The 57,671-nt window shown below is 47.3% G+C and carries 55 protein-coding genes, 1 tRNA gene and 1 pseudogene (2 of these 57 running past the window's edge); 42 read left to right on the top strand and 15 right to left on the bottom strand.

The genetic code is table 11. The features are described 5' to 3' along the window. On the bottom strand, positions 1-1,757 hold the 5' portion of the coding sequence (locus NQS30_RS01475; protein WP_218791393.1) for a PEP/pyruvate-binding domain-containing protein. 748 nt of this gene lie to the left of the window's left edge; 1,757 of the gene's 2,505 nt are visible here — the first part of the coding sequence; the start codon lies at positions 1,755-1,757; its stop codon lies off the left edge, out of view. A 301-nt stretch (positions 1,758-2,058) separates the two neighbouring features. Here NQS30_RS01475 and NQS30_RS01480 point away from each other — a divergent pair, with 301 nt between their 5' ends. The 3 genes from NQS30_RS01480 (at position 2,059) to uvrA (ending at position 7,337) form a co-directional block, all read left to right on the top strand. Beyond that, positions 2,059-2,295, top strand: a complete 237-nt coding sequence (locus NQS30_RS01480; protein ID WP_003151438.1) for a CsbA family protein — start codon at positions 2,059-2,061, stop codon at positions 2,293-2,295. A gap of 175 nt (positions 2,296-2,470) precedes the next feature. Beyond that, positions 2,471-4,456: an excinuclease ABC subunit UvrB gene (gene uvrB, locus NQS30_RS01485; RefSeq protein WP_003151439.1), complete on the top strand. Its 1,986-nt coding sequence runs from the start codon at positions 2,471-2,473 to the stop codon at positions 4,454-4,456. Positions 4,457-4,463: 7 nt separating this feature from the next. Continuing rightward, positions 4,464-7,337, top strand: coding sequence for an excinuclease ABC subunit UvrA (gene uvrA, locus NQS30_RS01490; protein ID WP_020954334.1), 2,874 nt, complete (start codon positions 4,464-4,466; stop codon positions 7,335-7,337). A gap of 25 nt (positions 7,338-7,362) precedes the next feature. Here the strand turns inward: uvrA and NQS30_RS01495 are convergent, their stop codons facing one another. Then, on the bottom strand, positions 7,363-7,623 hold the full coding sequence (locus tag NQS30_RS01495; RefSeq protein WP_007407450.1) for a hypothetical protein: 261 nt from the start codon (positions 7,621-7,623) through the stop codon (positions 7,363-7,365). Positions 7,624-7,820: 197 nt separating this feature from the next. Between NQS30_RS01495 and NQS30_RS01500 the strand changes: the two genes are divergently transcribed. From NQS30_RS01500 to NQS30_RS01525, 6 genes are all read left to right on the top strand, one after another. Next, positions 7,821-8,147, top strand: coding sequence for a hypothetical protein (locus tag NQS30_RS01500; RefSeq protein ID WP_003151444.1), 327 nt, complete (start codon positions 7,821-7,823; stop codon positions 8,145-8,147). A 24-nt stretch (positions 8,148-8,171) separates the two neighbouring features. Continuing rightward, complete coding sequence (locus NQS30_RS01505) at positions 8,172-9,269, top strand: DUF4097 family beta strand repeat-containing protein (RefSeq protein WP_007614045.1); 1,098 nt, start codon at positions 8,172-8,174, stop codon at positions 9,267-9,269. A gap of 4 nt (positions 9,270-9,273) precedes the next feature. Next, positions 9,274-9,468 carry a PspC domain-containing protein gene (locus NQS30_RS01510; protein ID WP_007407447.1) on the top strand — a complete coding sequence of 65 codons (195 nt, stop codon included), beginning with the start codon at positions 9,274-9,276 and terminating at the stop codon, positions 9,466-9,468. Then, positions 9,469-9,828, top strand: a complete 360-nt coding sequence (locus NQS30_RS01515; protein WP_007407446.1) for a phage holin family protein — start codon at positions 9,469-9,471, stop codon at positions 9,826-9,828. It begins immediately after the preceding gene. Between the two features lie 93 nt (positions 9,829-9,921). Continuing rightward, complete coding sequence (locus NQS30_RS01520; protein ID WP_218791392.1) at positions 9,922-13,791, top strand: lamin tail domain-containing metallophosphoesterase family protein; 3,870 nt, start codon at positions 9,922-9,924, stop codon at positions 13,789-13,791. Positions 13,792-13,957: 166 nt separating this feature from the next. Then, the gene (locus NQS30_RS01525) at positions 13,958-14,533 is read left to right on the top strand and encodes a TetR/AcrR family transcriptional regulator (protein ID WP_029973519.1); all 576 of its coding nucleotides are present in this window, start codon (positions 13,958-13,960) and stop codon (positions 14,531-14,533) included. 144 nt (positions 14,534-14,677) lie between these two features. On the opposite strand, the gene NQS30_RS01530 is transcribed toward NQS30_RS01525, so the two are convergent. The 3 genes from NQS30_RS01530 to nagA are packed head-to-tail and all read right to left on the bottom strand — an operon-like array spanning position 14,678 to position 17,335. Next, on the bottom strand, positions 14,678-15,409 hold the full coding sequence (locus NQS30_RS01530; RefSeq protein ID WP_012118554.1) for a GntR family transcriptional regulator: 732 nt from the start codon (positions 15,407-15,409) through the stop codon (positions 14,678-14,680). Between the two features lie 13 nt (positions 15,410-15,422). After that, the gene (gene nagB / locus NQS30_RS01535) at positions 15,423-16,148 is read right to left on the bottom strand and encodes a glucosamine-6-phosphate deaminase (protein ID WP_012118553.1); all 726 of its coding nucleotides are present in this window, start codon (positions 16,146-16,148) and stop codon (positions 15,423-15,425) included. Beyond that, positions 16,145-17,335, bottom strand: coding sequence for an N-acetylglucosamine-6-phosphate deacetylase (gene nagA, locus NQS30_RS01540; protein ID WP_082998330.1), 1,191 nt, complete (start codon positions 17,333-17,335; stop codon positions 16,145-16,147). Before nagA ends, nagB begins: the two co-directional genes overlap by 4 nt. Before the next feature lie 169 nt (positions 17,336-17,504). Here nagA and hprK point away from each other — a divergent pair, with 169 nt between their 5' ends. Genes hprK through NQS30_RS01560 form a run of 4 tightly spaced genes read left to right on the top strand, consistent with a single transcriptional unit; the run spans position 17,505 to position 20,462 of the window. After that, positions 17,505-18,437, top strand: coding sequence for an HPr(Ser) kinase/phosphatase (gene hprK, locus NQS30_RS01545; protein WP_003151456.1), 933 nt, complete (start codon positions 17,505-17,507; stop codon positions 18,435-18,437). A gap of 14 nt (positions 18,438-18,451) precedes the next feature. Next, the gene (lgt, locus tag NQS30_RS01550) at positions 18,452-19,267 is read left to right on the top strand and encodes a prolipoprotein diacylglyceryl transferase (RefSeq protein ID WP_012118551.1); all 816 of its coding nucleotides are present in this window, start codon (positions 18,452-18,454) and stop codon (positions 19,265-19,267) included. Between the two features lie 25 nt (positions 19,268-19,292). Next, positions 19,293-19,943: a pyrophosphatase PpaX gene (gene ppaX / locus NQS30_RS01555; RefSeq protein WP_012118550.1), complete on the top strand. Its 651-nt coding sequence runs from the start codon at positions 19,293-19,295 to the stop codon at positions 19,941-19,943. Between the two features lie 3 nt (positions 19,944-19,946). After that, positions 19,947-20,462: an acyltransferase gene (locus tag NQS30_RS01560; protein WP_012118549.1), complete on the top strand. Its 516-nt coding sequence runs from the start codon at positions 19,947-19,949 to the stop codon at positions 20,460-20,462. A gap of 20 nt (positions 20,463-20,482) precedes the next feature. On the opposite strand, the gene NQS30_RS01565 is transcribed toward NQS30_RS01560, so the two are convergent. Continuing rightward, on the bottom strand, positions 20,483-21,208 hold the full coding sequence (locus tag NQS30_RS01565) for a C39 family peptidase (protein WP_150941447.1): 726 nt from the start codon (positions 21,206-21,208) through the stop codon (positions 20,483-20,485). A gap of 241 nt (positions 21,209-21,449) precedes the next feature. Between NQS30_RS01565 and NQS30_RS01570 the strand changes: the two genes are divergently transcribed. The 22 genes and pseudogenes from NQS30_RS01570 to NQS30_RS01675 all read left to right on the top strand — a co-directional run. Further along, complete coding sequence (locus NQS30_RS01570) at positions 21,450-22,622, top strand: ATP phosphoribosyltransferase regulatory subunit (protein ID WP_007407436.1); 1,173 nt, start codon at positions 21,450-21,452, stop codon at positions 22,620-22,622. Next, a complete protein-coding gene (hisG, locus tag NQS30_RS01575) occupies positions 22,615-23,256 on the top strand; it encodes an ATP phosphoribosyltransferase (RefSeq protein ID WP_218791391.1) in 642 nt (213 codons plus the stop codon). Before NQS30_RS01570 ends, hisG begins: the two co-directional genes overlap by 8 nt. Next, positions 23,253-24,566, top strand: a complete 1,314-nt coding sequence (gene hisD / locus NQS30_RS01580) for a histidinol dehydrogenase (protein ID WP_015240672.1) — start codon at positions 23,253-23,255, stop codon at positions 24,564-24,566. Before hisG ends, hisD begins: the two co-directional genes overlap by 4 nt. Then, complete coding sequence (hisB, locus tag NQS30_RS01585; RefSeq protein ID WP_015240671.1) at positions 24,532-25,116, top strand: imidazoleglycerol-phosphate dehydratase HisB; 585 nt, start codon at positions 24,532-24,534, stop codon at positions 25,114-25,116. The genes hisD and hisB overlap by 35 nt, the downstream gene beginning before the upstream one ends. Beyond that, positions 25,117-25,755 (top strand): imidazole glycerol phosphate synthase subunit HisH, encoded by a 639-nt coding sequence (gene hisH, locus NQS30_RS01590; protein WP_015240670.1) that lies wholly within the window; start codon positions 25,117-25,119, stop codon positions 25,753-25,755. After that, positions 25,752-26,489, top strand: a complete 738-nt coding sequence (gene hisA, locus NQS30_RS01595; protein WP_007407431.1) for a 1-(5-phosphoribosyl)-5-[(5-phosphoribosylamino)methylideneamino]imidazole-4-carboxamide isomerase — start codon at positions 25,752-25,754, stop codon at positions 26,487-26,489. The genes hisH and hisA overlap by 4 nt, the downstream gene beginning before the upstream one ends. Then, complete coding sequence (gene hisF, locus NQS30_RS01600; RefSeq protein ID WP_007407430.1) at positions 26,486-27,244, top strand: imidazole glycerol phosphate synthase subunit HisF; 759 nt, start codon at positions 26,486-26,488, stop codon at positions 27,242-27,244. Before hisA ends, hisF begins: the two co-directional genes overlap by 4 nt. Continuing rightward, positions 27,241-27,861: a bifunctional phosphoribosyl-AMP cyclohydrolase/phosphoribosyl-ATP diphosphatase HisIE gene (hisIE, locus tag NQS30_RS01605; protein WP_015240669.1), complete on the top strand. Its 621-nt coding sequence runs from the start codon at positions 27,241-27,243 to the stop codon at positions 27,859-27,861. Before hisF ends, hisIE begins: the two co-directional genes overlap by 4 nt. Positions 27,862-28,072: 211 nt before the next feature. Continuing rightward, complete coding sequence (locus NQS30_RS01610; protein WP_015240668.1) at positions 28,073-29,842, top strand: ABC transporter ATP-binding protein; 1,770 nt, start codon at positions 28,073-28,075, stop codon at positions 29,840-29,842. A 195-nt stretch (positions 29,843-30,037) separates the two neighbouring features. After that, entirely contained in the window at positions 30,038-30,715 is a 678-nt protein-coding gene (locus tag NQS30_RS01615) for a response regulator transcription factor (protein ID WP_012118540.1), read from the top strand. Beyond that, positions 30,712-31,773: a sensor histidine kinase gene (locus NQS30_RS01620; RefSeq protein ID WP_007614006.1), complete on the top strand. Its 1,062-nt coding sequence runs from the start codon at positions 30,712-30,714 to the stop codon at positions 31,771-31,773. The genes NQS30_RS01615 and NQS30_RS01620 overlap by 4 nt, the downstream gene beginning before the upstream one ends. Positions 31,774-31,888: 115 nt before the next feature. Further along, a complete protein-coding gene (locus tag NQS30_RS01625) occupies positions 31,889-33,343 on the top strand; it encodes a tetratricopeptide repeat protein (RefSeq protein WP_218791390.1) in 1,455 nt (484 codons plus the stop codon). Between the two features lie 396 nt (positions 33,344-33,739). Further along, positions 33,740-35,146 carry a peptidoglycan DL-endopeptidase CwlO gene (gene cwlO, locus NQS30_RS01630; protein WP_015240666.1) on the top strand — a complete coding sequence of 469 codons (1,407 nt, stop codon included), beginning with the start codon at positions 33,740-33,742 and terminating at the stop codon, positions 35,144-35,146. A 206-nt stretch (positions 35,147-35,352) separates the two neighbouring features. After that, complete coding sequence (gene trxB / locus NQS30_RS01635; RefSeq protein ID WP_007407423.1) at positions 35,353-36,303, top strand: thioredoxin-disulfide reductase; 951 nt, start codon at positions 35,353-35,355, stop codon at positions 36,301-36,303. 273 nt (positions 36,304-36,576) lie between these two features. Beyond that, positions 36,577-37,044 carry an 8-oxo-dGTP diphosphatase gene (locus NQS30_RS01640; RefSeq protein WP_003151491.1) on the top strand — a complete coding sequence of 156 codons (468 nt, stop codon included), beginning with the start codon at positions 36,577-36,579 and terminating at the stop codon, positions 37,042-37,044. 25 nt (positions 37,045-37,069) lie between these two features. After that, positions 37,070-37,957, top strand: a complete 888-nt coding sequence (gene rapZ / locus NQS30_RS01645) for an RNase adapter RapZ (protein WP_012118535.1) — start codon at positions 37,070-37,072, stop codon at positions 37,955-37,957. Continuing rightward, positions 37,954-38,907: a gluconeogenesis factor YvcK family protein gene (locus tag NQS30_RS01650; protein ID WP_007407422.1), complete on the top strand. Its 954-nt coding sequence runs from the start codon at positions 37,954-37,956 to the stop codon at positions 38,905-38,907. The genes rapZ and NQS30_RS01650 overlap by 4 nt, the downstream gene beginning before the upstream one ends. 26 nt (positions 38,908-38,933) lie before the next feature. Beyond that, positions 38,934-39,884 carry a DNA-binding protein WhiA gene (gene whiA, locus NQS30_RS01655; protein ID WP_007407421.1) on the top strand — a complete coding sequence of 317 codons (951 nt, stop codon included), beginning with the start codon at positions 38,934-38,936 and terminating at the stop codon, positions 39,882-39,884. A 23-nt stretch (positions 39,885-39,907) separates the two neighbouring features. Next, positions 39,908-40,165 (top strand): HPr family phosphocarrier protein, encoded by a 258-nt coding sequence (locus NQS30_RS01660; RefSeq protein WP_003151495.1) that lies wholly within the window; start codon positions 39,908-39,910, stop codon positions 40,163-40,165. Between the two features lie 24 nt (positions 40,166-40,189). Further along, entirely contained in the window at positions 40,190-40,936 is a 747-nt protein-coding gene (locus tag NQS30_RS01665; RefSeq protein ID WP_007407420.1) for an arylamine N-acetyltransferase family protein, read from the top strand. 265 nt (positions 40,937-41,201) lie between these two features. After that, positions 41,202-41,978 carry a DUF6973 domain-containing protein gene (locus NQS30_RS01670; RefSeq protein ID WP_015240662.1) on the top strand — a complete coding sequence of 259 codons (777 nt, stop codon included), beginning with the start codon at positions 41,202-41,204 and terminating at the stop codon, positions 41,976-41,978. A gap of 206 nt (positions 41,979-42,184) precedes the next feature. Continuing rightward, positions 42,185-42,439, top strand: a pseudogene (locus NQS30_RS01675) (arylamine N-acetyltransferase); the annotation flags it as partial. A 62-nt stretch (positions 42,440-42,501) separates the two neighbouring features. Here the strand turns inward: NQS30_RS01675 and NQS30_RS01680 are convergent. Both NQS30_RS01680 and NQS30_RS01685 read right to left on the bottom strand, forming a co-directional pair. Then, positions 42,502-42,891, bottom strand: a complete 390-nt coding sequence (locus tag NQS30_RS01680) for a ribonuclease (protein ID WP_223204413.1) — start codon at positions 42,889-42,891, stop codon at positions 42,502-42,504. 204 nt (positions 42,892-43,095) lie between these two features. Further along, the gene (locus NQS30_RS01685) at positions 43,096-44,061 is read right to left on the bottom strand and encodes a 2-hydroxyacid dehydrogenase (RefSeq protein WP_038464305.1); all 966 of its coding nucleotides are present in this window, start codon (positions 44,059-44,061) and stop codon (positions 43,096-43,098) included. A 400-nt stretch (positions 44,062-44,461) separates the two neighbouring features. On the opposite strand from NQS30_RS01685, the gene NQS30_RS01690 reads away from it, so the two are divergent. Next, positions 44,462-45,043, top strand: a complete 582-nt coding sequence (locus NQS30_RS01690; protein WP_003151503.1) for a beta-class carbonic anhydrase — start codon at positions 44,462-44,464, stop codon at positions 45,041-45,043. Between the two features lie 2 nt (positions 45,044-45,045). Then, positions 45,046-46,635, top strand: coding sequence for a SulP family inorganic anion transporter (locus NQS30_RS01695; RefSeq protein WP_015240658.1), 1,590 nt, complete (start codon positions 45,046-45,048; stop codon positions 46,633-46,635). A gap of 44 nt (positions 46,636-46,679) precedes the next feature. Here NQS30_RS01695 and NQS30_RS01700 read toward each other — a convergent pair whose 3' ends face one another. After that, positions 46,680-47,000, bottom strand: a complete 321-nt coding sequence (locus tag NQS30_RS01700) for a MazG nucleotide pyrophosphohydrolase domain-containing protein (RefSeq protein WP_003151506.1) — start codon at positions 46,998-47,000, stop codon at positions 46,680-46,682. 115 nt (positions 47,001-47,115) lie between these two features. Between NQS30_RS01700 and NQS30_RS01705 the strand changes: the two genes are divergently transcribed. Next, entirely contained in the window at positions 47,116-47,691 is a 576-nt protein-coding gene (locus tag NQS30_RS01705; RefSeq protein WP_167340886.1) for a TIGR00730 family Rossman fold protein, read from the top strand. A gap of 242 nt (positions 47,692-47,933) precedes the next feature. On the opposite strand, the gene NQS30_RS01710 is transcribed toward NQS30_RS01705, so the two are convergent. Both NQS30_RS01710 and NQS30_RS01715 read right to left on the bottom strand, forming a co-directional pair. After that, entirely contained in the window at positions 47,934-49,310 is a 1,377-nt protein-coding gene (locus tag NQS30_RS01710; protein WP_122504217.1) for an MFS transporter, read from the bottom strand. 43 nt (positions 49,311-49,353) lie between these two features. Beyond that, positions 49,354-50,484, bottom strand: a complete 1,131-nt coding sequence (locus NQS30_RS01715) for a 2-methylaconitate cis-trans isomerase PrpF family protein (protein ID WP_015418286.1) — start codon at positions 50,482-50,484, stop codon at positions 49,354-49,356. A 173-nt stretch (positions 50,485-50,657) separates the two neighbouring features. Here NQS30_RS01715 and NQS30_RS01720 point away from each other — a divergent pair, with 173 nt between their 5' ends. Further along, a complete protein-coding gene (locus NQS30_RS01720) occupies positions 50,658-51,518 on the top strand; it encodes a LysR family transcriptional regulator (RefSeq protein ID WP_003151510.1) in 861 nt (286 codons plus the stop codon). Between the two features lie 43 nt (positions 51,519-51,561). On the opposite strand, the gene clpP is transcribed toward NQS30_RS01720, so the two are convergent. Together clpP and NQS30_RS01730 are read right to left on the bottom strand one after the other, a co-directional pair. Then, a complete protein-coding gene (gene clpP / locus NQS30_RS01725; protein ID WP_003151513.1) occupies positions 51,562-52,158 on the bottom strand; it encodes an ATP-dependent Clp endopeptidase proteolytic subunit ClpP in 597 nt (198 codons plus the stop codon). A 246-nt stretch (positions 52,159-52,404) separates the two neighbouring features. Next, positions 52,405-53,379, bottom strand: coding sequence for a LacI family DNA-binding transcriptional regulator (locus NQS30_RS01730; RefSeq protein WP_012118527.1), 975 nt, complete (start codon positions 53,377-53,379; stop codon positions 52,405-52,407). Between the two features lie 390 nt (positions 53,380-53,769). Between NQS30_RS01730 and NQS30_RS01735 the strand changes: the two genes are divergently transcribed. The 3 genes from NQS30_RS01735 (at position 53,770) to NQS30_RS01745 (ending at position 56,777) form a co-directional block, all read left to right on the top strand. Then, positions 53,770-55,002, top strand: coding sequence for an MFS transporter (locus tag NQS30_RS01735; RefSeq protein WP_025285330.1), 1,233 nt, complete (start codon positions 53,770-53,772; stop codon positions 55,000-55,002). A gap of 14 nt (positions 55,003-55,016) precedes the next feature. Next, on the top strand, positions 55,017-56,486 hold the full coding sequence (locus tag NQS30_RS01740) for a glycoside hydrolase family 32 protein (protein ID WP_059367743.1): 1,470 nt from the start codon (positions 55,017-55,019) through the stop codon (positions 56,484-56,486). Positions 56,487-56,701: 215 nt separating this feature from the next. Continuing rightward, positions 56,702-56,777, top strand: a tRNA-Arg gene (locus NQS30_RS01745). 59 nt (positions 56,778-56,836) lie between these two features. Here the strand turns inward: NQS30_RS01745 and NQS30_RS01750 are convergent. Further along, the gene (locus tag NQS30_RS01750) at positions 56,837-57,148 is read right to left on the bottom strand and encodes a hypothetical protein (protein ID WP_012118524.1); all 312 of its coding nucleotides are present in this window, start codon (positions 57,146-57,148) and stop codon (positions 56,837-56,839) included. Positions 57,149-57,164: 16 nt separating this feature from the next. Beyond that, positions 57,165-57,671, bottom strand: partial view of a lipase gene (locus tag NQS30_RS01755; RefSeq protein WP_163113483.1) — the final stretch only. Its footprint extends 921 nt past the window's final position; 507 of the gene's 1,428 nt are visible here — the last part of the coding sequence; its start codon lies beyond the right edge, outside the window; the stop codon is at positions 57,165-57,167.

Below are 57,671 nucleotides of genomic sequence, written 5' to 3' on the forward strand. Positions count from 1 at the left end.
TTTCGTTTTTCTATCGTTTTATGAAACTCACTGTCAAAATCGTATCCGTTCCGGACATAGTTCTGAATGTTGGCCAAAGCGAAATAAGGGTTTTCCGCCCAAGTTTCTTCAATGAGATCATGACTTTTCACGGATCTCCAGCCGTATTCCTGTAAAAATTCACCGACTTGTTCGAGAAAGCGTTTTCCCTCATTTGATTGCAGAAGCGTCTGATGCAGCTCATCGGCATGAGAAACCGTAAAAACGCGCCGCAGCTCAGGGCTGCCTTTTACTTGTCCGGAAAGCAGCCAGAGCTGTCTGTCGGTCTCCAATGACTTATTCATGACGCCAGCCAGCATTTCGTACAGAAGGGAGGTGTTTTCTTTCTCAACCTGTCCGTACATAGATTCCAGCATCATGTTTAACGCAACCTGCGGAAAGATAATATTGAAATGTTCTGCGTATCCTTTTAAATAGAAGTCTTGCAGGTTTCGGAACGCATCAAGGGCAGTCTCCGGCGTATGATGGTCTGTATGCGCCAGTTCGTCCAGCTTTTGATAAAAAGGCAGAAAGGTTTCCTGAATAATATCGTACATACGGTCAGCCAAAACGGGGAAAAGCGCTTCTAACTGTTCTGCAGGCAGCTTGTCGTCCGTCTTATGCTGTCTGGAAAAAACACGGCCCTGATGAAGTTTGACACGCTCGATTTCGATGCCCATTACAGGGAATGCCTTCGTGCTCTCTTTGAGGCCGTATTCCAAAGCCGGCACAATGAGTGAGGCGAATAACGGGCTGACGGGGCCTTCTATATTGGCCTCCATATTGAGCCAAAACTCTTTCTGATCCCGGGGCGTCATGATAAATTCCCGTTCTTCGTCTGCCGCTTTCTGATCCTGCACGATCGTTGTAATCGGCCTGGCCTGAAGCAGATACAGCTTATTTTCGGCAAATCCGAATTCGAGATCCACGGGATAACCGTACAGTTCTTCCGTCTTTATCGTCAGCATGGCAAGCTCTTTGATGCTCTCGTCATCAAGGCAGAAGCGGTTTCTCATGTCAGCGGTCGTCTCTTTTTCCGTCACGCCTTCGTCTTTAGAAACGATATACATTTCTTTTAAGCCGATTTCTTTTTCAATCTGAAATGTGTCTTTATTGACGATAAATGTGTCGGGCGTCACGCTGCCGGAGACGATTGCTTCTCCGAGACCGTAGCTCGCGCTGATCATCAGCTCTCCGTCATCATGTGTGACGGGGTTGCGGCTGAAAATGACCCCTGAAACCTCGGAATTGATAAGCCCTTGCACGACAACGCCCATTAACGGTTCTGCGGTGTCATTGTTCATTTTCTCTTTATAACCGCTGACCCGCGCCGAGAAGAAGGAAGCCCAGCATTCTTTCACTTTTCCGAGAAACTCTTCTTCTGTTTTGATATTTAAATAGGTTTCGTACTGGCCCGCGAAAGAAGCCCCTTCAAGATCTTCGGACGCGGAGGAGGAACGTACGGCGACAGAGGCGTATGATTCTCTCAATTCATAAAACGACGCGGTCAGTTCCTCCCGAAGCTCTTTTGAAAACGTGCCGTTCATAATGGCGCGCTCCATCTGTTCCTGATCTGCTTGAAGCCCGTTGTCTTCCATAAAACGTGTCAGGGCATTCGTCTGAATGATGAAACCGCCGGGAACGGGCAGCCCGTTTTTCGTCAGTTTAATCAGGTTCATTCCTTTTGCTCCTGCAGAGCGGCTCGATTCTTCCGCTTTTTGAAATCGCACTGAATACATGCGGTATGACCCCCTTTTTTTCTTCATCCAAGAAAAATGATAGTAAACACTATCATTACATTGTAAAGAGGGAGGAAGAAACTGTCAAAGATACAAAGACCTAAACCTTCTCATCCTTTCGGCTGAAGAAAGGTAATTCGGTTCATCTGGTTAATGGTTCAATGGATTTATATTCACATTTTTTTTGACAGATGATTGAAGACTGCTGAAAAAGGGTATTGTGATAGCAGGGGAACGATTGTCCGATTCTTCATTTTTTACTATAATCAGATGAGATGAAGAATTCCCGAGGAGGGTTTTTGTGATTACAAAAGCCGTTTTTGCATTATGTTTCCCTTTTATGCTGGTCGTCCTTTTTACGCGCGTCACGTTTAACCACTATGTGGCGATCGCTCTCACAGCCGCACTGCTTTTCGCATCCTATTTAAAGGGTTACACCGAAACGTATTTTATCGTTGGATTGGATGTCGTATCGCTGGTGGCCGGAGGGCTGTACATGGCCAAAAAAGAAGCAGACAAAAAGAAAGACAATGCCTGACATGGTGAATATGAAATAGAATGCCTGCTTTTACGCCATAAAAGCAGGTTTTTTATACAAAAATTGACTTGGTAAAAATAAACCATCGAACTTTAGTTCGTATTTTTAGTGATTTTGCCCGTCATTGTGTTACTATATCAATAGGAAGATTTCGTAAAGAAACGGAGGCTTTTTTGTGAAAGATCGTTTTGAGTTAGTCTCGAAATATCAGCCCCAGGGAGATCAGCCGCAAGCGATTGAGAAGCTTGTCAAAGGCATACAGGAAGGCAGAAAACACCAGACTCTCCTGGGTGCGACAGGGACGGGCAAAACCTTTACCGTGTCCAATCTGATTAAAGAAGTGAATAAACCGACACTGGTCATTGCCCATAACAAAACCCTTGCCGGACAGCTGTACAGCGAGTTTAAGGAGTTTTTCCCGAACAACGCTGTCGAATATTTTGTCAGCTATTACGATTACTATCAGCCGGAGGCGTACGTGCCTCAAACGGATACTTTTATAGAGAAAGACGCAAGCATTAATGATGAAATTGATAAACTGAGACACTCCGCGACATCCTCTCTGTTTGAACGGAGAGATGTCATTATTATTGCGAGTGTGTCATGCATATACGGTCTCGGTTCGCCTGAAGAATACCGGGAAATGGTCGTGTCGCTCAGACCGGAAATGGAGATTGAGCGGAACGAGCTGCTGAGAAAGCTTGTGGATATCCAGTATGCCCGCAATGATATCGACTTTCAGCGCGGGACGTTCCGCGTGCGCGGAGACGTTGTGGAAATCTTCCCGGCTTCCCGTGACGAACATTGTATCAGAGTGGAATTTTTCGGAGATGAAATTGAGCGGATCAGAGAGGTCGACGCTTTGACCGGAGAAATTCTCGGCGACCGTGACCATGTGGCGATTTTCCCGGCTTCCCACTTCGTCACCCGGGCGGAAAAGATGGAAAAAGCGATTCTGAATATTGAACAGGAGCTTGAGGAGCGCTTGAAAGTGATGCACGAAAACGGCAAGCTCCTTGAAGCGCAGCGGCTTGAGCAGCGGACGAGATACGATCTTGAAATGATGCGGGAAATGGGTTTTTGCTCAGGGATCGAGAACTATTCAAGACATTTGACACTCCGTCCGCCGGGCTCTACGCCATATACGCTGCTTGATTATTTTCCGGACGATTTTATGATTGTCGTTGATGAATCACATGTGACGATTCCGCAGGTGCGCGGCATGTTCAACGGTGACCAGGCGAGAAAACAGGTGCTTGTCGATCACGGGTTCCGCCTGCCGTCAGCGCTTGACAACCGTCCGCTCCGATTCGAGGAATTTGAGAAACACATGCACAATATCGTGTACGTGTCGGCGACTCCGGGACCGTATGAAATTGAGCATACGCCGGAAATGATCGAGCAGATCATCAGACCGACGGGACTCCTCGATCCCCTCATTGACGTCCGGCCGATCGAAGGACAGATTGATGATCTGATCGGCGAGATTCAGGCGAGGATAGAACGGAATGAACGCGTTCTCGTGACGACTTTAACGAAAAAAATGTCAGAGGATCTGACCGATTATCTCAAGGAAATCGGCATCAAGGTCAATTATCTGCATTCCGAGATTAAGACGCTTGAACGGATTGAAATCATCCGTGACCTCCGCCTCGGAAAACATGATGTGTTAATCGGCATCAACCTGCTGAGGGAAGGGCTTGATATTCCGGAAGTGTCACTTGTCGCCATTCTCGATGCGGATAAAGAAGGCTTCCTCCGTTCTGAACGTTCGCTGATTCAGACGATCGGACGGGCGGCACGAAACGCGGAAGGCCGCGTCATCATGTATGCCGATAAAATCACGAATTCGATGGAAATCGCGATTAATGAAACGAAGCGCCGCCGGGAACAGCAGGAGCGCTTTAACGAAATTCACGGCATTACGCCGCAAACGATCAATAAGGAAATCCGCGATGTGATCCGCGCGACGCAGGCCGCTGAGGATAAAGAAGAATATAAAACAAAAGCCGCGCCTAAACTGGCGAAGATGACGAAGAAAGAACGCCAGAAAGTCGTTGAGCAAATGGAGCACGAAATGAAAGAAGCGGCCAGAGCGCTTGATTTCGAGCGGGCGGCAGAGCTTCGTGATTTACTGTTAGAGCTTAAAGCGGAAGGATGATGAACACATGGCAATTGACCGGATCGAGGTGAAAGGCGCAAGGGCGCACAATTTAAAAAACATTGATGTAACGATTCCGCGGGATCAGCTCGTCGTCGTGACGGGGCTGTCCGGATCGGGAAAATCATCCCTTGCCTTTGACACCATTTACGCGGAAGGACAGAGGCGGTATGTTGAATCGCTTTCTGCCTATGCGCGCCAATTTTTAGGGCAGATGGATAAGCCGGACGTTGATGCGATCGAAGGGCTTTCCCCGGCGATCAGCATTGACCAGAAAACGACAAGCCGCAATCCGCGGTCAACCGTCGGAACGGTAACGGAGATTTATGATTATCTCCGGCTGCTGTACGCGAGAGTCGGGAAACCGCACTGCCCGGAGCACGGCATTGAAATTACGTCGCAAACGATTGAACAGATGGTTGACCGGATTCTTGAATATCCGGAGCGGACGAAGCTTCAAGTGCTTGCGCCGATCATCTCAGGCAGAAAAGGCGCCCATGTCAAAGTGCTTGACCAAATCAGAAAGCAAGGTTACGTAAGGGTGCGGATTGACGGAGAAATGGCCGAGCTTTCCGACGATATTGAACTTGAAAAAAACAAAAAGCATTCCATTGAAGTAGTCATTGACCGGATCGTTGTCAAGGAAGGCGTTGCCGCCCGGCTTTCCGACTCGCTGGAAACCGCGCTCCGTTTAGGGGAAGGCCGTGTCATGATAGATGTCATCGGTCAGGAGGAGCTGATGTTCAGCGAGCATCACGCCTGTCCGCTGTGCGGTTTTTCTATCGGGGAGCTTGAACCCCGGCTGTTTTCATTTAACAGTCCGTTCGGCGCCTGTCCGACTTGCGACGGTCTCGGCTTGAAGCTGGAAGTGGACCCTGAGCTCGTCATCCCCAATCCCGAGCTGTCATTAAAGGAACACGCCATCGCGCCGTGGACGCCGATCAGTTCACAATATTATCCGCAGCTGCTTCAGGCGGTCTGCCGCCATTACGGCATTGATATGGAGACTCCGGTCAAAGACCTGCCGAAGCATCAGCTTGATAAAGTGCTGTACGGCAGCGGCAATGAACGGATCTACTTTAAATACGAGAATGATTTCGGACAAGTGCGCGAAAATGAAATTGAATTTGAAGGTGTGCTGCGCAATATTGAGAGACGGTATAAAGAGACAAGCTCCGATTATATCCGTGAACAGATGGAGCAGTACATGTCACAGAAATCGTGCCCGACGTGCAAAGGCTACCGGCTGAAGAAAGAAGCGCTTGCCGTTTTGGTCAACGGGCGTCATATCGGAACCATTACCGAACTTTCTGTCGGCGACGCGCTTGAATTTTTCAAAAACCTGACGCTGTCTGAGAAAGATATGCAGATTGCCGATTTAATTTTAAGAGAGATTGTAGAGCGGCTCAGCTTCTTAGATAAAGTGGGTCTTGATTACCTGACGCTGAGCCGGGCGGCGGGAACGCTGTCAGGCGGAGAAGCCCAGCGCATCAGGCTTGCGACGCAGATCGGCTCCCGTTTGTCAGGCGTCCTGTACATTCTTGATGAGCCGTCCATCGGCCTTCACCAGCGTGACAATGACCGTCTGATCAGCGCGCTGAAAAACATGAGGGATCTCGGCAACACACTGATTGTCGTGGAGCATGATGAGGATACGATGATGGCTGCCGATTATTTGATAGATATCGGCCCGGGCGCCGGCATTCACGGCGGCCGCGTCATATCGGCGGGGACGCCAGAAGAAGTGATGAATGATGCGGACTCTCTGACCGGACGCTATTTGTCAGGGGCTCAATTCATCCCGATGCCTCCGGAGAGAAGAAAGCCTGACGGCCGGTTCATTGAAATCAAAGGCGCTTCAGAAAACAACCTGAAAAAAGCGAACGCCAAATTCCCGCTCGGCACTTTTACGGCGGTGACAGGTGTGTCCGGTTCCGGAAAAAGCACGCTTGTGAATGAAATTCTGCATAAGGCGCTTGCGCAAAAGCTTCATAAAGCCAAAGCGAAACCGGGAAGCCATAAAGAAATCAAAGGCCTTGACCACCTTGATAAGGTGATCGACATCGACCAGGCGCCGATCGGCCGGACACCGAGATCAAACCCGGCAACTTATACGGGCGTGTTTGATGATATCCGCGATGTATTCGCGCAGACAAATGAAGCAAAGGTGCGCGGCTATAAAAAAGGCCGGTTCAGTTTTAATGTAAAAGGCGGGCGCTGTGAGGCCTGCCGCGGCGACGGCATCATCAAAATTGAGATGCATTTCCTTCCTGACGTGTACGTTCCGTGTGAAGTGTGCCACGGCAAACGTTACAACCGGGAGACGCTGGAGGTCACATACAAAGGAAAAAGCATTTCTGACGTTCTGGATATGACGGTGGAAGATGCTCTGTCTTTCTTTGAAAATATCCCGAAAATCAAACGCAAGCTTCAAACGCTTGCCGATGTCGGACTCGGGTATGTGACGCTCGGACAGCCGGCGACGACGCTGTCAGGCGGAGAAGCGCAGCGCGTCAAGCTTGCTTCCGAATTGCATAAGCGTTCCACAGGCCGGACGCTGTATATTCTGGACGAACCGACGACAGGCCTCCACGTTGATGATATCGCAAGGCTATTGGTTGTGCTTCAAAGACTCGTCGATAACGGTGATACCGTTTTGGTCATTGAACACAATCTCGATATCATTAAAACGGCGGACTACATCGTAGACCTGGGACCTGAAGGCGGAGCGGGCGGCGGCACGATCGTAGCCTCCGGGACGCCTGAAGAAGTTGTCGAAGTGAAAGAATCATATACGGGCCGCTATCTGAAACCGGTAATGGAACGTGATAAAAAACGGATGAAAACATTGCTGGCTGAAAAAGAAACGGCAGCCACATAATAGATCAATAAAAACAGCCCAAAACTCACCGGTTTTGGGCTGTTGTGTTACAGGCTTTTTTCTGTTGGGGAAGCTGTCTGCTTAAATGCATTAAGTCCTGCAGAATATGGGTGCTGCTGCTGTCCAGCAGCACTTTTATATATTGGATATCATGGGAAATGGGAAGAGGGGCTGCTTTGATCTGTTCCAATTCAGCCAGCATTTCGCTGTTCATTCTTTTCTGTTCGCGAATTAAATTTCGCAGACTCTCTTCCGTTACTTGGGCGTTTTCGGGATCTTTCTCCATTTGTATGTCCTCCTTGCATACGGTCAGGCTTTGTTACATATTGTAATCGGTTCGGGGAAAAGATTCTATAGTGAAATCTCTGAAATCAAAAATTACGTATAACGAAGCATGTCCTTAGCATGAAAATGAAACCCGCCCATTCGTCATACGTATGTATAAGGAAGGGTTTTTACATCAAGGCACAGGGAGTGTTTTTATTGAACCGAAATCAAGCGATTATCGCATCAATCTGTTATTTCAGCGTGTTTCTCGCGCCGCTCATTCTTCCGATTGTGGCTTACTTTGTCGTCGATGAAAAAGAGACGAAGCGGCATGCCATGCGCGCTCTGATTTCCCATATCATTCCGTTTGCGGGATTGCTGATTGTGACCGCGGGTGTTGTCGGCGGATTGATTACGGCTCAGGGGGAGAGTATGGTGCCCGTTTTTGTTATGATAACAGGAGCAGCTGTTTATTTTCTGATCCTCATCGGAATGGTCATTTGGAATATCGTGCAGGGAATTAAGGTGTTACGCCAGGTGTAAGAAAAGTCGGGGGAGGAGTTTTGTATGAAACAGGAGAAAGAACGGATTTTAAAGCTTGTGGAAGACGGCATGCTGACGGCGCAGGAAGCACTGACGCTCATTGAAAAACTGGATCATGAATATAAAGAAAAAGAAGAGCAGATCACCGCATTATCTGCGGAGGTCCAGGAACCTGCGGAAGATTTCGAAAGCGGGGCAAAAGGAAGCCAAAAGCCGTCGCTCGGGGCGAAGCTGTTCGACTGGATTGATTCTGCCGTCAAAAAAGTGAAGGAAGCGGATCTTGATCTGAATTTCGGCCACGCACACGAAGTGCAGCATATTTTTCAATTTAAAGACAGTGAATTCTCGGCCATTGATATGCAGATCGCAAACGGCAGCGTCAATATCGTGCCGTGGGCGGATGAAGATATCAGAGCGGAGTGCCAGGCGAAAGTGTACCGGGCGGACAGTCAGGAGGCGGCGCGCACCGCATTTCTTCAGCACATTGAGTGTGAAGTGAAGGGCAATAAGTTTTTTGTCCGCACGGAAAAGAAAACGATGAAAACCAATGTCACGCTTTATGTTCCCCAGAAAGAGTACGATAAGATAAGAGTGAAGCTGTTTAACGGACCGATCAGAGGGGAACATTTACATGTAAAAGAATTCTCGGCGAAAACGACAAACGGCGTTCTGTCATTCTCTCATTTGACGGCTGATAAAGCGTCGGCGGAAACGGCTAACGGACAAATCAAGCTGGCCGGACATCAATGCGGCGCGATTGAAGCGGAAACGATCAACGGCTTGATTGATTTGCGCGGATCGAGTGAATCCATTGACGTTCAAAGCTTTAACGGCAATATCATGCTTACCGTGACAGCGCCGCACTGCCGCTCCATCTACACGAAAACGACGACCGGAAACGTGGATATCGCTCTGCCTGATGATTCGGCGGTGAAAGCGGAGCTGAAAAGCAATCTCGGCTCTCTCAGCCATGAGCTGATTGATGCGGAAATTTTAAAGGAAAAGAATGATACCATTCAAAAAGAACTGATGCTGGCATCAAATCAAGGCCATGATCAGCATCTCTCGATTTTCTCAGAATCGTTAACAGGAGCCATCAAGCTCAAGCATACTCAGAGGTGATTGGATGAAAAGACTTTACCGTTCAGAAAAAAACCGTAAAATCGCCGGCGTCGTCGGCGGTTTGGCGGAGTACGTCAATATGGATGCGTCGCTTTTACGCATTATCACCGTTGTATTAGCGCTTGTCACGAGCGGAATCGTGCCTATTGTATATATTATCTGGTGTTTTGTTGTACCTTTAGAAGGAGATTTGAAATAAATGATCAAATGGGCAGTCAGCATTTTAGTAAATGCTTTATTATTAATCGTTATCGCGGGATATTTTGATTCCGTCCATATCAGCAGTATCGGAGCGGCTGTCATCGCCAGTGTGATTCTTTCTGTGTTAAATGTACTGATCAAGCCGATCATCGTCATATTGACATTGCCCGTCACGGTTGTGACCCTCGGCCTCTTTCTGTTTGTCATCAACGCCATTACGTTAATGATGACCGCAGCCTTGATGGGAGACAGCTTTCAGATTGATGGGTTCGGCACCGCCATTTGGGCATCCGTCGTGCTGTCCGTTTTCCACTTGCTGATCCAAAAAGGCATATTGGAGCCGCTTAGAAAAAGGTAAAAAACGAGCTGTCCCGAGAGGGCAGCTTTTTTATGTGTGATTTACATAAGCGGCAGCCTCCTGACGCAACATAATGCATAGGGAGGTAATGAGATGAAACTTGTGATGACGCTCTTTTTTCTGATTGGTTTGCTTTGTGTGAGTCCTTCTGCGGATGCGGCGCGCAAAGAATCGGCAATCCCCGTGAATCAGCAGGAATTCGGACAGCCGCCTCATTACATACCGCTTCTGGAGAATCCTCCCCAAATCGAAGTAAAGGCGGAAATGAAAAGAAACCTGTTCATACAGGCTCATGTACGGAATGCTGACTATCAAGCGTTTTCGGCGTTTCTTTTTTATAAACAAAGCAATGAGCTGGGGTTTAAAATGGTGCCGATGGAGCCCGCGCCAGGCGCAATCCGGCTGTTTACGGCCCAGGTTTCAAAACGGGATATCTGGAATGGAGAATTGGAATATTACCTCGTTTTCACCAACGGCAGACAGCGGGCGGAATCGGAGAAAAAGCGGCTGAAGCTGGACGGCTATCAAGCCGATTTGAATCATATTCCCGAGCTGATGATTACGGAGCTTGCGGTTGATACGAAAAATGAAGACGGCGCTGATGCCTATGAATTTATCGAGGTGTATAACACGACGGACAGGCCCATTCATTTTAAAGACTATCACATCCGCTACCGCTATCCGAAGGAAGGGCCGGAATCAGACATGATATGGAGGCCGAAAGAAGATACCGTCATTCCGTCAGGCGGGACTTACGTGTTTTGGCTGAGGCGCGCCGCATCAGAACTGACGATAGATGATTTCAACCGCTATTACGGGACACGCCTGAAGGAGGGAAAACATCTCGCCGTCATCGAAGGGACGGACGGAATGTCCAACGGCCGCCCGCGTACGGTGGTGCTGTCGGCAAATACCGGAAAGGGTATCGCCTCAGCGCATTACCGGAAGCACGCTTTCCGCCGGCTGACTTCTTTGCTGTACAAATATCCGCTGAACGGAACGGGAGAATTGCTGAAGATCTCCACGAGCGAGCATAAGCCGTCACCGGGCTCTGTTTTTCAGGCGCAGATCCCGCAGCAGAAAAGGGTGATAAAACCCGACAAGGAAAAACCGGTCATCGAAGACCTTACAGACAGAAAGCCCGTCCGGCCCGCTGAAAGCATTGAATTAAAGGCTGACATAAAAGACAAAAACCTTGTCAAAACAGCCGCGTTTTATTACCGGACCAATGAGAAAAAACCATTCAAACGAATTCTGGCCGAAAAAGACCGCAACGACAGCTTATACCATCACATTCTTTATTCCCCGGAACTGCTCGGCCAGGATCAGCTTGAGTATTATATCGCAGCCAGTGATGGAGAAAATGAAGCAAAAACGCCCGTCAAGATGATTGACATTGAACAGACGAGCAAATCACACGGACTCAGAATGAATGTTGAACCCGAAGATACGATATCCGGCACCTATCTGCTCAAAGCGACTTCCGACGTCAGCGCCGATAAGATCAAGCTGTGGATTGACGGCAAGCGGCAGGAGACCCGGCCGGCGCTGGAAAAAGAGGTCTATTTCGCCTTCGATGCCCGGAAAACGAATCTTTATTTTCAAAACACCGTCATAATGGAAAATGAGGTGCTGCACATTTTTGACGATCCGTCTCACCGCTACAGAACGCACTCGGTTCTCCTTCCGGAACGTCTGCTGCAAAAAGGGGGCAAAACGCAGAAAGTATCCATCCGTTCGGGCTCAAAGGTTTCTCCGTATGACACAGGAGAGAATCGGGATGATTTTGTCGTGAAACATGCCCGTCTGGTGCTTTCGGACGGAACGGTGATCAAAGACGGGAAGACGGATCCGGCTGAGCAGCTGTTTATCGGTGACGGCAGGCGGGCGAATCAGCAGAAGACCTTCTCATTCAGCCTGCCGGATCATTTGTTTACGTCACGGCTGCTGCCGTGGAACACGGCGAAGCTTTCTGAAGGCTATCACCATATTTTTGTTAGCGACGGTGAGGAGCAGCTGAGCCAATCTGTGCGGGTGGACAATACGGGGCCGAAGATTGTCCCGGGTATCAAAGAAGGCGCGGCGCTGAAAGGTAATGTTGAGCTGAATGCGGACATCCGTGACAAATGGAGCAAAGTGGAAGAGGTCAAAGCGTTTTTGGACGGAGAAAGCATTACGCTCCCGCATCACACGTCATCAGCCGATCTCAAGCCCGGAAAACATACCCTTACCATTATTGCGGCAGACCTTGCCGGAAATGAAACAAGGTCCGTCCGCACCTTCCATATCAAACGGGAGGAGCCGAACCAGCCGGAGCTTGCCGATCAAAAAATCGGCGCCCACAAAGCAAAGCTGTCCGTCCGGGTAAAAGACCCGACGAAGGATGACATGAATGTATCATTTTATCGCGGCTTCCGTTATACCGCGCGGAATCCGGGCAGCGTGAAAGTGTATAAACACGCCTCATTAACGGAACCGCCGAGGGGCATAAAAGAAAATGAAATGCCGTTTACCCTGCCGGAAATGAACCGCATCTCGGCAAATGACGGAAAAACCGTTTCGGCGGAAAGTATGGAGCGTTTTCCTTATCACCGGTTCGAAGTCTCCGTTGACCCGTCTATCGACGAAACGGATCTGGCCGAGGCGGTCTGGAAAGGAAGCTCTCTGCCCGGCCGAAAGGTAACCATGTATATTTGGAATTACCGGACAAGCCGCTGGCAGGAGGCGGACAGCGTTCTTGCCAAAGATAAAAAGCCGTTTACATTAAAAGCAGCCGTTTCCGCAGCGGATGTGGTGAAGAACTCAAAAATGAATGTCATCGTGCAGGATCAAATACCGGCGAAAGGCAATTACACGTTTGTCTGGATGTCGGATACACAGTATTACGCACAAGGGCACCCGCACATTTTTGACAAAATGACGGAGTGGATCAAAGAAAATAAGGAAAAGCACAATATTAAATATGTCTTTCATACCGGTGATATCGTCGATGATTCAATGGTGATGAAACAGTGGAAAAACGCCGATCACTCCATGCGGACGCTTGACAAGGCGGGAATTCCGTACGGAGTGCTTGCAGGCAATCACGACGTCGGCCATAAAGACGGCACATACCGAACATTCGGGGATTTCTTCGGGAGCCGCCGGTTTGAACAGAACATGCATTACGGCGGATCATACAAAAATAACCGCGGGCATTATGATCTGCTGTCGGCAAGCGGGAACGATTTTATTATGATTTATATGGGCTGGGGCATTGCGGAACAAGAGATTGACTGGATCAATCAAGTGCTGAAGAGGTATCCGGACCGAACCGCCATCTTATGCTTTCATGAGTACTTGCTTGTGAGCGGAAATCGAAGCCCGATCGGGGAGACGATCTATCGAAAAGTCGTCAAGCCGAATCGCAATGTGGCGATGGTATTAAGCGGCCATTACCATAACGCCATGAAAAAAACCGATGCGCTTGACGATGACAGGGACGGAAAACCGGACCGCCTCGTCCACCAGATTCTGACCGACTACCAGGACGGTCCGGAAGGGGGGCAGGGCTTTATGCGCATGATGCAATTCGATCAGGCCGCCAATCAGGTTCACATGTTCTCCTACTCGCCGTACACGGATGACATCAATTACTATGACACCGATCTGTTCGCTGATAAAGACGAATTCTCAGCAGAAATGGATTTACAGCCGAAGAGGAAAAGGGTAGCGACCGATTATTTTGAATGCAACGTCTATACGAACGAACTGCTCGGTCATAAAAAACACGTAAAAAGCGGAAAAACCGCAAATTGGGTCTGGGACGGCCTGCAGCCTGATTCCGTTTATTACTGGTACACCGTTGTTAAGGACCCTTACAACGGCAAAACAATATCACCGCTGTGGATGTTCAGAACGGGAAATACGCCGTATCGCCCGGCTCCGGATCAGTTTGATTTCAGGCATGCCTCAAACCCATAACGAAAACATACAGCCTGCTGATCGCTCAGAAGAAAATCTGACGGTCAGCAGGATTTTTTCTGTGCGTAAATGGCGGCGCCCTGCTGTGATAAGTGCTTTTGACTTTTTTATGTCCCTTTTCTATACTAAAATCGATTGGTTTTCGTAATATGCAGGAGGAAACATAATGAACAGTAAAACCGGGACAAAAGAAAGAATTATTCAAACCTCTGCATATCTTTTTCAGATTCAGGGATACCATGCGACTGGTTTGAATCAAATTATAAAAGAGAGCGGAGCACCCAGGGGGTCTGTGTATCATCACTTTCCAAACGGAAAAGCAGAACTCGCCATTGCGGCGATCAAATATACGGGAAGATGCGTTGAAAAGCAAATACAGAATAGTATGTCTCAATTCGCGGACCCTGTAGAAGCGATTCAGCACTTTATTCATGTAACGGCTGAACAGTTTAATGATCCGCAGAATATTGAGGGCGTGCCGGTTGGATTGCTGGCGGGTGAGACCGCTCTGATCAATGAAACGTTAAGATGCACATGTGTTGAGGTGTTCAAGAAGTGGACGGATGTGTTTGCGGCAAAATTTCTTGAGCATGGGTTTGAACAAGAGGAAGCGGAGAAGCTCGGGGTGACAATCAACTCGATGATTGAAGGCGCAATCATGTTTTCACTGGCTCATAAAAACAAAGAACCGCTGCTGCTGATTTCAAAGCAGGTTCCGTATATTGTCCAAAACAGAGGGTAGCATTTTATTACTCTTTTCTTTATAAAAATAGATACCAGAACCCCAGCCTCTCCGTTTTGACAGAGTCATAGAGAATATTCCCCGGCTTGATTTGAAAATGGCAGATCAAAAAAACATCTCCAACCCGTAACGGTTGGAGATGTTTCATTTCACCCTGTCCATATAGTGCACGAATGTGTAGCGGTCGCCTCTGTAGGCGGATTTGACGTGCTCAAAGGCAGTGCCGTCCTGCAGATAAGTGGTCCGCTTGATATAGAGGACGGGGGCGCCGGGCTGGATACCGAGCAGCTCAGCTTCTTCCTCGGAAGCGGCTCCCGGTTCAAGCTCTTGTTTTGCCCGTGAGATCGGCATCTGATTGTACGCTTCAATATGCTCATACATGGATGATTGAAAATGGGAGGCGTCCAGTTTTCCCGCCTTGTCAAACGGGATGTACGAGGCCTCAATCGCCATCGGGATATCATTTGCCAGCCGGACGCGGATGATTTTATGAAGCGTTGCCGGATAGCCGCATCCCAGGATAGAAGATAATTCTTCCGTCGCCTGAATCAGCTGGTATTCGGCAAGTCTGCTCCCCGGCTTCATGCCCCGGCTTCTCATATCTTCCGTAAAGCTTGTCAGCCCTTGAAGCGGCTGTTCCATCTTCAGTTTGCTGACGAACGTTCCCCGGCCTTTCTGCCTGTATAAAAATCCTTCATTCACCAGATTGGAAAGCGCCTGGCGGACCGTCATTCGGCTGATGCCGAATTGTTCGGCGTATTCCCGCTCCGACGGAAGCAGCGCATCCGCTTTCAGCTCGCCGTTTTTGATTTGTGTTTTTAATTGTTCCATAATCTGAAAGTAAATCGGAATCGGAGATTGTTTATCAATCTGCATAGGTCAAATCCTTTCAATCGCCGCCCGCAGCCTTTTCATCAATCAAGACCGTCACATCCGGATGCGCGTGCAGGGCGGAGGCGGGGAATGCTTCGCTGATGCGCCCGTCCAGAAGCTGCTTCACCGCTTGGGCCTTGCTTTTTCCGGATGCCATGATCAAAATCCGTTTGCCGGACAAAATCGTCCCGATCCCCATTGTCAGGGCTTTTACAGGGACTTGATCAATTGACGGAAAGTACCGCGCATTCGCCTGTCTTGTCTCTTCATTCAGCTCAACGACATGGGTTCGGGATTCAAATGGCGTCCCGGGTTCATTAAAGCCGATATGGCCGTTGTGTCCGATGCCTAAAAGCTGTATATCCGCTCCGCCGAGTGTTTGAATCAATCGGTCATATCGTCCGCATTCGGCATCAAGATCGTCTGCCCGTCCGTCAGGGAGAAAGTGGCGGTCCTTTCGGCTGTCGATATGTGCAAAAAAATGTGTATTCATATAATAATGATAGCTGTTTTTGTCCTCAGGAGAAAGCCCGGCGTATTCATCAAGGTTGATCGTCGTGACATTTCGGAATGACAAGCCTTCTGAGCGGTGCATCCGCACAAGTTCTTTATATACGCCTTCAGGAGTGCCTCCCGTCGCAAGGCCGAGAACGGCATCCGGCTTTTGTTTCACTGTTTCAGCGATAATCGATGCGGCTTTTTCACTTAATTCTTCATAATGTCTGCATGTGATAACGTTCATGTCCAATCAGCCTCCCTTGAGATATATGCGGTGTTTCCGCGGCAAATCGTGGCCAGCACGCCGCACTGTCCGTCCGTCAGAACAACGTCGGCGTCTTTTCCTTCGGCGATGCTTCCTTTACGGTCGAATATTCCGAGGCGGCGGGCCGCATTTGCCGATGTCATATTTGCTATATCCAGCCATGAGCAGTTTGTAAACCTGCGCATGAGCGCCGCGCCTTCATTCATTTTTAAAATGGAACCGGCCAGCGTCCCGTCAGAGAGAAGCGCCGTGTCCCCGCGAACGGTGACTTTTTGTCCGCCGAATTCGTATTCTCCGTCCTTAAGCCCTTTTGCCCGCATGGAGTCTGTAATCATGATCAGGTTTTTGCTTCCTTTCGCCAAATAGGCAAGCTTTACAGCCAAAGGATGGGAATGAATGCCGTCGGTGATCAGCTCCGCCGTGATGCGGCCGCAGGCGAGAGCCGTACCGATGCCCCCCGGCTCACGATGATGAAAGGAGCTCATGGCGTTGAAGAGGTGCGTCATATGCACCGCCCCGGCATCCGCCGCTTTTTGTAAAAGCTCGGCTCCCGCGTCTGTGTGTCCCATTGAAGGGATGATGTTTTGGTCTTTTAAATAACGGATCAGGCTGAAATCAGGATCTTCTTCCGGCGCAAGCGTCACGATTTTGATCAGCCCTCCCGAGAGCCGCTCCCATTTCTGAAAGAGCCCGGCATCAGCAGGAGTAATCCATTGTTTCGGCTGTGCTCCCGCCTTTTTCGGAGAGACAAACGGTCCTTCTAAATGAATGCCGATCAACTCAGCGCCTTTTTGGGCCTGCGGTGAGGAAGACGTCCATTCTTTGGCGTTGACGAGCGCTTTTTCAATGTTTTCGTGCCGTTGTGTGATCGTTGTCGCTAGAAAAGAGGTTGTTCCTTCTTCGGGCAGCCGGGCGGACATTGTATCAAGAGCTGCAACATCAGCATCCATCGTATCCGCGCCGTATCCGCCGTGAATATGAATATCAATCATTCCGGGAAGCGCATATGAACCCTCGGGCGCCTTCCATTCCTTCTCATACGTTTCTTGCGGTCTTGTTTTCCCCGCGTAAGAAATGATGCCGTTCTTTATACCAAGAAATCCGTTTCGGATGATTTCTTCTTCTGTTACGATGTCCGCACCGCTGATTAACAAGCTTTCAGCCACTTTAAAACACGCCTTTCTGGTTAGTTGTTAGTTTTATTTTACTCTTTTTCAGACTAGTTATCTAGACCAGTTATGCCGGAATTGTATAAATCTGTTTTGGTTCAGACGGTAAAGTGATAAAATATAACTGTTCAAAGCTCGGAACATCCCAGAACAGGAGGAACATATCTTGGCAAAGGTTCGGACCAAAGACGTAATGGAGCAGTTCCATTTAGAATTGATCAGCGGAGAAGAAGGGATTAACCGCCCGATTACGATGAGTGATTTATCACGGCCCGGTATTGAAATCGCCGGTTATTTTACATATTACCCGAGAGAACGGGTGCAGCTTTTAGGAAAAACGGAGCTGTCATTTTTCGATCAGCTTCCCGAGGAAGATAAGAAACAGCGGATGAAATCGCTGTGCACCGATGTGACGCCGGCTATCATACTTTCCAGAGATATGCCGATCCCGCCGGAGCTTGTAGAAGCTTCCGAGCAAAACGGCGTGCCTGTGCTCAGATCCCCTCTGAAAACAACCAGGCTGTCAAGCAGGCTGACGAATTTTCTTGAGAGCCGTCTCGCGCCGACAACGGCCATTCACGGCGTGCTTGTGGATATATACGGCGTCGGCGTGCTCATTACGGGAAAAAGCGGCGTCGGTAAAAGTGAAACGGCGCTGGAGCTTGTCAAACGAGGCCATCGTCTTGTCGCGGATGACTGCGTTGAAATCCGGCAGGAGGATCAGGATACCCTTGTCGGGAACGCGCCTGATCTGATTGAGCATCTGCTCGAAATCAGGGGGCTCGGCATTATAAATGTCATGACGCTGTTCGGAGCGGGCGCCGTCAGAAGCAATAAAAGAATTACAATCGTCATGGACCTTGAGCTTTGGGAGCAAGGGAAACAATACGACCGTCTCGGACTTGAAGAAGAAAAAATGAAAATCATTGATACGGAAATTACAAAACTGACCATTCCTGTCCGCCCGGGGCGGAATCTCGCCGTTATTATCGAAGTTGCGGCGATGAACTTCAGATTGAAGCGGATGGGCTTAAATGCTGCCGAGCAATTTACGAATAAGCTGGCGGATGTCATTGAGGACGGCGAACAAGACGAATAGGAGTTGGCAATGATATGAACGAAGCAGGAACACCAATCAATCCGATTGCCTTTCAGCTCGGGCCATTATCCGTGCACTGGTACGGAATCATTATCGGCGCGGGCGCGTTATTAGGGCTTTGGATGGCCATGAGGGAGAGTGAAAAGCGGGGGCTGAAAAAGGACATTTTTATTGATCTTGTTCTTTTCGCCATCCCGATCGCAATCATTTGCGCAAGGGCATATTATGTGCTTTTCGAGTGGAGCTATTACTCGGAACACCCCGGGGAAATCATTAAAATTTGGAAAGGCGGCATCGCGATTCACGGCGGATTAATCGGCGCGATCGCGACGGGAATCGTCTTTTCAAAAGTAAGAGGCATCTCATTCTGGAAGCTGGCGGATATTGCCGCGCCGAGTATTCTGCTCGGCCAGGCCATCGGGCGCTGGGGAAACTTTATCAACCAAGAGGCTCACGGTGAAGCGGTCAGCCGGTCATTTTTGGAAAGTCTGCATCTTCCGGATTTCATCATTAATCAGATGTACATAGACGGACAATATTATCACCCGACGTTTTTGTATGAATCGCTGTGGAGTTTTGCGGGCGTCGTGATTCTGCTTCTGCTCCGCCGCGTGAACCTGCGCAGGGGCAATCTATTTTTGACGTATGTGATCTGGTATTCGATCGGCAGATACTTTATTGAGGGAATGCGGACGGACAGCCTGATGCTTACGAGCCAGCTTCGGATCGCGCAGGTCATTTCCATTGTGCTGATTGTACTTGCGATTATTTTAATGATTTTCAGACGCATGAAGGGGTATGCCGATAAGCGGTATGCCGACACGGACTGACGCCTGAAATCGGAAAGGACATAAGATGACTGATAAACGTGTAACCGCCATTTTATTTGATCTCGACGGCACGCTGATTGACACGAATGAACTGATTATCGCTTCTTATCTTCATACGCTTGATCATTATTGCCCGGGGCAGTTCAAAAGGGAAGATGTGCTTCCGTTTATCGGCCCGCCTCTGTATGAAACGTTTTCAGGCATTAATGCTGAAAAGTGCGATGAGATGATCAGCATGTACAGAGCATTCAACCATGAAAAGCACGATGAGCTCGTCACGGAGTACGAAACGGTTTATGAAACGCTGGATGAATTGAAAAAAGCGGGATATCAGCTCGGGATTGTCACCACGAAGCTGAGGGATACAGTCAATATGGGATTGAAGCTGACAGGCATCGGGGCGTTTTTCGATACTGTCGTCACGCTTGATGATGTAAAGCATCCGAAGCCTGACCCCGAGCCTGTGCGGCTTGCTCTCAGCCGGCTTGGGTGCGATCCGTCGGAAGCCATAATGGTCGGTGACAATTATCACGATGTCATGGCGGGAAAAAACGCCGGCACGAAAACAGCCGGCGTCGCGTGGACGATTAAAGGCGCACAGACGCTTTCCGCCTATGAACCCGATTATATGCTCGAGAAAATGAGTGATTTATTGCACATCACCGGAGTGAAGTAATCCGTGAGAAAAACAGACCGCCATCCGGTTTCAGGTGCAAATTCATTGTGGCATGTTTATCAGACGGTTCCCTTTCTGAAGGTGATGAAAAATTTCATCATCATTCAGATCGCAAGGTATACGCCGTTTTTAAGCGTGAAAAACTGGCTGTACCGAACCTTTTTGAAAATGAATGTCGGAAAACAGACGTCATTCGCGCTGATGGTGATGCCGGATATCATGTTTCCCGAAAAAATCACTGTCGGAAAAAACAGTATCATCGGCTACAATACGACGATTTTGGCTCATGAATATTTAATACATGAGTACCGGACCGGTTTTGTCACAATCGGTGACGAGGTAATGATCGGGGCAAACACAACGATTCTGCCCGGCGTCACCATCGGGAGCGGAGCCGTTGTATCAGCCGGCACGCTGGTGCACAAAGATGTCCCGGCCGGGGCGTTTGTCGGAGGAAATCCGATGCAGGTGATCTATACGGACGAAGAAATGAAAGAACGAATGGGAAAACCCCGCTGATTAACGTCAGCGGGGTTTTTTTATGACTTGATCACAATGGCCTGGCTGCCCATCTGCTTCCAGGCTTTTTCAAAGTCAGACCGATCTGTTTTTCTGTTTTTATAGCCGTAAGGATCATTGACGTATACATAATCGTGATCATAACCGGTGACGGCTACGCTATGCATGCTGAACGTAATGTCGATCTTTCCGTTCGGCGTATTCCAAGTCTGCATATTATCAACCGGCTTAAAGGATGTGGTGGTAATCACCCAGACCGGCCGCCCTTTTTCAAGCTGGCGGTACACTGAAGAAATGTCTTTTCCCGTCAGATCGTATACTTTGTTTCCCGCATATTCTTTGGCAAGTTTATCAATCGGCTCATGATAAACGCCTAAACCCGGGCCGTTTTCCATATCTCCGGCAAATCCTTCATTCGGATCTCCCTTCAGCCCGCTGCTGTATGTGAGCGGAACTTTATTGATTTTATCCGCCAATGTATTTTTTGACACATGATATCCGGCATTGTTCAAAATCATGGCAAGGCTTGTCACCTCACAGCCATTGTACAGTCTGGGAGAATCCATCTGTCTGTACAGAACGACATTCAGCGGTGACGCGCTCCCTTTTAACGGTGTTTTCTCATCAGGCTCGTCGGACTGCTGATTGAAAAAATTCAAATGAATATCGTTTGTATAGATGTTATATCCCAGATAGACAAGGACGGCTGTCAGAATCAGCACACATAATGTTCCAAGCGTCTTCATTATCAATTCTTCTCCCTTGTTTCTGTTGAAGCTATTCTATGTATTATAGCACTTCTGCTCAATATGATTCGATCGTTCCGATATGTTTACAGGTTTGTTCATTCTTTAGCCATGTTTATGGAAAAGAATAGGCGGACATTGGGCGTTGCAATTCATTCTTTTATCTGCTAACATATTATCATATTAGCGAACTAAAGGATTCGGAATTTTCCTTCAGACAAAGCGGAGGTGTAAAAGGCAAATGTTTATGTTTGAGAAACCGCATGGCATGAGAGATACGCTGCCCGGTTTATACGAAGCCAAGAAAAAAGTCCGTTCGACACTGACGGATTTAATTGATAAATGGGGTTATCAGTTTATGGAGACGCCGACCCTTGAATTTTATGAAACAGTAGGCGTCCAGTCAGCCATTGAAGAACAGCAGCTGTTTAAGCTTCTCGATCAGGACGGGAAAACGCTTGTGCTTCGGCCTGATATGACCGGACCGATTGCCAGGGTGGCGGCGTCTAAGCTGCACAAACACAATCATCCGCTCAGAGCGGGGTACGCGGCAAGCGTCTATCGCGCTCAGGAGCGGGAAGGCGGACGTCCGGCCGAATTCGAACAGGTCGGCGCGGAGCTGATCGGCGACGGATCAACAAGCGCGGACGCCGAGGTGATTGCGCTGGCGGCCGGCGCTTTGAAAAACGCGGGATTGCACCGGTTTAAAATCGCGATCGGCCATGCCGGACTCGCTGATGAGCTGTTTGTCGAGGTTCTGGGCAATGCTGAGCGGGCGGATGTTCTGCGGCGCTTTCTCTTTGAGAAGAATTACGTGGGATACAGGGAACATGTCAAATCGCTTCCGCTTTCTTCAATAGACAAAAGCCGGCTGCTCGCACTTCTGGAATTGCGAGGCGGGAAAGAGATATGCGCCAAAGCGGAGGAGATCATCGGCATCTCCGGACAAAGCTTGATTCAGGAGCTGGAAGACCTGTGGGACATTCTTGAGGATTACGGATGTGCCGAGCATATTCGCCTTGATCTGAATATGGTAAGCCATATGAGTTATTACACGGGAATTTTATTCGAAGTGTATGCGGCAAATGTCGGTTTTGTCATCGGAAGCGGCGGACGCTATAACAATCTTCTCGGCCATTTCGGCAGTCCCGCTCCCGCCACGGGTTTCGGGCTCCGTATCGACAGGCTGATTGAAGCGCTCGGCATCCAGGAAGAAACTAGTGAAGCGGACGCCGTGATTTTCAGCAAGGAGCAGCGGGCGCAGGCCATTTTATTCGCGGAGGAAGAAAGGGCGAGAGGCAGAAAAGTCGTCCTGCAGGATCTGGCGGGTATTGAAAATATCGATCATATGACAAAATCATTCGCAAACGTCACATACTTTATCGGTGCCAGAAAGGAAGAGCAGAATGGGTAAGGTACTCACAATGGCAATGCCAAAAGGACGGATATTCGAAGAAGCGGCCGGGTTGCTGCGGCAGGCCGGGTACAGGCTGCCCGAGGAGTTTGAAGAATCGAGAAAGCTGATCATTGACGTTCCTGAAGAAAATCTCCGCTTTATTCTGGCAAAGCCGATGGATGTGACGACTTATGTCGAGCATGGCGTCGCTGATGCCGGTATTGCCGGAAAGGATGTCATGCTTGAGGAAGAGCGTGACGTGTATGAGGTGCTCGATCTGAAAATCAACAAATGCCATCTCGCCGTTGCGGGGCTTCCCGGAGCGGATTGGAACGGAGTCGCCCCGAGGATTGCGACGAAATATCCGAATGTTGCGTCAAGTTATTTCAGAGAGCAGGGCGAGCAGGTGGAAATCATTAAGCTGAACGGTTCGATTGAATTGGCGCCTTTAATCGGGCTTGCTGACAGAATCGTAGATATCGTATCAACCGGGCGGACATTAAAAGAAAACGGTCTCGTTGAATCAGAACATATTTGTGACATCACATCGCGTTTTATCGTCAATCCGGTCAGCTACCGTATGAAGGATGATGTAATCGACGAAATGGCGGCCAGGCTGGCCAGGGTCGTGGAAGGAGAAACAGCACAATGAAAATAACCGCAGTAAAAAGAAGCGAGCGGTTCTCACTGAAGCGTTCCATCGACAGCGGAACCGAAGAGCAGCGGAAAACCGTCAGGGGGATTATTGAAGACGTCAGACAAAACGGTGACAAAGCCGTTTTGGCCTATACAAAAACATTTGACGGCATCAGCCTGAACCAAATGGCCGTGAGTGCAGAGGAAGTCACCGAGGCGTACCGTCTGCTTGATGATCAGCTGCTGGAAGTGATCAGAAAGGCGATTGCCAATATTAAAGAATATCACGAACGTCAGCTGCAATCCTCGTGGTTTTACCATCGCAAAGACGGCTCGATGCTCGGGCAGAAAATAACGGCGCTCGATTCCGCGGGCGTATACGTGCCGGGCGGGACGGCCGCTTATCCGTCTTCCGTTTTAATGAATGTCATCCCCGCTCTCGCTGCGGGAGTGGAGCGGATCGTTCTCGTCAGTCCTCCGGGAAAAGACGGCCGCCTTTCACCGGGCGTTCTGACGGCGGCGTCTGAGCTCGGCATAAAGGAAATTTACAAAGCGGGAGGCGCACAGGCGATTGCCGCGCTCGCTTACGGAACCGAAACGATACAGCCTGTTGATAAGATCACGGGCCCCGGCAATATATTTGTAGCACTCGCGAAGCGCGAAGTCTTCGGCGTTGTGGATATTGACATGATTGCCGGGCCCAGTGAAATCGTGGTCCTGGCAGACGATACGGCGGTGCCCAAAGAAGTAGCCGCTGACCTGCTTTCACAGGCAGAACACGATACGCTCAGCTCAAGCGTGCTTGTCACCGACTCACGGAAGCTTGCCGAAGCCGTATCAGATGAGGTGAATAAACAGCTTCAGACGCTGCCGCGCAAAGAAATCGCCGAAGCGTCGATCAAGGATCACGGCCGCATTTATATTACGGAATCGATGGAAGATGCAGTGGACACGGTGAATGCGCTGGCACCCGAGCATTTAGAAATCATGACGCATTCGCCGGAGGCTTTGCTTGGAAGCATCAGACACGCGGGGGCGATTTTCTTAGGGCGATACAGCGCTGAACCGGTCGGCGATTATTTTGCCGGACCGAATCACGTTTTGCCGACAAACGGAACGGCGCGGTTTTCAAGCCCGTTGAATGTAACAGATTTTCAAAAGAAATCGAGCATCATCTCATACAGCCGGAAGGCATTTGAAACGCACGCGGACAGCATTTCCGCCTTCGCGAGACTGGAAGGGCTTGAAGCGCACGCAAGATCGATTGAAGCGAGAAACGGAGGAATGACCGATGAGAAAAGCGGAACGCGCCAGAACAACAAATGAGACCGATATTAAGCTGGCTTTCGAAATAGACGGAGAAGGAAAAGCCGACATCAGCACGGATGTGCCGTTTATGACTCATATGCTTGATTTGTTCACAAAGCACGGGCAATTCAATTTAACTGTTGACGCAAAAGGCGATACGGAGATAGATGATCACCATACGACTGAAGATATCGGCATCTGCTTAGGGCAGGCTTTTTTAGAGGCGCTCGGTGATAAAAAAGGCATCAAACGGTACGGATCAGCGCTAGTACCGATGGACGAAGCGCTCGCCCAAGTCGCCGTAGACCTGAGCAACCGGCCGCACCTTGAGATGCGCGGTGCATTTCCGCAAGCGAAAGTCGGAACGTTTGATACCGAGCTGGTACATGAATTCTTATGGAAACTGGCGCTGGAAGCGAGAATGAATCTGCACGTCATCGTTCATTACGGCACGAATACGCATCATATGATAGAAGCCGTGTTTAAGGCGCTTGGCAGAGCGCTGGACGAAGCGTCATCCATTGATCCGCGCGTCAAGGGTGTGCCGTCTACGAAAGGAATGCTGTAAATGATCGGTGTAATTGATTACGGTATGGGCAATTTATTCAGCGTGTCGAAGGCGCTGGAACGCGTCGGCGTCCCGTATGTCGTATCAGACCGGCCGGAAGAGCTTGAAAAAGCGGATGCTTTTATTCTCCCCGGTGTCGGATCATTCAGTGACGCCATGGACAATTTACGCAGCACGAAGCTTGATCAATTCATACACCGTATGGTTGACGAGGGTAAGCTGCTCCTCGGCATCTGCCTCGGCATGCAGCTCATTTTCGAAGAAAGCACCGAAAACGGCTCTGCAAAAGGACTTGGTTTATTAGCCGGAAAAGCTGTGAGACTCAAAGACAGAGATGCCGAAGGAAACAGGCTGAAGGTGCCGCATATGGGCTGGAACCGGCTGACGTTTCACCAAACGTCTCCTTTGCTTTCAGAAGCGGAAGAAGGCTTCGTTTACTTTGTCCATTCCTATTATATAGACGGGATGGAAGACGGCGATCTTCTGGCAAGCGCTGAGTACGGCGTTCGTGTTCCGGCGGTCGTCGGGAAACGCAATGTCTTCGGTGCACAGTTTCACCCGGAAAAAAGCGGTACGGCCGGAATGGCGATCTTAACGCAATTTACAAAAATGGCAGCGGAACAGAAGGTGAAGAAATGAACGCTTTTACATTATATCCGGCAATCGATATGAGAAACGGCAAATGCGTCCGCCTCATTCAAGGCGATTACGGCAAGGAAACGATATACGGTGACTCTCCTTTAGACATGGCGGCGCAATTTGCACAAGAAGGCGCCGAATGGATTCATCTCGTGGACCTTGACGGCGCGAAAGCAGGCAGGAAAGTAAACGACAGGCATGTTCTTGACATTGCGCGGCAGCTTGATGTCAAAGTCGAGATCGGCGGCGGGATCCGTTCTGAAGCGGATGTATACGGTTATTTATCACAAGGTGTTGACCGCGTTATTCTCGGCAGCTCGGCCGTTTCCGATCCGGCATTTGTGAAGAGCATGCTGAAACAATACGGCGGCAAAATCGCGATCGGTCTTGATGCAAGGAACGGATATGTCTCGACGGAAGGCTGGCTGGAAACATCCTCGGTAAGGGCGGCCGATCTGGGCCGTGAATTGGCGGCCGAAGGAGCGGAAACCTTCATTTTCACGGATATTGCAACTGACGGCATGCTGTCAGGACCGAACATCGAAAGCACCGTTCAGCTCGCAAAAGCAACGGGAAAAACCGTCATCGCTTCAGGCGGAGTCAGCTCAGTCGCCGACCTCAAAGCACTGGCCCGCTTCAAAGACGCCGGCGTATCGGGAGCGATTATCGGAAAAGCGCTGTATACAAAACAATTTACATTGGCCGAAGCGCTCAGCGGGGTGAAGGACGCATGATCACGAAACGAATCATTCCGTGTCTCGATGTGAAAGAAGGCCGCGTCGTCAAAGGCATTCAATTTCTCGGGCTGAAAGATGCGGGCGATCCTGTCGAGCTGGCCGAAGCTTACGACAGAGAGGGCGCTGACGAACTTGTTTTTCTCGACATTTCCGCCTCTCACGAAGGCCGCAAGACGATGACAGACGTCGTAGAACAGGTTGCGGCAAAACTGGCGATTCCGTTTACGGTCGGCGGCGGAATCAATCAATTAAGCGATATGAAACGAATGCTGCGCGCCGGCGCTGACAAGGTATCCGTTAATACAGCGGCCGTCCTCCGCCCCGAGCTGATTACGGAAGGAGCAGATTTTTTCGGCTCGCAATGCATCGTAGCGGCGATTGACGCAAAGTATGATGAAGATTCGGATTGCTATAAAGTGTACACGCACGGCGGCAGAAAGAAAACCGAGTGGGAAGTCACGGCCTGGGCAAAAGAAGCCGTCAGCCGGGGAGCGGGTGAAATCCTGCTGACAAGCATGGACGCAGACGGTGAGAAAACAGGCTTTAATCATACGCTCACACAGCTTGTCACACGTGCCGTCCCGGTGCCTGTCATTGCGTCAGGGGGAGCCGGCAGCGCGCGCCATATGCTTGAAGCCTTCACGATCGGTGAAGCGGACGCCGCGCTTGCAGCTTCCATTTTCCATTACAAAGAGACATCTATAAAAGAAGTGAAAGATTATATGAAGAAACACGGGGTGAATGTGAGATGAAACGGGCAGATGAACTGCGGTTTGACGAGGCCGGACTGATTCCCGCCATCGTGCAGGATGCGGCAAGCAAAGAAGTACTGACACTGGCTTATATGAATCGTGAATCCTACGAAAAAACGATAGAAACGAATGAAACCTGGTTTTACAGCCGTTCACGCGGGGAGCTGTGGCATAAAGGAGCGACGTCGGGGAATACCCAAAAGGTGAAAGCCATCCGCTATGATTGCGATCAAGATGCTCTTGTCGTGCTTGCGGAGCCTTCAGGACCCGCATGCCATAAGGGAAGCTACAGCTGCTTTTCTCCAGAAAAAGCGGATGCGCAGGATCGTTTCGGCATCTTAAATGAACTGGAAAGCGTAATCGCCAAACGGCAGGCGGAGATGCCTGACGGAGCCTACACAACGTATCTGTTTCGGGAAGGCGTCGATAAAATCCTCAAAAAAGTCGGCGAAGAAGCCGCAGAGGTTATTATCGCCGCGAAAAACCGGGACCATGAAGAATTAAAATGGGAAGCGGCGGATTTGCTGTATCATTTGCTCGTTCTTCTGCGTGAGCAGTCGCTTCCTTTGGACGATGTGCTTGACGTCCTTGCGAAACGCCATTCAGCATCTGAGTAAAACAAACCTCACGGAGAGATCCGTGAGGTTTTTAATCTGTCAAACTTAAACATTCAATTAAATATTCCTTATTTCCGCAACCGGAGGCAGATGAATTTGATAATATTGACTAATAGAGTTTATTTTGGTTTTTATCAAAAATATACGTTTTGTTCATATTCCGTTCATGCACATCCGTTATAGTATAAACAGTGATATAGGAGGAAAACATATGCCGAATAAACAACCAAAACCTAAAGGGAAATTCAGCTCATTCTTTTCATTAGTCAAAAAAACAAAACCATCATACGGTATGCTGGCCTTCGCGCTGTCTCTCAGTATTGTGACAACGCTCGTCAGCCTGCTGATTCCGCTGTTGACAAAGCAGCTCGTTGACGGCTTTTCCATGTCGTCGCTGTCAGGCGTGCAAATCGGAATCATCGCAGCCGTGTTTATCGTACAGGCCGCATTAAGCGCCTACGCCACCTACGCCCTGAACTACAGCGGCCAGAAAATCATCTCGGGACTGCGTGATTTGTTGTGGCAGAAATTAATTAAACTGCCCGTCTCTTATTTTGACAAAAACGCCACGGGAGAAACGATCAGCCGTGTCACCAATGACACAATGGTGGTAAAAGAGCTGATCACAAACAATATCAGCGGATTTATTACCGGAATCATTTCCGTTATCGGGTCACTGACGATCTTATTTTTCATGAACTGGAAGCTCACATTGCTCGTGCTGATCGTCGTGCCGCTGGCTGCGGTGATTTTAGTGCCGATCGGCCGGAAAATGTTTAAAATTTCTCGGGAAACACAGGATGAAACGGCGAGATTCACCGGATTATTAAACCACATCCTCCCGGAAATCAGGCTTGTAAAAGCGTCAAACGCTGAAGAAGCGGAGTACGGACGCGGAAAAGCAGGCATCATGGCGCTCTTTAAACTCGGGCTGCGTGAAGCGAAGGTGCAGTCGCTCGTAGGCCCCCTTATTACACTTGTATTAATGGCGGCGCTGGTCGCTGTCATCGGGTACGGCGGGATGCAGGTGTCATCCGGTGAACTGACAGCCGGCGCACTCGTTGCCTTTATCCTGTATTTGTTTCAGATCATTATGCCGATGGGCCAGATCACTTCATTTTTCACACAGCTTCAAAAATCCGTCGGCGCAACGGAACGGATGATTCATATTCTTGCAGAAAAAGAAGAAGATATCCAAACCGGAAAAGCCATTGAAAACGCGGATCAGCCGATTAGGCTTGAACAAGTCTCATTCGGCTACAAAACAGATCAAACCATCTTAAAAGACATTACGGCTACGATTGAGGCCGGCAAAGTCACCGCGATCGTCGGACCGAGCGGCGGCGGAAAAACAACGTTATTTAAGCTGCTTGAACGATTCTACAATCCGACTGCGGGCAGCATCCTGCTCGGAAATGAACCGATTGATGCGTATTCCCTTGAGTCATGGCGGGAGCATATCGGCTACGTGTCGCAAGAAAGCCCGTTAATGTCAGGCACCATCCGCGAGAATATCTGCTACGGATTAAAACGCGAGGTGACTGATGAGGAACTGAGGCAAGCGGCTGACATGGCCTACGCCCTGCAATTTATTGAAGACTTACCGAAGAAATTTGAAACAGAGGTCGGTGAGCGGGGAATTATGCTGTCAGGCGGACAGCGCCAGCGCATCGCCATTGCCAGAGCGCTCCTTCGCAACCCGAGCATTCTGATGCTTGATGAAGCGACATCAAGTCTGGACAGTCAATCTGAAAAATGGGTGCAGCAGGCGCTCGAAGTCTTAATGAAAGGCCGCACCACGATTGTGATCGCCCACCGTTTATCCACGGTTGTGGATGCAGATCAGCTTCTCTTTGTCGAACAGGGTGAAATCACCGGACGGGGCACACACCATGAATTAATGGCATCCCATTCGCTGTACCGCGATTTTGCGGAGCAGCAGCTGAAGCTGAATGCCGACTTAGAAAACAAAGCTGTGTAAAGCAAGACTTTATGAATAAAAAGCAGCTGAAAAAGCTGCTTTTTATTTTGCAGCCGGAGTCCTGTTCATACGGGTGTACGGTCGGTGAAGAACCAAGCCATAAGCGTGTATGCCGGTACAGGAGACAATGAAAAAATTCGTTTTATAGACATCATGTCGATTCATGAAAAGAAAAAAGCAGAAGGAGGGATTTTCATGGCTGTCATATTGGTTGCGGATGATGACCGCCATATCCGTGAGCTTGTCCGCCTTATGATGGAGCAGAGCGGTTTTGACGTCGCAGAAGCGGAAGACGGGGAAGCGGCGGTGCGGCTGATCGAATCAGCACCTATAGATCTCATCATACTGGATGTGATGATGCCGAAAATGGACGGGTTTGAAGTCAGTGAAGCCGTCCGCAGCTTTACGGACATTCCGATTTTGATGCTGACGGCAAAAGGCGAAACGCTGGACAAAGTTCAAGGTTTTACTTCCGGAGCGGATGATTATCTCGTCAAACCGTTTGAGCCGCTTGAGCTGGAAGCAAGGGTCAAAGCATTGCTGAAACGGTACCGGATCACCGCTGAAAAACTGCTGACCATCGGAACGGTCACATTAGATAAGCAATCCCGCACTGTAACGCGCGGCGGCGGAGCGGGATTGACATTGCCCCGGCGGGAATTTGAGCTTTTATTTAAGCTCGCCGGTTATCCGAATAAGACGTTTTCAAGAGAACAATTAATAGAAGATATTTGGGGCTTTGATTATGAAGGTGACGAGCGTACCGTTGATGTGCATATTAAAAGGCTGAGAGAACGGTTTCCGGAAAAAGACTATCCGTTTGCCATCCATACGGTGCGGGGGCTCGGGTATCGGTTTGTGGTGACAGGATGAAACGGATCTTCAGAACGGCTGGAAAAATCATCATCCTTCTCACCGTCACCGCATTCTTATGGCTGGCGGCTCACCTGATTGTTCAGGGATTCGGTCTCATATGGCCGATTTTGCTTGTGCCGTACGCCGAGCAGATTCTGACGCTTTGGCTTGTTTTCGGCCTGCTGTTCGTAACAATGTTTATTTTTTCAAAGTCAGCACGTGAAAGGCATCATGCGATCTGGGATTCGCTGACCGCCACGATCAAGCAAATGTCGAGCGGCAACTTCACAGCGGCCGCTTCCCGGAAAATGGAGAAGATTGAGCGGAACCATCCCGTGACGAAATTGGCTGATGAACTGTCGACACTCGCCGCGGAACTGAGTGAAATGGAAAAACTGAAACAAGAATTTATTTCGAACGTTTCCCATGAAATCCAAACCCCGCTCACTTCATTAAAGGGCTACGCGCATCTTCTGAAAAAACCGGATTTATCATATGAGGAGCGGGGGCGCTACTTACACATCATCGAAACAGAAACAGAACGATTATCAAAAATCAGTGAAAATCTGCTGAAGCTCACTGCGCTCGAACGCCAAACCGAACCGATACAAAAAAAACCGTTCCGCATTGACAAACAGCTGCGGCGCACCATATTGACCTGTGAGCCTGAATGGTCCGCCAAACAGATTGAGTTTCTCATTGATTTACAGGAGTCGTATGTGTACGGAGATGAAGCGCTGCTCAGCCAAGTATGGATGAATCTGATTCACAATGCCGTAAAATTTACCGGTGAAGGCGGCCGCATTTCCGTTAAAATTGCAGATCTGCCGGGAGCGGCGGCTGTCGAAATCGCCGACGACGGAATCGGAATGGAGCCTGAACAGGCGGAGCGTGTATTTGAACGGTTTTATAAAGCGGACAAGGCGAGAAACGAAGGAGGAAGCGGGCTCGGCCTGTCCATCGCCCAAAAAATCGCAGAGCTGCACGGCGGTTCGATAGAGGTTGAGAGCAAGCGGGGCGAAGGAACCCTTTTCCGCGTCATTCTTCCAGCCGAGCCTCGTGAAAAAAACAGCTAAAATCTGGTCGAACCAGCCAGTAAAAAACGAAGTCGATCCTGTCTTTTGAACTATTGAGGTGAAACCGTTTTATGGTATACTACTGACGGTAATACGTATAAAACGGAGGATATTTGTGGGAAAACACACTTCTGAACAGAAAAAGCAAGCGCAAATTGTCCAGCTGCTTCAGGATGGACAATATTTTTTTCATAAAGGCTTAAAAGCATATAAAGAGCGGAATTTAAAGCGGGCCAGCAAACTGATTCAGCGGGCCGTCCACCTCGAGCCGAATGATTCCGAAATGCTGTCCCGGCTGGCCGTCATTTATTCTGAAATGGGCCACTACCAGCAGTCAAATGAGCTGTTCGACTTTATTTTGGTGAACCTGAAAGAAGAAATGCCCGAGTGTCATTACTTTAAGGCGAATAATTTCGCGCATTTGGGGCTCTTTCAGGAAGCATACAAAGAAGCAGCGGCTTATTCAGATGCCGATCCGGACGGGGAATTCAGCGAAGAAATTGAAAATCTGATGGAGCTTTTGGATTTCGGCGAAGCGGGTGAAAACGAATCGCTCTATGACCAGGATGAGCTGCTGATCAGGCAGGATCGGGCAAAAGCGCTTCTTGAGAGCGGCCAGCTTCATGAAGCGGTTGTCATGCTTGAAGAGATTACGGCCGATTACCCCGAGCTTTGGTCTGCATACAACAACCTGGCGCTCGCTTACTTTTACTCAGGCAATGTCACAAAAGCGAAACAAACGGTATTCGAAGTGCTTGAGAAAAATGAAGGCAATCTCCATGCCCTGTGCAACCTCCTTGTATTCTGCTATTACGAGAGGGAAGATGAAAAAGTCGGAGAATTGAGCGGAAGACTCGCCAATGTGTATCCGATTTTATTCGAACAGCGCTATAAGCTGGGGGCGACGCTTGCGCTTGTCGGCAGACATGATCTCGGTTATAAATGGCTCCGTTCTCTTTACAAAAGCGGATTCGAAGGCGACGAAACGTTTTATTACTGGCTGGCCGCCTCAGCCTACGGGACAGGCCGCATAGAATTTGCGGAAACCATTTGGAAAAAGGCCGAAGCCGAATTTCCCGAATCAGACCGGCCCGCGCCTTGGGCGGAGCGGCAGGAACCGCTGCCTGCTTCACTTGAACAGCGGCTTGCCGCCTATTATATCAGCAGCGCTGAAGGAGAGCGGAACCAGCTTGAAAAAGTTCTGACGGCAAAACGCGCCGTTTCACCGTTTGAACAAGATTTCGTCAGACTGCTGCTTTCCGGTGAAAAAGGCGTTTCAGGCGTCTCCGGTGATGCGCTGTTCACGTATCGGACGGTCAAGCTTCTGGAGAAAGCGGAAGCCGACAGTTTAAAAACTGACGTCATGAGCTGCTGGGTTTTTCACGTCATTCAGCACATCCGCGCCGCCGCTGCCGTACAGAATGAGCGGGCATGGGCCGCAGCCATCGCATATGTATGGAAAGAAGCAAACGGCGAAAAAACGACGAAAAAAGAAACGGCCGCCGTTTACGGTATAACCCCGGCAACACTTTCGAAATACATCAGACAAATAGATGATATTTTAGAATAAAACCGATTCTTTCTATATAAAGAGTCGGTTCTTTTTTTATCAGAAAGGGGCAAAACAGAACTTTACCGCCGAAAAAAGAGGTATTCATACGTATTTTTTTGCTTTTCGAATCGAAATCAGGCCGTAATCACCGTTTATTTTGCAAAATATGAGATTTGCAATCACATTGAAATATAACTGTAATAAAAATTGTCGAAACATGATGGTATAATGAGTCTCGTACATAAGAGATTAGTTTATTTTACATGTGCTGTATAATCTATACCAATTTAAAAGATTTAAAGATTCATACATAAAAATCATCAGCCTCACGGGTATGTGAGGGAGCGTAACTTTGATGTTCATAATAGAATTCCAAATGAGAACAGGTTTAAAGTAAAAGGGAGGAAAGAAAAAGTGAAAAAGAGTTTATTAACACTTGGTTTGGCTTCCGTCATCGGGACAAGCAGTTTTTTGATCCCGTTTACAAAAACTGCATCGGCGGAAACATTAGACAGCAAAAAAGCAAAAATTGAAAGCAAGCAATCTGAGGTGGCTTCAAGCCTTGAAGCAAAGGAAAGAGAATTGTCTAAGCTTCAGGACAAGCAGGCTAAGATTGAAAAAGAACTGAAAGACATTAACGCTAAAGCGTTGGATACAAGCAATAAAATCGAAGATAAAAAAGCTGAAAACGAAAAAACGAAAAAGCAGATCGCTGATTTGAAAAAAGAAATCAAAGAAACAGAAGCGCGTATTGAAAAACGCAATGAAATCCTGAAAAAACGCGTTCGTTCTTTACAGGAAAACGGCGGTTCTCAAGGATACATAGATGTTCTTTTAGGGGCGACAAGCTTCGGAGACTTCATTTCCCGTGCGACTGCGGTATCTTCTATCGTTGATGCGGATAAAGACCTGATCAAACAGCAGGAGCAGGATAAAGCGAAACTCGAAGACGCAGAAGCTGAACTTAACGTGAAGCTGAAAAAAGTTCAAGATGATCTTGCGAAACTCGAGTCTATGCAAAAAGACCTGAACAAACAGCTTGATCAGAAAGACAAGCTTTTCGACGAAGCGAAAAACGGCCAGAAAAAAGCGGCTTCCGCTATCTCTGATCTGAAAAAAGAAGCATCAAAGCTTGCAAACGAAAAAGCTGACACTGAAAAAGAACAGAAGCGCATTAAAGCTGAGCAGGCTGCAGCGGCTGCCCTGATCAAAAAACAGGAAGAAGCGCAAAAAGCTTCTGAAGACCAAAACCAAAAAGATGACAGCCAGCCGGCATCGACGGTTAAAACTGTGAAAAAAGCGGCTGTTTCAACATCATCTGATTCATCTGACAGCTCAAGCAAGAGCACTTCAGGCGGATCATCTCATAACAGCGGCGGTTCAGATGATTCTGACGGCGGATCTGTTATTTCAAATTCTGGCGGTATTGAAGGCGCCATCAGCGTAGGATCAAGCCTTGTGGGTAAATCTCCGTACAAATTCGGCGGCGGACGCACTCAATCTGATATTGACAACCGTATTTTTGACTGCTCTTCATTCGTACGCTGGGCTTATGCTAACGCAGGCGTTAACCTCGGACCTGTCAGCGGAACAAGCACAGATACTTTAATTAACAGAGGGAAAGCTGTCAGTGCGTCTGATATGAAACGCGGAGACTTAGTGTTCTTCAACACGTATAAAACAAACGGCCACGTCGGCATCTACTTAGGCAACGGAACGTTCCTGAACGATAATACATCGCATGGTGTATCTATCGATTCTATGAGCAACCCTTATTGGAAAAAATATTTCAACGGTAATGTAAGACGTGTCGTTCAATAATGAATAAGACAAGGGCCTTCTATCCCGGAAGGCTCTTTCTTTATTTGTATACCCGCTCAGGAGCTGCCTAATCACGGTTTTTCAGAAAAATGAGCAAAAAAATAGCGAATTGCCTTCAGATTTAATAGGATATGGGTAAGGAATACGATTGATGGGGATTCTTAGTCATATAGGGTGCGCCCCATTTCGAAAAGGAGTGAATCATGGTGTCAGAAGAAAAAATTTATGATGTGATCATTATCGGCGCGGGTCCGGCGGGGATGACCGCTGCTGTTTACACATCACGAGCGAACTTATCCACATTAATGATCGAAAGAGGAATTCCGGGCGGCCAGATGGCCAACACGGAGGATGTTGAAAACTATCCGGGTTTTGAAAGCATTCTCGGCCCTGAACTTTCTAATAAAATGTTTGAACATGCGAAAAAATTCGGTGCGGAATATGCGTACGGCGATATTAAAGAAATCGTTGACGGTAAAGAATATAAAACGGTCAAAGCCGGTTCAAAAGAATATAAAGCGCGTGCCATCGTCATTTCTGCCGGAGCGGAATACAAAAAGATCGGTGTTCCCGGCGAAAAAGAACTGGGCGGCCGCGGCGTATCGTACTGCGCGGTTTGTGACGGCGCGTTCTTTAAAAATAAAGAGCTTGTCGTTGTCGGCGGCGGAGACTCCGCCGTTGAAGAAGGCGTCTATCTGACACGCTTCGCTTCAAAAGTCACCATCGTTCACAGACGTGACAAATTGCGTGCGCAAAGCATTCTTCAGGCGCGTGCCTTTGACAATGAGAAAATTGACTTCAAATGGAACAAAACCGTAAAAGAAATCCATGAGGAAAACGGAAAAGTCGGCAGACTTACTCTTGTGGATACCGTGACGGGAGAAGAGGAAGAATTCAAAGCTGACGGCGTCTTTATTTATATCGGTATGCTTCCGCTTTCTAAACCGTTCGAGAACTTGGGCATCACAAATGAAGAAGGCTACATTGAAACAAACGCTCAAATGGAAACAAAAGTTCCAGGCATTTTCGCCGCGGGAGACATCCGTGAAAAAACGCTCCGCCAGATCGTAACGGCGACAGGCGACGGAAGTATTGCGGCTCAAAGCGTTCAGCATTATGTGGAAGAGCTTGAGGAAACGCTCAAAACCGTTAAATAATCACTGTAATGTTCAGTTTTTGAATCGTTACTGTGTTTTAATTACGCTGTAACACGGGTGAAATACTGATGTTTTAAGATGAATGTAGTAATTGACCCCCTTTTTAATGAATACACTTTGGCACGGATTCCAGTATCCGTGCCCTTTTTTTGCGATTTTCTGTTTTCTGTCAAATAAAAGAAAAGGATGTCGGTGTCTCTGCATTGTGAGAGACATGCCGAAACGGTATAATGAAGAGACGATGATTTGTTGAGAAGGTTAGGTGACGTACTTGTGCAAAGAGTGACAAATTGTGTGCTGCAGACAGATGATCAGGTTCTCCTTCTCCAAAAGCCGAGACGGGGCTGGTGGGTCGCGCCCGGCGGGAAGATGGAAAGCGGCGAGTCCGTCAGAGATTCCGTCATCAGAGAGTACAGAGAAGAGACGGGCATTTATATACTAAATCCGCAGTTAAAAGGCGTGTTTACCTTTATTATTAAGGAACAGGAACAAATCGTGTCAGAGTGGATGATGTTTACTTTCGTCGCCGACTCCTACACGGGGCGGAATGTCGCTGAATCAGAGGAAGGCGTTCTGAAGTGGCATGACGTAAAAGATATCCACAGCCTTCCGATGGCCCCCGGAGACGGGCATATCCTTGATTTTATGATCAAGGGCCAAGGGCTTTTGCACGGCACCTTTACGTATACGCCGGACTTCGAGCTGCTCAGCTATCGTTTAGATCCGCAGCTTATCAAATAAAAGAAAGACCGCAGGGGGGAGAAAGATGAGTATGAATGAAAACCATGATATTCAGCTCGTCATCATTACGGGAATGTCTGGAGCGGGGAAAACCGTCGCCATTCAAAGCTTTGAGGATCTCGGTTATTTTTGCGTTGACAATCTGCCGCCTTCCTTGCTGCCGAAATTTTTGGAGCTGATGAAAGAATCAAGTTCAAAAATGAGCAAGGTCGCGCTTGTCATGGATCTGCGGGGACGTGAATTTTTTGACAGGCTGATTGAGGCGCTGGATGAAATGGCGGAAAATCCGTGGATTACACCGCGCATTCTCTTTTTAGACGCTAAGGATTCCATCCTTGTGACGAGATACAAAGAAACGAGGCGTTCTCACCCGCTGGCCGCTACCGGGCTTCCTCTTGAAGGAATCGCGCTGGAACGCCAGCTGCTTGAAGAATTGAAAGGGCGCTCTCAGCTGATCTATGACACATCGGATATGAAACCGCGTGATCTGCGTGAAAAAATCGTGGCGCATTTCGCCACGAACCAAGGTGAAACATTTACAGTGAACGTAATGTCATTCGGTTTCAAATACGGGCTTCCGATAGATGCCGACCTCGTGTTTGATGTAAGGTTTCTGCCGAATCCGTTCTACATTGAAAGCATGAGGCCGCTTACGGGGAAAGATGAGGAAGTGTCATCCTATGTGATGAAGTGGAACGAAACACAAAAGTTTATTGAAAAGCTTGTTGATCTGCTCGGCTTTATGCTTCCGTCTTATAAGCGGGAAGGTAAAAGCCAGCTTGTCATCGCGATCGGCTGTACGGGCGGCCAGCACCGCTCCGTCACGCTCGCTGAATATTTGGCTGACTATTTTAAAAAAGATTTCTATACTCATGTCACTCACCGGGACATTGAAAAGAGAAGCCGGAAATGAATAAGAAGCCGAAAATCGCAATCTTCGGCGGCGGAACGGGTCTGTCCGTGCTGCTTCGGGGGTTAAAGCATAAGCCCGTTGATATTACGGCGATTGTGACAGTTGCTGATGACGGCGGAAGTTCAGGCCGTCTGCGGGATGAACTTCAAATTCCGCCGCCGGGTGACATCCGTAACGTACTGGCTGCTTTGTCAGATGTTGAGCCGCTCGTTGAAAATCTGTTTCAGCACCGTTTCAACAAAGGAAGCGACTTAACCGGACATTCGCTCGGCAATTTGATTTTGGCAGCGATGACAAATATAACCGGTGATTTCTTTCACGCTGTCACCGAAATGAGCAAGGTGCTGAATGTCCGCGGCAGAGTGCTGCCGGCTGCCAACACCAGTGTCGTTCTTCACGCTGAAATGGAGGACGGGCAGGTCGTCTCCGGAGAATCGACAATCCCTTCTTACGGCCAGCGGATTAAACGGGTGTTTCTTACGCCTGAAAAAATTGATCCGCTCCCGGAAACGATTGACGTCATCCGTCAGGCCGATTTAATCATTATCGGTCCGGGAAGCCTGTACACAAGCATTCTTCCGAATCTGCTCGTTCCGAAAATCGGAGAGGAAGTCGTCAAGGCTGCGGCCAAAAAAGTATATATATGCAACGTCATGACACAGCCCGGGGAGACGCTGCAATACAGTGCGGCCGACCATGTCAAGGCGCTGAACGATCATATGGAGCAGCCGTTTATCGACACGATCTTAATCAACAATGAGGAGATCCCTGACGAAATCAAAAGCAAATATGCGAAAGAGCTGGCCCGGCCCGTCGACTTCAATGTTGAAAAGCTGAAATCCATGGGGCTTGAGGTCATCAGGGATCAGATTATCACGTATAAAAATGGCGTAATCCGTCACGATACACATAAAGTGGCTTCTCTTCTTGTCGATTTATTAAGGGACTAGAGGCCTTTTGAAATGAGGTGGCTAATATGTCATTTGCATCGGAAACAAAAAAAGAACTGACGAATCTGGAAGTGAAGGACTGCTGCGCCAAGGCGGAGCTGTCCGCGCTGATTCGGATGAACGGTTCACTGTCATTTTCAAACCGCCATCTCGTGCTTGACGTTCAAACCGAAAATGCGGCGATTGCCCGCCGTATTTATACATTGCTGAAGAAACAATATGATGTATCGGTCGAACTGTTAGTCAGAAAAAAAATGCGGCTGAAAAAAAACAATGTTTATATTGTGCGCTTTTCTGAAAATGCAAAGCTGATTTTAGAGGAATTGAAAATCCTCGGAGAGAACTTTGTATTTGAACGGAATATTTCTGAGGAACTGGTGGCGAAACGCTGCTGCAAACGTTCTTATATGAGAGGGGCGTTTTTGGCGGGGGGATCTGTGAATAATCCCGAAACATCGTCGTACCACTTGGAAATCTTCTCGCTTTATAAGGAACATAACGATTCATTATGCGCGCTGCTGAATGAATTTCATCTGAACAGCAAAACGCTTGAACGGAAAAAAGGCTATATTACGTATTTAAAAGAGGCGGAAAAAATTACTGAATTTCTGAATGTCATCGGCGCTCACAATTCACTGCTGCGTTTTGAAGATGTGCGGATTGTCAGAGACATGAGAAACTCAGTGAACCGCCTCGTCAATTGTGAAACAGCAAACTTAAACAAAACCATCGGTGCTTCTCTCAGACAGGTGGAAAATATTAAATACATTGATGAACGGATCGGTCTTGAAGCGCTGCCGGAAAAGCTTCGCGAAATTGCGCAGCTGCGGATTGATTATCAGGAGGTCACGCTGAAAGAACTGGGGGAAATGGTTGCAAGCGGGAAAATCAGCAAATCCGGCATCAATCACAGGCTGAGAAAGCTCGATGAAATCGCAGAACAGCTGCGTACAGGACAAAGCATCACTTTGAAATAACCGTACAGAAAAGGGGAGATCTTATGGTTCAGGGGAAAGTGGAAGTGCGTTTAAAGACGGGATTGCAGGCGCGTCCCGCTGCATTGTTTGTACAGGAGGCAAATCGTTTTGCATCAGATGTGTTTCTTGAGAAAAACGGCAAGAAAGTGAATGCCAAAAGCATTATGGGATTAATGAGTCTGGCGGTCAGCACGGGGACGGAAGTCACTCTGATCGCTGAAGGCGACGATGAAAAGGAAGCGCTGGAAAAGTTGTCCGCTTATGTGCAGGAAGAAGTGTAAACACTTTGTAAGGGGGACGGAACGATGAATGAGTTTCTGAAAGATTGTTATCAAACGATAGGCTGGGAAAAGGATTCCCTCGATTTCAGCAACCTGCCGGAGTTTTTAAAGGCGCTCGCATATCGGTTTCCGTTTGAAAATCGCGCGGTTTTGTCCAAAAAAGAATATGACGTCACGAAAGAAGGACTGTGGCGGCACATGGTGAAGGAACCTCATGGCGGCCTTTGTTATGACTTGAACGGACTGCTTTATTTCATCCTGAAAGATGCCGGATTTGATGTCAAATTGATCCGCGGAACGGTCTGGAAAAACGGCTGGGCGCTGCCCGGCACACATGCGGCCGTACTTCTTTCCGCCGGGGGGAATGAGTACATCGCTGATGCAGGCTTCGGCCTCAATCTCGCCATGCAGCCTGTGCCGATGTCGGGAGACGAGACGGTATCAGCGGCCGGAGCGTTCCGCGTGAGGATAGAAGAGACGGAATTCGGAACATACCTGCTTGAAATGAACAAAGGGGACGGCTGGCAGACAGGTTACGCATTTTCGCTTGAAGAAATCGATGAAAAGGACCTCAAGTCTATGAAACAAACAATCTTTGAACATGAACGCTCTCCTTTCAACAAACGCCTGCTTGCTTCTAAGCGGACACCGGAAGGGCACATGGTTCTGTCTGAACGCAATATAACAATAAAAAAACACGATGGCACGGCGGAAAACAGCAGAATAGACCGGTCAGAGTTTGAAGAAAAATTTACTGCTCATTTTATATGAAGCTTGCAGGTTCTCTGCAAGCTTTTTTGAGAAAAAATTTGTGAGCAGATTATCAGAGGTTGTCTTTTTTAAATTATTTACGATACTTAATAACATATCTATAAATGTGGATATTTTATCTTATACTTTTGATAGAAAGATTGAAAGTGTTATGAATTCTCAGAATTAAATATTACATAATAAACCATTAGTTACAATAATAGTTGATAACAATCTATCTATATGATAAAATTTTGATGTTAATACATTATCTGGAGGCATAACTATGAAAAAATGTGTATTGCTGTTATCGAGTGTGGCTATCTCTGCAGTAACTTTCTACTCTTCCCCGGCTTTAGCCCATGAAAATCCAAAAGAAAAAGTTGAGCATTCAGTTGATCAAACAAAAAGAGATAAAGTTTATTTAACTGAACAAGAAGTTAGAAATACAGATATTAATATGTTAAGTAAGATACATAATAAGTTGAATAAAGAAATTTCTAACAAAGATTATACAGAGGAAGAACTCAATCAGATTGCAGCTAAAGAAATCCAACAAGCAATCCGAAGTAAATCTACTTCTTTTTCAGCATTGGATTATTATATCCCTGTTCCTGGCTTTGGGCAATTGAATAAGGATGAAATTCGCTTGGCAGAGAGAAACCCACTTGAGTTCACTAAGTATGCAAATGCAGCAAAAGAAGCTTATAACGAAACGAATAAATATTATTCTGGTAAGCAGCAACTTTATCAAGGTAATGGTGATGCATTTCGACATAGCTATTGGAATGCACGCTTAGTACAATCCTTTGGTGGAGGACCGAATCATGGATATGACAGGGCAAAAGTATGGGCTACAGCACATGAATCAAAGTCTTCAGGTATAGATAAACAAATGGACCTTATGAACAATGAAACCGGGAGGTTCCTTGCGGTCGATAAATATTATTCATATAGTAGTGTTCAGTATAGCAGCACTTTAAGGAAAATGGTTAAGCAAGGCAGTCTGGTTAGAATTGTGAATAATAAGTTGGTAGCTACAAATGGTACTACAGGAAAATAGATTAGTTTATAAACAATTTAGTCACAGAATGTATATATGGAAGAGAATTATTGTCTAACTACCAGTACTAAATAGCGTTCATCCACTGCTATGATGGTAAGAAATGTGTTCTGTTGTATTAGATTAAGAAGAGTAAGGATGTATCTAATATTAAACCACTGTTGTTTTATTCTACTCTAGTCAGGAAATAATTCAATTTAGTGTAAGACGGCTGGCAGACAGGTTACGCATTTTCGCTTGAAGAAATCGATGAAAAGGATCTCAAGTCTATGAAACAAACAATCTTTGAACATGAACGCTCTCCTTTCAACAAACGCCTGCTTGCTTCTAAGCGGACACCGGAAGGGCACATGGTTCTGTCTGAACGCAATATAACAATAAAAAAACACGATGGCACGGCGGAAAACAGCAGAATAGACCGGTCAGAGTTTGAAGAAAAATTTACTGCTCATTTTATATGAAGCTCGCAGGTTCTCTGCAAAAAAAAAACGGCCTCCGCAGGGAAGCCGTTTTTTGTATGTGTTTATCTCATTTTTGTAAAGGTTTTATAATGATCTGTCGTCTTATAAATCAGCCAGTCGCTTGAGTAAAGAATCCGGTCTGAATTTCTGAAGCCTGATGTATAGTTAATATCCGCTTCACGCCACGTCCGTCCGCTTTTGGCAGGGAGTTTGCCTTCCCTGTTTGAGAAGATGTCTCCGCCGATGCTTTTCCCCGGAGCGACGTCTGCAAGATTCCCCTTTGATGCAACCCAGCCGAGGGCCTGCGCTTCTGACTTTGTAATGTAATTATCAGGAAGCTTATGATAGGTCTGAAGATAATCCGCAACCCCGTCAAACGTGTTGATAACCTGTGCTTCAGTGTGCGCCTTGTGAGAAGATGTATCCGTCTTGGCAGCCGTGGAAAACAGCATCCCCGCCGCGGAGAACAGCACCAGCAAACAAACGGAAATCCACGATAATCGTTTTTTCAAAGCAATACCTCCCATTTTTATCATGTGAAGCTGATCCCTTTTCATTGTATCAGCATCGAGAGAAAGGAATAGAAAGAATTTAAAAAAAGTTCTTTTGATCTAGCAAAAAATAAACCCCGGCTGAAACGGCCGGGATTTTTCATCTCATTGAAATTCCTTCGTGAGGTTTTTCGGCGTTTTTCCGTATACGGCGTCAATCATGTTTTGTGCGGCTTGCTTGAACATATTCAAACGGATTTTTGCCGTTGCTGACCCGATATGCGGAAGCAATGTGACGTTTTCCAGCTGCAGGAGCGGATTGTCTTCGGCGATCGGCTCTTTTTCAAACACATCTAAACCGGCGCCTTTTATCCAGCCCTCCTGCAATGCGCGGATGAGCGCTTTCTCATCAACCGTCTTTCCCCGGGAAATATTGACGAAACATGCCGTATCTTTCATCAATTTAAATTCCCGCTCTCCCATCATATGATACGTTTCGTCAGTAAGCGGCGTAATTAACAGCACAAAGTCTGATGTTTTCAGCAGTGTATCTAAGTCGGCATATGTAACCCCGAGTTCCTTTTCAGCATCCGGTTTTCTGCTGCGATTATAATACAGCACGTCCATATCGAAGCCGAATTTTGCCCGTTTGGCAGCTTGTTCACCGATTCTGCCCATGCCGATAATTCCTAATGTCTGATGGTGGACATCCATACCGAAAAGAGATTCTTCCTCAACGGTTCCCCATTTGCCGGCGCGGACGAATCGATCCAATTCGGCAACCCGTCTGGCGGAAGACAGGATTAATGAAAAAGCCAGATCAGCGACAGTGTCATCTAAGGTGTAAGGCGTATGCGTGCCGACAACCCCGCGTCTTTTCATTTCTTCAATATTAAAATTATCATAGCCGACAGAATTATTGCTGACGACCTTCAGCTTCGGCGCGTGATCCAGTAAATCACTGTCAATCGCCGTTCCGGATGTCAGCAGCCCTTCAGCATCTTTCATTTTTTCGTACAGTTCTTCTTTTGGAATGGTATCTTCTTTCCAGATGTCATAGCGGCAATGCTCGCCTATCATTTGCTCGACTTCCGGCGGTATCGATTTCGCGATGAATACATAGGGTTTCAACGGGCTTCTCCTCCTTTGTCTTTCTTCTCTATTTTATTATATAAGAGAAGCGGTAACGTGAGAAATATTCAAACGCATCACGATAAATTTCTGGTTCTTTTGAACTTAAAATGAAAGAAAAAGAAATGTACATGCTTGATTTCTCCAAACAATAACAGAATCCGCCTATATTTCTGAAGGCAAAATGAGCGGAACCGCTGTTTTCAAAAGCTTTATAGGTTGGTGTAAAGATAAATTTTATTATTTTTGAAAGATATAAATGAACATAATCTGAATTTACAGTCAAATTATCGTGTCTTTTTTTGAAAGCGCTTTTGAGGCCTTTTTCTGTGCTATAATTCCTTACTGTAAGCTGGGTAAGAAGGCTTGCAATACAATCGGATGGGAGATGAATAGAAAAATGGTTTCTTTATCAAGCATTTTGGAGCACAACCAGCAGTTTGTCCAAGAAAGGAAATATGAACCTTACCAAACGACAAAATTCCCGAAAAAAAAGCTTGTCATCGTATCCTGTATGGATACAAGGCTGACGGAGCTTCTGCCGCAGGCGATGGGACTCAGAAACGGCGATGCCAAAATCATAAAAAACGCGGGAGCCATTGTTTCTCACCCATTTGGAAGTGTCATGCGGAGCATTTTGGTTGCCGTTTATGAACTGCAGGCAGAGGAAGTCTGCATCATAGGTCACCGCGAGTGCGGAATGTCGGGATTAAATGCGGCTTCCATATTAAATAAAGCAAAAGAGCGCGGCGTTGAGGACAAATGTCTCAGCCTTCTGCAGCATGCGGGAGTCGATTTGGAAACATGGCTGACCGGTTTTCACAGCGTCGAAGAAAGCGTGGCCCACAGCGTGAATATGGTCAGGCATCATCCGCTCTTGCCTGAAGAGGTGCCGGTGCACGGGCTGGTGATTGATCCGGGGACGGGGACGCTGGATGTTGTCGTTGACGGTTATGAAACAGTCAAAGGAGGATGCAGCTGACGATGCAATTTACCGGCAGATATCAGGGATACAATTTGCAGAAATTTCAGAAAGACCTAGTCGCGGGAATTGTGGTCGGAATTGTAGCGATTCCACTGGGAATGGCCTTTGCCATCGCCTCGGGGGTCGGTCCGGAATACGGGCTTTACACCGTTATTGTGGCCGGAATTCTGATTTCGCTGTTGGGCGGCTCTAAATATCAGATCGGCGGGCCTACGGGGGCGTTTGTTCCCATTTTGTTTGCCATTGTGATGCAGTATGGTTTTGAGAATTTACTCGTAGCCGGTTTTATGGCAGGCGTCATGCTCGTCCTGTTTGGCGTATTTAAGCTCGGAAAGATTATGAAATTCGTGCCGAAGCCGGTGATCGTCGGATTTACGGCCGGAATCGCGGTGCTGATTTTCTCGGAGCAGATTGCCCATTTTCTCGGTCTGCGCGATATCCAAAAGCATGAAAGCTTTATCCTCAACATTGCGGAAATAGGCAAGAAGATCGGAACCCTTAATTTATACAGCATCCTCATCGCGGGAATTGCTTTGGCCATTTTGCTGTTATCAGCCAGGCTGATGCCGAAGATTCCGGGCGCGCTTGTGGCGCTGCTTGTCTCTACAGCCGCGGCGGTCGTGTTTTTTCCTGACAAAATGGCGACAATCGGTTCTGCTTACGGGGAAATTCCGCGGCAGCTTCCGGCTTTCCAGCTTCCTGATTTCTCAATCGATAACATGATCATGATGTTTCCGTCGGCTCTGATCATTGCGCTTCTCGGCGGACTTGAGTCCATATTATCGGCGATGGTCGCGGACAATATGAAAGGATCACGGCATGACAGCAATAGGGAGCTTGTCGGGCAGGGCATCGCCAATATGGCAGCGCCGCTTTTCGGCGGTATACCGGCAACGGGAGCGATTGCGCGGACCGCAACAAATATTAAAAACGGCGCAGTTTCTCCGATTTCCGGTGTTGTCCACGGAGTCACCGTCCTCCTCGTCCTGCTCGTCTTCGCCCCGCTTGCCGTTCACGTACCGCTGGCAAGCATGGCGCCGGTATTGATGGTTGTGGCTTGGAACATGAGTGAGCGGAGGGAAGTCGCCAATATGATGCGGCTGAAAAACACTGATTCATTCGTACTGGCGGCAACCTTTTTGCTGACGGTTCTGTTTGATTTAATCATCGGCGTTTCTGCCGGTCTCGTGCTCGCTTTTGTTTTCTTTATCAGAAAAATGAGCGAATCAACACGTATCAAAACACCGCATGCCGCTGTCAAATCGGTTAAAAATGATTCGTCCGTCAGCACATATTCCATTGAAGGGCCGCTGTTTTTCGGTTCAATTGATTCACTGGAAACATCGCTGCTGGAGAGGCTTCAGGAAAAGCCGAAGACGCTTATTCTGCTGATGAATAATGTACATTACATGGATACCTCCGCAGAAGCGGTGCTGGGGAATGTGATGAACCGGATCAAACGGCATAACGGGAGATTGATGATCGTCGGATTGCAATCACAGCCGAGAGAGCTGATCCGGAAGACGGGGCTGTTTCATAAAATCGGGAAACAGCATTTCTTTGAGCATCAGGACGAGATAACGGGATAAATTCAGATACGGCCTGTCCATGAAAAAGCGGACAGGCCGTGTTTTTATTCGGTTTCAAAGCGCTTGATCAGTTTTTCCTGATGGGCTTTCATCGCATCTTCTAACGTGATTCCGTACTTATCAGCAAGGATGGCCAGATTTCCGAGGACGTCACCCATTTCTTCAATCAGCTCCTGCCTGCGTTCAGCCTGGGTCGCGTCTTTTTCATCCGGCCGGTCTCTGCCGATTTCATATGCTCTTACCGCCCGGGCGAGCTCACCCGCCTCTTCCATTAAAAAACCGATTCTGATAAATGGCCCGTACGCCGTCCATCCTCGTTTTTCATAAAAATCTTTCGTCCATTGTTCTGCTTCAGCCATCTGCATGTGAAACACTCCTTATGTCCTGTATGATTCTTATTGATATTATCATATAGAGATGGGACAATATATAGTGTATTTTGATTTATTGATGTACATATATAGATATGGAGATGAAAAAATGAAAACCATTTGTGTATTTGCGGGGTCAAACCCGGGGGTAAATGAAGAGTACAAACGCAAAGCGGCCGAACTGGGTGAATATATGGCGGAGCAGGGAATCGGCCTTGTTTACGGCGGTTCACGGGTCGGTCTGATGGGAACCGTCGCCGACGCGTTAATGGCAGGCGGCGGAAAAGCTGTCGGCGTCATGCCGAGCGGACTGTTCAGCGGAGAGGTTGTTCATCAGAATCTGACGGAGCTGATTGAAGTCAGCGGCATGCATGAGCGGAAAGCGAAAATGAGTGAACTTGCCGATGGGTACATTGCCATGCCCGGCGGCTTCGGAACATATGAAGAGTTATTTGAAGTGCTATGCTGGGCGCAAATCGGCATTCATCAAAAACCGATCGGACTGTACAATGTGAACGGGTATTTTGAGCCGATGATGAAAATGGTCAAGTACAGCATTCAGGAAGGATTTTCGAATGAGTCTCATTTGAAGCTGATACACAGTTCCTCCCGGGCGGATGAGCTGATTGAGCAGATGAATCGGTATACATACCCGATTTTAGATAAGAAATGGCGGGAATTGTAAGGAAGAGGTCTGAAATATGTTTCGGCGGTTGCATCTAACCATTCTGATGGAAAATTCTCCGCCTATAGAATACCTTTTCTTTCTGGAAATCGTTTTCTCTTTCTCATGCGTATCACACCTTTCTTTATGATAAGACATATGTATGAGAATAAGATGAGAAAGAGAATGCTGTTGGGGTTGAAAGAAGAACATCCATTTCCTCAGAGGAGATGGATGTTTTGCGGTTTGCAGACTGTATGCGTTTACAACTTTTGTTGCACGAATGTTTCCTCCGATATGAAATCATCCTGCTGCATCTTTTGTTTTTTTGAACTGATTCCAAATATACCGACTGTCAGTGCACAAAGAAACCAGCAGCCTGTAAAAAACAAGAAAACACTTAAAAATCCGTAGCCTGAATACAGGAAACTGACGACAAAGGGACCGGCTACATTCGCAAGACGTCCTACGCCGTAAGTGAGGCCATTTCCAGATGCCCTGGCTTCAACCGGATATAATTCCGGCGTATAGGCATATGCGATCGAACTGAAAGTACGCTCAAACATATGCATGAGAAATCCGCATATGACAATGACCATCGGCAAAGGATTGATGCCGTAAAAGAATCCAAGCGCCATAATAATTAACGATAAAACAGAAATGGCCCACTTTCGATCCACACGGTCAGAGATTTGCGACGCAATGAGAGCGCCCAGCGGGGCACCGATCGTTCCCAGAGTGACGTATACGATAGACTCATCCATTGATACGCCTTCTTTTACCAAAAGGGTGGGAACCCACGTGCCAAAGCCTTGAATTGCAATCGTGGAAGCAGCCCACATCGTCATTAAAACAAAAGTTCTTCCTGCCAAAGGCTTTTGAAATAACGTCCGATATGGAACGGATTTTACAGCGGTTTGTCTGCTTCGCAGAGCCGGAGCTGGTTCAGGCAGTTCACCCTTTTCTTTTTCTGCTTTTGCCTCCAGTTCAAGCAGAATGCGGTGTGCTTGTTCGCTTTTTCCTTTCGTGTCCAGCCATTTCGGTGATTCTTCCAGTTTTCTGGCGATCAGCGGAAAAAAAATACCGACCGCGCCGAATAGAAAGATAAACCGCCAGCCGTAAGAGGCGGACGGCACGACCAATTTAGCCACCCAGCCGGCTGCAGGAATTCCGCATATGCCGATTGTAATACAGATTGCCTGGTATTTACCCTTAGTTGCGGATGGGAAAAATTCGCTGATATACGTACTTGCCACAATCGTTGTGGCGCCGATACCTAAACTCGTAAGAAATCTAAAAACACCGAGTATTTCTGGGCTCCAAGCCAGAGAAGAGAGGAGGGAGAAGAAAGAGAAAAAGGTGACAACCAGAATTAAACCTTTTTTCCTTCCGAAACGGTCTGAAAACCATCCTCCGGCAGAGGCGCCGATAAACATTCCGAAATAGGAGACAGACGTAATAAAAGCGATGGTATGAGTAGAAATGTTCCATTCCTTTAAAAGTGAAGGCGCCGCATATGAAAACGTATTTAAATCGATAAAATCAAAAAAGTAAGCGAATGAAAGGATAACGAGCACTGCTTGATGGGCCCTTGAAAAAGGCAGTCTGTTTAATCGATTAGACGCATTTACATTGATCATCTCGTATTCCTCCGTTTATCTTTGACTTGTCTGAAGACTGGTATTAACCAATGTGATTCAGCGTATTCAGGTTGTAACTTTGCTTTGTAAACACATAGCCTTCAGAGATTTTTCTTGCTGTGCGTACTACTTTAATCGTTGTTCCATCCGGATCAGCATCTGCCTCGGTTTCTAAAATGCCGCTTGGATGTCCCAATCGAATCGTTCTGCCATAGAATGAAAATTCAGATAATATTGTATCCTGCAATAGCATGCCGGCAGTCGTACAAACCGCCCCTGTAATGGCTAAAGCTTGATGCGGTTTTTGCATGGACATCATACGAATGACAAGATCCATCTCTTCTGCGTGTCTCTTTATCCCTTTTGTATCGATATAATCCGCTGGAGATGAGATTAATGTTAGTTTTGGTACGGCCGGTGATTTTGCAGCAGCCTCATGTCTCGGAGCGAATCTGCATTTCTCGGCTGCAATCGATCGGATCATTTCGAGCTTTTCCAATATATCCGGAGTATATTCATCCGGAAGTTCTAAGCCGGTAAGCCCCGTGTCCTCTGCTTTTACAAAGACAAGCGGATTAGCGTAATCAATAATCGAGACCGAGATATTTCCATACGGTGTATCGAGAACATCAATAGGCTGACCAGTGGGAAACAGCTTACCGGTCACCGCTCCTTCAGCCTGGTGAAATGAAAGATAAATAGGAGAAGCTGTACCTGGAACCCCGGGGATAGAGCAGTCCCCCTGGTAATGAAATGTTCCATTTCTGACTTCAACTTCTGCTACGATCACTTTTTGAGTGTTTGTATTTAACATTCTGACTTTTGTAACCGGCTCTTCAGCTTGAACGAGCCCTTTCTCAATAGCATAAGGGCCTACGGCAGAAGAGATATTTCCGCAATTGCCTTTGAAGTCGGTAAAATGGTCAGTCAAACTGACCTGAGCAAACGTATACTCAACATCTGCATCCTTTCTGGCGGATTTCTTAATAATGGCTGCCTTGCTTGTGAGAGAATGGCCGCCGCCGAGACCGTCAATTTGTCTCTCGTCAGGGCTCCCCATAATGTCTAAAAGAAAATCGCTCCATAGGTTTGTATCGTCTGGCATGTCTTTTTGATGAATAAAAACGCCTTTGCTGGTGCCGCCTCTCATGACGGTTACAGGAACTTTTTCCATGCTGTCTCATCCTTACATCATTTTGTGTGGATAAAAAGGTACCGGTCCCTTTGGAAAATATCGTATGATAAATAAGGATTATAAGTAAAACATATAATTTTTATAAAGTTGAATAAAAAACTTTTATAATAGGAGGAAATTTTATAGCAGAAAAATATTTTGGGGGATTTCATATGGATGAAAAGGATTGGATTGTGCTCATTACATTATTCGAAGAAAAAAATATGACGAAGGCGGCAGAGCGATTATATATGACACAGCCGGCGTTAAGTTATCGGCTCAAAAACCTGGAAGCACAATTTGGAGTGCGCCTTTTTTATAAAAGAAAAAAAGGGATGGAGTTCACTTCAGAAGGTGAACATCTGGTTGATTATTCGAAAGAGATGCTGCAGGAATTCAGAAGAGTGAAGGATGATATGCTCAATATGAGCCATGAAGTCAGCGGGGTTCTCAGATTAGGAGTCTCAAGCAATTTTGCTCAGTATAAGCTCCCGGCGATTCTAAAACGGTTTTCTGATCAGTATCCGTCTGTTCAATTCCACGTCAATACGGGATGGAGTGCGAAGGTGATGGATTTGCTTCATCATTCGGGGGTACACCTTGGGATTATGAGGGGAAATTATGATTGGCAAGGGGAAAAACAACTGCTAAATGAAGAGCGGCTGTACCTTATTTCAAAAACTGAAATCAACAGTGAGGACCTTCCCAAATTGCCGATGATTTATTATCAAACTGATGCTTCTTTGAAAAGTTTGATTCAAAAATGGTGGAATAACCAATTTACTGAACCGCCTTTCATTGCGATGGAGGTAGACAGGCAGGAAACCTGTAAAGAGATGGTGAAAAACGGTCTCGGTTATTCTGTTGTGCCGGAAATCTGTCTTCAGCCTTCTGATGAATTATACACATTGGCGCTATCCTATAAAAATAACGAGCCTGTGATACGCGATACTTGGCTTATGTATGATTCTTCAGCGTTAGAATTATCTGTCGTCAAAGCATTCATTACTTTTTTGAATGGGAATAAAGCATAAAAAAACCTGCAAGAGACATCAGCTCTTGCAGGTTTTTTTGGCATTACTTCTGGTCTTCTGTATTGCGTGTCAGCACTTTATCGATTAAGCCGTATTCTAAGGCTTCATCAGCTGATTTGAAGTTGTCGCGGTCTGTATCGCGCTCAATGACTTCAAGCGGCTGGCCGGTACGTTCAGCAAGCACTTTGTTTAATTTGTCGCGAAGCAAGAGAATGCGTTTTGCCGCGATTTCAATTTCTGTCGCCTGTCCTTGCGCTCCGCCAAGCGGCTGGTGAATCATAACTTCACTGTTAGGAAGCGCGTAACGTTTGCCTTTTTCTCCGGCTGCAAGTAAAAATGCTCCCATAGAAGCGGCCATACCGATGCAGATCGTGGATACTTTCGGTTTAATGAACTGCATTGTATCATAGATTGCCATACCGGCAGTGATTGATCCGCCAGGGCTGTTAATGTAAATGGAAATATCTTTTTCAGGGTCTTCCGCTTCAAGGAATAAAAGCTGTGACACGATGGAGTTCGCAACGTTGTCATCAATCGCAGATCCAAGCATGATAATACGGTCCTTCAAAAGACGGGAGTAAATGTCATAAGCTCTTTCTCCGCGGTTCGTTTGTTCAATGACTGTAGGTATTAAATTCATAATGCTCCTCCTTCACCTTTTAGGTAAGTATGTATTTACATGATACATTTTTGGTCAATAAAGGTCAAACAAAACGCTGACCAAAATGCCAACCTTTTCTTCTAACACCATTTTTCCCATAAAACAAAAAGTTCAAACAGCAAAGTGGAAATGAGGATGATCAATGCCGGCGCTTGAGAAAATGATATGGCGGGAGCGCTCAAAATAGACCGCAATCGCGTCGCTACGTACGGCTGAAGGGTCTGACTACGTTGTCCGCCCTTCCAAAAGCCGTACCGGCAAATACGTTTCCAGCGGCAAATCATCAAATTCGCCTTCAATTTCTTTTGCTAAAATCTCGATGGCTGTTTTGGAAATCAATTCAATCGGCTGCTGGATGGTTGCCAAGTCCGGCAGAACCGATTGAACGGTTTCAGTGCCGTCATAACCGATCACTTTTAATTGATTCGGGATGTCTATTCCCCGTTTTTTGGCCTCGGTCATCACTGCAGCCGCCATGATATCATCGCTGGCAAAAATTCCGTCGGTGTCAGGCTGTTCATCGAATAATGTTGAAATAATGTCATGGTAATGCTGATAAAAGGGTACTTCATATGTAATAGGCTTCCGTCCGTGTTCATGCATGACGTCTTCGTATGCTTTTCTTCTGAGGTTTGCCGGTGTTTCGAGTTCAATCGGGCCGTTGATATGGACGATGTGCCGGCACCCTTTTTCAATCAGCAGTTCTGCCGCCTTTTTTCCGCCGTCATAGTTGTCTGAGCCGACGACGGGAATCGTGTCCGATAAGTAATGATCAATGGCGACAATCGGCAGATTTTGCTTGTGATAATTGAGAATTCCCCGGTTGTAAGTCACGGCGATCACGCCGTCCACTTGGTTTCTTATGAGCATCTCCAAATATTTTTCTTCCTTATCCTTTCGATGTAAACTGTTGCAAAGCAGCAGTTTGTAGCCCATGGACGTACAAATGCTTTCAATATGAAAGGCGAGTTCGCCGAAAAACGGATTGCTGGAGTTTGGGATGATAAGCCCTATTAAATTGGTTCGTTTTCGGAATAAAGAGCGGGCCAGATCGTTTGGAAAGTAATTGATTTCTTCCATCGCCTTGTACACTTTTTCTTTTGTTTTTTCGCTGATATAGCCGCGGTTATTTAATACCCGCGAAACGGTTGTAGATGAAACTCCCGCTATTTTCGCAACATCATGAATGTTAGGCTTCATTCCCGTGCCCTCCTGCTTACTGAAATGGCTTACAATTTCCGTCACGCACTTATTTTAGAGAATCAGGCTGACATGTGCAAGGACATTCCGTGTTTCTGTTTTCATATAAAGAGGGTGCGTTTTGTTTGATTAAAATAATCAGAAAATAATATGTCAACCGATTGACATATGGAACCGGTTAACATACAATTCTTTTTGAAAGCGCTTTATTCGCAGAGTGAAGGGAAGTGACGGGTATGGAGAGATGGCTGGCGGCAATAAAGTGAAAGAATCGAGCAACGGTGTAAAGTAAGCGCTTACTCAGAGCTCGCATGTATGTGATGAAAATGAAGAAGGAAGTATGCGGCTCTAAAACGGCTATTAAAAGGTCCTATTAAAGGAGCGGTGCAAATGAAAAGCTCAAAAAGTCTGTATTGGAAACTGAGTGCTTATTTCTTCTTTTTCTTTTTTACTTGGTCTTCCAGCTATTCTTTATTTGCGATTTGGTTAGGGCAGGAAATCAATTTAAACGGATCAGCGACAGGCATTATCTTTTCTGTAAACGCCGTATTTGCTCTGTGCATGCAGCCTCTTTACGGTTTTATCTCTGACAAATTGGGGCTGAAGAAAAAGATATTGTTTATGATCAGCTGTCTTCTCATATTCACGGGTCCGTTTTATATCTTCGTCTATGGGCCGCTTTTACAATACAACGTCTTTCTTGGCGCCGTTGTCGGAGGCTTATATTTGGGAGCCGCTTTTTTGGCGGGGATAGGCGCGATTGAAACGTACATTGAAAAGGTCAGCCGAAAATATGATTTCGAGTATGGAAAATCAAGAATGTGGGGCTCGCTGGGCTGGGCGGCAGCTGCATTTTTTGCAGGGCAGCTTTTCAATATCAATCCCAATATCAACTTCTGGATCGCGTCTGTTTCAGCCGTCATATTAACGGCCATTATCATGTCTGTGAAAATAGAAATGACCGATCATGAGAAAAACAGAGCGGATTCGGTCCGGTTAAAAGATGTGGGGCGGCTGTTTTTACTAAGAGATTTCTGGTTTTTTATGATGTACATTATCGGGGTGACTTGCATTTACGGCGTATATGATCAGCAGTTCCCGATCTACTATGCGTCTTTGTTTCCTTCAGTGTCGATGGGTAACCAAGTATTCGGCTATCTTAATTCATTCCAGGTGTTTTTGGAGGCCGGCATGATGTTTCTTGCGCCTTTTATCGTCAATAAGTTCGGGGCGAAAAACAGTTTGATTTTAGCGGGGTTTTTAATGGCTTTCCGCATCGTCGGGTCCGGAATTGCAGTTGAGCCTGTAGGCATTTCATCAATGAAACTCATCCACGCACTGGAATTGCCGATTATGCTGATCGCCGTATTTAAATATTTGGCTGCCAATTTTGATACGCGTCTGTCGTCCGTCCTTTATCTCGTCGGTTTTCAATTCGCATCTCAAGCAGGCGCGTCGATTCTGTCGCCGCTTGCGGGAGGATTATATGACAGTGCGGGGTTCCGTCAAACCTATCTCATCATGGGAATCGTCGTCTTTGGTTTTACCGTCATCTCCATATTTACTTTATTGGGCCCGAAACAAAACAGCAGGCGTGTCCAGCGTCTGCAAAAAATCGGATAGAGAGGATGTTACAAATGGATAGAATTCAGCAGGCGGAAGAAGCTTTGAAGGAAGCCGAGGGTAAAGTGAAACAAAGGTATCGATTGGGGTACCATATTATGCCCCGGGCGAATTGGATCAATGATCCGAACGGGCTTATTCAGTTTAAAGGAGAATACCACGTCTTTTTTCAGCATCATCCGTATGATGAGCATTGGGGGCCGATGCATTGGGGACATGTAAAAAGTAAAGATCTCATTCATTGGGAGCACCTGCCGGTTGCCTTAGCTCCGGGCGATGCATTCGACCAAAGCGGCTGTTTTTCGGGAAGCGCGGTCGATGATCATGGAAGATTAGCCCTCATCTATACAGGACATAATATAATTGATCAAGAGAAAGACCTATTCTATCAAACTCAAAATATCGCTGTCAGCCAAGATGGAATCGTGTTTGAAAAGCTTCAGGAAAACCCTGTTATTGCGGAACCGCCGGAAGACAGCGCCCGTCATTTCCGTGATCCGAAAGTTTGGAAGCATCGCGATGTTTGGTATATGGTCATCGGCAACTCTTCAAAAGAAAACGTCGGACGGGTCGTTTTATACCGTTCACCTGATTTGCGTGATTGGGAATACGCGGGGGTTCTCGCCCAAAGTGACGGTAATCTCGGCTATATGTGGGAATGTCCTGATTTCTTTGAATTAGGCGGCAAGCATGTCCTGCTGATTTCGCCCCAGGGGATCGAGGCGGACGGTGATTCATATCAAAATTTACATCAAACCGGTTATTTAATCGGTGACTATCATGATGAAACAAACAAATTTACACACGGCGCTTTTAAAGAACTGGATCACGGCCATGACTTTTACGCCGTGCAAACATTATTAGATGATAAAGGACGCAGAATTGCTATCGGCTGGATGGATATGTGGGAATCTGAGATGCCGACAAAAGCGGACGGATGGTGCGGTGCACTGACTTTGCCGCGAGAACTGACTTTGCGTGATGATCATAAACTTTTGATGAATCCCGTGGAAGAAACCAAGCAGCTGCGGAAAATGGAATATCGGGAATGTGCCGGACGATCGGTTTCAGGGAGTTACTTGGCAAAGACGTCGGAAGACCTGCTTGAAGTCCGAGTCGTGTTTGATATAAACGATTCTGATGCCGAAACGGCAGGTTTTAAGATTCGCGGCCTTGATGAAGAAGAACTTGTGCTGACATACAATCTAACGGATAAAAAGCTGACACTTGATTGCACCAAGATGGGGAAAGCGAAAGACGGTGTGAGAAGGGTGCAGACGGATACAAACGGCAAGCTGGCGCTGCGTATCTTTATTGACAGATCCTCGATTGAAGTATTCGCCAATCATGGAGAAACAACGATGACAAGCCGTATCTATCCGAATGAAGGCAGATTGGGGATTGAGCTGTTTTCTGAGAAAGGCGCCGTAAAAGTTGAGGAATTCACCTATTGGACGTTAAAAGATATTTGGAAAAAAAGCTGAAACGGGTGATTACCGCTTTTTCTGCAGTGATTGAAAATGTACCGAGCCGGGGGCAGTCCGCCTGAAATGAGTTTTTTGTGAAAATCAATGCCGGTAAACGATGCAGGATTATGCTGCATGAGGACGCTGCATAATCCTGTTGTGCATTATCAAAAAAGAGTTGCTTTCTGCGCGTTTCTTTATTATAATATAAAGGTATCTGATTGAAAAAACGTGCGCTCGTAGCTCAGTTGGATAGAGCGGTGGTTTCCGGTACCACGTCTGTCGGGGGTTCGAATCCCTCCGAGCGCGTCTCAGTTAAGACGATAGGAAAAACCTCGCAGATGATAAATCTGCGAGGTTTTTTTATTTTATCTTGTTTTGAAACTGTTAACGAATGTGTCTCTGTTATGTTCGGTTCCGGCAATCAGCCGCGCACTTTCACTGATCCGCTGCGCGAGAGCTTTTTGCGCCTTGCCTTCAAAGCTGTTCAATAGTGCTGAATACACTTCATATAATTCATCTTTCAACGTATCCATTTCGAATGTCGGTTTCAGCGTTCGGCGCACTGTCTCCAGTTTTGTCCCCGCTGCCTGCGTCATCCCTGTTTTCAGCATCTGCCGCTGCAGCCTTTTCTTCATCGGGTCGTCCTTGTGTTCTAAAAGTTCGTCTAATGTCGGCATTATGTATCCACCTCTATCATCTTAACCAGTTTGCGAGCATCTGGTCTTTTTTCTGAAATTCGTCTGCTATTTTATGTAAGAATCCGCCGATCTCTTCCAGGTCTGTGATCGCCGCCTGCAAAGAATCAATAAACGCCTGCTCAGCCTGAGTGTCGTAAAAAATCGGGCCTTTCTCGTAAGATAGCGCAATATCTTCAATGGTATTGGTCACGTCCTGTGCTTGAAGCTGGTCAAACAAGCCGTGTCCGACTTGACCGTAGAATTCTGTTTTCAGCTCGGCGATTTTTTCATCGTGCTCCTGATAGGCGTTCTGCGCTTCTTTTTTCATCGTCCGCAAATCCTCAGTCATAGCCTGCACCTTTTCAGCCAGCTTCTTTGCGTTTGTCGGCGTTACTTTTATCGCGTCTCCGCTTCCGATCGCACCGGCCGGCAGAAGAGCGCCGAGGTTTTTGTCAAAGACTAATTCATCTCCGTTCGGATTTGCGATAGTTCCGTTTCTGTCGAACACGAAATTTGCTTCGTT

It is taken from the genome of Bacillus sp. B1(2022) (genome assembly GCF_040259625.1).
In the GTDB taxonomy this organism is placed as follows: Bacteria; Bacillota; Bacilli; order Bacillales; family Bacillaceae; genus Bacillus; species Bacillus velezensis.

Coding starts and splice junctions, on each gene's coding strand:
- clpP (WP_003151513.1), bottom strand. CDS start 52,158: ATGAATTTAATACCTACAGTCATTGAACAAACGAACCGCGGAGAAAGA.
- NQS30_RS01530 (WP_012118554.1), bottom strand. CDS start 15,409: ATGCAGATTGATAAACAATCTCCGATTCCGATTTACTTTCAGATTATG.
- hisA (WP_007407431.1), top strand. CDS start 25,752: ATGAACGCTTTTACATTATATCCGGCAATCGATATGAGAAACGGCAAA.
- lgt (WP_012118551.1), top strand. CDS start 18,452: ATGAACGAAGCAGGAACACCAATCAATCCGATTGCCTTTCAGCTCGGG.
- NQS30_RS01610 (WP_015240668.1), top strand. CDS start 28,073: ATGCCGAATAAACAACCAAAACCTAAAGGGAAATTCAGCTCATTCTTT.
- NQS30_RS01710 (WP_122504217.1), bottom strand. CDS start 49,310: ATGATCAATGTAAATGCGTCTAATCGATTAAACAGACTGCCTTTTTCA.
- NQS30_RS01730 (WP_012118527.1), bottom strand. CDS start 53,379: ATGAAGCCTAACATTCATGATGTTGCGAAAATAGCGGGAGTTTCATCT.
- NQS30_RS01615 (WP_012118540.1), top strand. CDS start 30,038: ATGGCTGTCATATTGGTTGCGGATGATGACCGCCATATCCGTGAGCTT.
- uvrA (WP_020954334.1), top strand. CDS start 4,464: ATGGCAATTGACCGGATCGAGGTGAAAGGCGCAAGGGCGCACAATTTA.
- NQS30_RS01720 (WP_003151510.1), top strand. CDS start 50,658: ATGGATGAAAAGGATTGGATTGTGCTCATTACATTATTCGAAGAAAAA.
- NQS30_RS01740 (WP_059367743.1), top strand. CDS start 55,017: ATGGATAGAATTCAGCAGGCGGAAGAAGCTTTGAAGGAAGCCGAGGGT.
- NQS30_RS01620 (WP_007614006.1), top strand. CDS start 30,712: ATGAAACGGATCTTCAGAACGGCTGGAAAAATCATCATCCTTCTCACC.
- nagB (WP_012118553.1), bottom strand. CDS start 16,148: ATGAACGTTATCACATGCAGACATTATGAAGAATTAAGTGAAAAAGCC.
- NQS30_RS01735 (WP_025285330.1), top strand. CDS start 53,770: ATGAAAAGCTCAAAAAGTCTGTATTGGAAACTGAGTGCTTATTTCTTC.
- rapZ (WP_012118535.1), top strand. CDS start 37,070: ATGAGTATGAATGAAAACCATGATATTCAGCTCGTCATCATTACGGGA.
- ppaX (WP_012118550.1), top strand. CDS start 19,293: ATGACTGATAAACGTGTAACCGCCATTTTATTTGATCTCGACGGCACG.
- NQS30_RS01700 (WP_003151506.1), bottom strand. CDS start 47,000: ATGCAGATGGCTGAAGCAGAACAATGGACGAAAGATTTTTATGAAAAA.
- hisIE (WP_015240669.1), top strand. CDS start 27,241: ATGAAACGGGCAGATGAACTGCGGTTTGACGAGGCCGGACTGATTCCC.
- NQS30_RS01690 (WP_003151503.1), top strand. CDS start 44,462: ATGGTTTCTTTATCAAGCATTTTGGAGCACAACCAGCAGTTTGTCCAA.
- NQS30_RS01525 (WP_029973519.1), top strand. CDS start 13,958: ATGAACAGTAAAACCGGGACAAAAGAAAGAATTATTCAAACCTCTGCA.
- NQS30_RS01750 (WP_012118524.1), bottom strand. CDS start 57,148: ATGCCGACATTAGACGAACTTTTAGAACACAAGGACGACCCGATGAAG.
- NQS30_RS01505 (WP_007614045.1), top strand. CDS start 8,172: ATGAAACAGGAGAAAGAACGGATTTTAAAGCTTGTGGAAGACGGCATG.
- hisH (WP_015240670.1), top strand. CDS start 25,117: ATGATCGGTGTAATTGATTACGGTATGGGCAATTTATTCAGCGTGTCG.
- hisG (WP_218791391.1), top strand. CDS start 22,615: ATGGGTAAGGTACTCACAATGGCAATGCCAAAAGGACGGATATTCGAA.
- hisD (WP_015240672.1), top strand. CDS start 23,253: ATGAAAATAACCGCAGTAAAAAGAAGCGAGCGGTTCTCACTGAAGCGT.
- whiA (WP_007407421.1), top strand. CDS start 38,934: ATGTCATTTGCATCGGAAACAAAAAAAGAACTGACGAATCTGGAAGTG.
- NQS30_RS01680 (WP_223204413.1), bottom strand. CDS start 42,891: ATGCTGTTTTCCACGGCTGCCAAGACGGATACATCTTCTCACAAGGCG.
- NQS30_RS01495 (WP_007407450.1), bottom strand. CDS start 7,623: ATGGAGAAAGATCCCGAAAACGCCCAAGTAACGGAAGAGAGTCTGCGA.
- NQS30_RS01660 (WP_003151495.1), top strand. CDS start 39,908: ATGGTTCAGGGGAAAGTGGAAGTGCGTTTAAAGACGGGATTGCAGGCG.
- NQS30_RS01510 (WP_007407447.1), top strand. CDS start 9,274: ATGAAAAGACTTTACCGTTCAGAAAAAAACCGTAAAATCGCCGGCGTC.
- hisB (WP_015240671.1), top strand. CDS start 24,532: ATGAGAAAAGCGGAACGCGCCAGAACAACAAATGAGACCGATATTAAG.
- NQS30_RS01665 (WP_007407420.1), top strand. CDS start 40,190: ATGAATGAGTTTCTGAAAGATTGTTATCAAACGATAGGCTGGGAAAAG.
- NQS30_RS01565 (WP_150941447.1), bottom strand. CDS start 21,208: ATGAAGACGCTTGGAACATTATGTGTGCTGATTCTGACAGCCGTCCTT.
- NQS30_RS01670 (WP_015240662.1), top strand. CDS start 41,202: ATGAAAAAATGTGTATTGCTGTTATCGAGTGTGGCTATCTCTGCAGTA.
- NQS30_RS01570 (WP_007407436.1), top strand. CDS start 21,450: ATGTTTATGTTTGAGAAACCGCATGGCATGAGAGATACGCTGCCCGGT.
- NQS30_RS01705 (WP_167340886.1), top strand. CDS start 47,116: ATGAAAACCATTTGTGTATTTGCGGGGTCAAACCCGGGGGTAAATGAA.
- NQS30_RS01515 (WP_007407446.1), top strand. CDS start 9,469: ATGATCAAATGGGCAGTCAGCATTTTAGTAAATGCTTTATTATTAATC.
- hisF (WP_007407430.1), top strand. CDS start 26,486: ATGATCACGAAACGAATCATTCCGTGTCTCGATGTGAAAGAAGGCCGC.
- NQS30_RS01715 (WP_015418286.1), bottom strand. CDS start 50,484: ATGGAAAAAGTTCCTGTAACCGTCATGAGAGGCGGCACCAGCAAAGGC.
- NQS30_RS01695 (WP_015240658.1), top strand. CDS start 45,046: ATGCAATTTACCGGCAGATATCAGGGATACAATTTGCAGAAATTTCAG.
- NQS30_RS01520 (WP_218791392.1), top strand. CDS start 9,922: ATGAAACTTGTGATGACGCTCTTTTTTCTGATTGGTTTGCTTTGTGTG.
- NQS30_RS01650 (WP_007407422.1), top strand. CDS start 37,954: ATGAATAAGAAGCCGAAAATCGCAATCTTCGGCGGCGGAACGGGTCTG.